At 32.5% G+C, this 57,671-nt stretch carries 48 protein-coding genes (1 of these 48 running past the window's edge); 20 read left to right on the top strand and 28 right to left on the bottom strand.

Annotated elements, in window-relative coordinates:
- Positions 1-19, top strand: the final stretch of a protein-coding gene (gene lpdA / locus AAEO59_RS08410) for a dihydrolipoyl dehydrogenase (protein ID WP_341700291.1). Its footprint begins 1,385 nt before the window's first position; 19 of the gene's 1,404 nt are visible here — the last part of the coding sequence; its start codon lies beyond the left edge, outside the window; it ends in the stop codon at positions 17-19.
- A 60-nt stretch (positions 20-79) separates the two neighbouring features.
- Here the strand turns inward: lpdA and AAEO59_RS08405 are convergent, their stop codons facing one another.
- Together AAEO59_RS08405 and AAEO59_RS08400 are read right to left on the bottom strand one after the other, a co-directional pair.
- The gene (locus AAEO59_RS08405; RefSeq protein WP_341700290.1) at positions 80-460 is read right to left on the bottom strand and encodes a DoxX family membrane protein; all 381 of its coding nucleotides are present in this window, start codon (positions 458-460) and stop codon (positions 80-82) included.
- 353 nt (positions 461-813) lie between these two features.
- Complete coding sequence (locus AAEO59_RS08400) at positions 814-1,722, bottom strand: DUF4349 domain-containing protein (protein WP_341700289.1); 909 nt, start codon at positions 1,720-1,722, stop codon at positions 814-816.
- Between the two features lie 193 nt (positions 1,723-1,915).
- Between AAEO59_RS08400 and AAEO59_RS08395 the strand changes: the two genes are divergently transcribed.
- Together AAEO59_RS08395 and tilS are read left to right on the top strand one after the other, a co-directional pair.
- The gene (locus AAEO59_RS08395) at positions 1,916-3,202 is read left to right on the top strand and encodes an anthranilate synthase component I family protein (RefSeq protein ID WP_341700288.1); all 1,287 of its coding nucleotides are present in this window, start codon (positions 1,916-1,918) and stop codon (positions 3,200-3,202) included.
- A 15-nt stretch (positions 3,203-3,217) separates the two neighbouring features.
- On the top strand, positions 3,218-4,528 hold the full coding sequence (gene tilS / locus AAEO59_RS08390; protein ID WP_341700287.1) for a tRNA lysidine(34) synthetase TilS: 1,311 nt from the start codon (positions 3,218-3,220) through the stop codon (positions 4,526-4,528).
- Between the two features lie 10 nt (positions 4,529-4,538).
- Here tilS and AAEO59_RS08385 read toward each other — a convergent pair whose 3' ends face one another.
- The gene (locus tag AAEO59_RS08385; protein ID WP_341700286.1) at positions 4,539-6,074 is read right to left on the bottom strand and encodes a YifB family Mg chelatase-like AAA ATPase; all 1,536 of its coding nucleotides are present in this window, start codon (positions 6,072-6,074) and stop codon (positions 4,539-4,541) included.
- A 490-nt stretch (positions 6,075-6,564) separates the two neighbouring features.
- Between AAEO59_RS08385 and AAEO59_RS08380 the strand changes: the two genes are divergently transcribed.
- Complete coding sequence (locus AAEO59_RS08380) at positions 6,565-7,878, top strand: ammonium transporter (RefSeq protein WP_341700285.1); 1,314 nt, start codon at positions 6,565-6,567, stop codon at positions 7,876-7,878.
- A gap of 506 nt (positions 7,879-8,384) precedes the next feature.
- On the opposite strand, the gene ypfJ is transcribed toward AAEO59_RS08380, so the two are convergent.
- From ypfJ to tsaD, 21 genes are all read right to left on the bottom strand, one after another.
- The gene (ypfJ, locus tag AAEO59_RS08375; RefSeq protein ID WP_341700284.1) at positions 8,385-9,260 is read right to left on the bottom strand and encodes a KPN_02809 family neutral zinc metallopeptidase; all 876 of its coding nucleotides are present in this window, start codon (positions 9,258-9,260) and stop codon (positions 8,385-8,387) included.
- 22 nt (positions 9,261-9,282) lie between these two features.
- On the bottom strand, positions 9,283-13,341 hold the full coding sequence (locus tag AAEO59_RS08370) for a PAS domain S-box protein (protein ID WP_341700283.1): 4,059 nt from the start codon (positions 13,339-13,341) through the stop codon (positions 9,283-9,285).
- 124 nt (positions 13,342-13,465) lie between these two features.
- Complete coding sequence (locus AAEO59_RS08365) at positions 13,466-14,218, bottom strand: hypothetical protein (RefSeq protein WP_341700282.1); 753 nt, start codon at positions 14,216-14,218, stop codon at positions 13,466-13,468.
- Positions 14,219-14,270: 52 nt separating this feature from the next.
- Positions 14,271-14,963 (bottom strand): RluA family pseudouridine synthase, encoded by a 693-nt coding sequence (locus AAEO59_RS08360; protein WP_341700281.1) that lies wholly within the window; start codon positions 14,961-14,963, stop codon positions 14,271-14,273.
- Positions 14,964-15,169: 206 nt separating this feature from the next.
- A complete protein-coding gene (panB, locus tag AAEO59_RS08355; RefSeq protein ID WP_341700280.1) occupies positions 15,170-15,988 on the bottom strand; it encodes a 3-methyl-2-oxobutanoate hydroxymethyltransferase in 819 nt (272 codons plus the stop codon).
- 67 nt (positions 15,989-16,055) lie between these two features.
- Entirely contained in the window at positions 16,056-17,351 is a 1,296-nt protein-coding gene (locus AAEO59_RS08350) for an acetylxylan esterase (RefSeq protein ID WP_341700279.1), read from the bottom strand.
- A gap of 93 nt (positions 17,352-17,444) precedes the next feature.
- Positions 17,445-18,773, bottom strand: coding sequence for a rhamnogalacturonidase (locus tag AAEO59_RS08345; protein WP_341700278.1), 1,329 nt, complete (start codon positions 18,771-18,773; stop codon positions 17,445-17,447).
- Positions 18,774-18,969: 196 nt separating this feature from the next.
- A complete protein-coding gene (locus AAEO59_RS08340; RefSeq protein ID WP_341700277.1) occupies positions 18,970-20,268 on the bottom strand; it encodes an APC family permease in 1,299 nt (432 codons plus the stop codon).
- Between the two features lie 147 nt (positions 20,269-20,415).
- Complete coding sequence (locus tag AAEO59_RS08335) at positions 20,416-20,964, bottom strand: dihydrofolate reductase family protein (protein WP_341700276.1); 549 nt, start codon at positions 20,962-20,964, stop codon at positions 20,416-20,418.
- A gap of 63 nt (positions 20,965-21,027) precedes the next feature.
- Positions 21,028-21,552 (bottom strand): GNAT family N-acetyltransferase, encoded by a 525-nt coding sequence (locus tag AAEO59_RS08330; protein ID WP_341700275.1) that lies wholly within the window; start codon positions 21,550-21,552, stop codon positions 21,028-21,030.
- Between the two features lie 550 nt (positions 21,553-22,102).
- A complete protein-coding gene (locus tag AAEO59_RS08325; protein ID WP_341700274.1) occupies positions 22,103-22,456 on the bottom strand; it encodes a HepT-like ribonuclease domain-containing protein in 354 nt (117 codons plus the stop codon).
- Positions 22,449-22,748: a nucleotidyltransferase family protein gene (locus tag AAEO59_RS08320; protein WP_341700273.1), complete on the bottom strand. Its 300-nt coding sequence runs from the start codon at positions 22,746-22,748 to the stop codon at positions 22,449-22,451. Before AAEO59_RS08320 ends, AAEO59_RS08325 begins: the two co-directional genes overlap by 8 nt.
- Positions 22,749-23,335: 587 nt before the next feature.
- The gene (locus AAEO59_RS08315) at positions 23,336-24,088 is read right to left on the bottom strand and encodes a hypothetical protein (protein ID WP_341700272.1); all 753 of its coding nucleotides are present in this window, start codon (positions 24,086-24,088) and stop codon (positions 23,336-23,338) included.
- A gap of 552 nt (positions 24,089-24,640) precedes the next feature.
- Entirely contained in the window at positions 24,641-25,711 is a 1,071-nt protein-coding gene (locus AAEO59_RS08310) for a GTP pyrophosphokinase (RefSeq protein ID WP_341700271.1), read from the bottom strand.
- 411 nt (positions 25,712-26,122) lie between these two features.
- Positions 26,123-26,692, bottom strand: coding sequence for a hypothetical protein (locus AAEO59_RS08305; RefSeq protein WP_341700270.1), 570 nt, complete (start codon positions 26,690-26,692; stop codon positions 26,123-26,125).
- Between the two features lie 15 nt (positions 26,693-26,707).
- Positions 26,708-27,889, bottom strand: coding sequence for a class I SAM-dependent methyltransferase (locus AAEO59_RS08300; RefSeq protein WP_341700269.1), 1,182 nt, complete (start codon positions 27,887-27,889; stop codon positions 26,708-26,710).
- Between the two features lie 2 nt (positions 27,890-27,891).
- Positions 27,892-28,983, bottom strand: a complete 1,092-nt coding sequence (locus AAEO59_RS08295; protein ID WP_341700268.1) for an AI-2E family transporter — start codon at positions 28,981-28,983, stop codon at positions 27,892-27,894.
- 31 nt (positions 28,984-29,014) lie between these two features.
- Complete coding sequence (locus AAEO59_RS08290; protein ID WP_341700267.1) at positions 29,015-29,518, bottom strand: TrmH family RNA methyltransferase; 504 nt, start codon at positions 29,516-29,518, stop codon at positions 29,015-29,017.
- Positions 29,519-29,523: 5 nt separating this feature from the next.
- Positions 29,524-30,162: a DUF4159 domain-containing protein gene (locus AAEO59_RS08285; RefSeq protein ID WP_341700266.1), complete on the bottom strand. Its 639-nt coding sequence runs from the start codon at positions 30,160-30,162 to the stop codon at positions 29,524-29,526.
- 113 nt (positions 30,163-30,275) lie between these two features.
- Positions 30,276-30,986, bottom strand: coding sequence for a 16S rRNA (uracil(1498)-N(3))-methyltransferase (locus AAEO59_RS08280; protein WP_341700265.1), 711 nt, complete (start codon positions 30,984-30,986; stop codon positions 30,276-30,278).
- Positions 30,987-30,989: 3 nt separating this feature from the next.
- Positions 30,990-32,012 carry a tRNA (adenosine(37)-N6)-threonylcarbamoyltransferase complex transferase subunit TsaD gene (tsaD, locus tag AAEO59_RS08275; RefSeq protein WP_341700264.1) on the bottom strand — a complete coding sequence of 341 codons (1,023 nt, stop codon included), beginning with the start codon at positions 32,010-32,012 and terminating at the stop codon, positions 30,990-30,992.
- A 202-nt stretch (positions 32,013-32,214) separates the two neighbouring features.
- On the opposite strand from tsaD, the gene AAEO59_RS08270 reads away from it, so the two are divergent.
- From AAEO59_RS08270 to AAEO59_RS08250, 5 genes are all read left to right on the top strand, one after another.
- A complete protein-coding gene (locus AAEO59_RS08270) occupies positions 32,215-36,651 on the top strand; it encodes a translocation/assembly module TamB domain-containing protein (RefSeq protein ID WP_341700263.1) in 4,437 nt (1,478 codons plus the stop codon).
- 256 nt (positions 36,652-36,907) lie between these two features.
- The gene (gene pfkA, locus AAEO59_RS08265; protein ID WP_341700262.1) at positions 36,908-37,894 is read left to right on the top strand and encodes a 6-phosphofructokinase; all 987 of its coding nucleotides are present in this window, start codon (positions 36,908-36,910) and stop codon (positions 37,892-37,894) included.
- A 78-nt stretch (positions 37,895-37,972) separates the two neighbouring features.
- Entirely contained in the window at positions 37,973-38,977 is a 1,005-nt protein-coding gene (gene gap / locus AAEO59_RS08260; RefSeq protein ID WP_341700261.1) for a type I glyceraldehyde-3-phosphate dehydrogenase, read from the top strand.
- Positions 38,978-39,117: 140 nt separating this feature from the next.
- Positions 39,118-39,969, top strand: coding sequence for an N-acetylglucosamine kinase (locus AAEO59_RS08255; RefSeq protein WP_341700260.1), 852 nt, complete (start codon positions 39,118-39,120; stop codon positions 39,967-39,969).
- Between the two features lie 7 nt (positions 39,970-39,976).
- A complete protein-coding gene (locus AAEO59_RS08250; RefSeq protein WP_341700259.1) occupies positions 39,977-40,351 on the top strand; it encodes a methylglyoxal synthase in 375 nt (124 codons plus the stop codon).
- On the opposite strand, the gene AAEO59_RS08245 is transcribed toward AAEO59_RS08250, so the two are convergent.
- The gene (locus AAEO59_RS08245; protein ID WP_341700258.1) at positions 40,341-40,721 is read right to left on the bottom strand and encodes a RidA family protein; all 381 of its coding nucleotides are present in this window, start codon (positions 40,719-40,721) and stop codon (positions 40,341-40,343) included. The genes AAEO59_RS08250 and AAEO59_RS08245 overlap by 11 nt on opposite strands.
- A 56-nt stretch (positions 40,722-40,777) precedes the next feature.
- A complete protein-coding gene (locus AAEO59_RS08240; protein WP_341700257.1) occupies positions 40,778-43,540 on the bottom strand; it encodes a putative LPS assembly protein LptD in 2,763 nt (920 codons plus the stop codon).
- Positions 43,541-43,618: 78 nt separating this feature from the next.
- On the opposite strand from AAEO59_RS08240, the gene AAEO59_RS08235 reads away from it, so the two are divergent.
- The 9 genes from AAEO59_RS08235 (at position 43,619) to AAEO59_RS08195 (ending at position 53,366) form a co-directional block, all read left to right on the top strand.
- Positions 43,619-44,704: an N-acetylmuramoyl-L-alanine amidase family protein gene (locus AAEO59_RS08235; RefSeq protein WP_341700256.1), complete on the top strand. Its 1,086-nt coding sequence runs from the start codon at positions 43,619-43,621 to the stop codon at positions 44,702-44,704.
- Positions 44,705-44,763: 59 nt separating this feature from the next.
- Complete coding sequence (locus AAEO59_RS08230) at positions 44,764-45,921, top strand: N-acetylmuramoyl-L-alanine amidase family protein (RefSeq protein WP_341700255.1); 1,158 nt, start codon at positions 44,764-44,766, stop codon at positions 45,919-45,921.
- Between the two features lie 47 nt (positions 45,922-45,968).
- Positions 45,969-46,931 carry an MlaD family protein gene (locus AAEO59_RS08225; protein WP_341700254.1) on the top strand — a complete coding sequence of 321 codons (963 nt, stop codon included), beginning with the start codon at positions 45,969-45,971 and terminating at the stop codon, positions 46,929-46,931.
- Positions 46,932-46,937: 6 nt separating this feature from the next.
- Complete coding sequence (locus AAEO59_RS08220) at positions 46,938-48,275, top strand: (Fe-S)-binding protein (RefSeq protein ID WP_341700253.1); 1,338 nt, start codon at positions 46,938-46,940, stop codon at positions 48,273-48,275.
- Positions 48,276-48,346: 71 nt separating this feature from the next.
- Positions 48,347-49,138, top strand: a complete 792-nt coding sequence (locus tag AAEO59_RS08215) for a (Fe-S)-binding protein (protein WP_341700252.1) — start codon at positions 48,347-48,349, stop codon at positions 49,136-49,138.
- 80 nt (positions 49,139-49,218) lie between these two features.
- On the top strand, positions 49,219-49,701 hold the full coding sequence (locus tag AAEO59_RS08210; RefSeq protein WP_341700251.1) for an ABC transporter ATPase: 483 nt from the start codon (positions 49,219-49,221) through the stop codon (positions 49,699-49,701).
- Positions 49,702-49,721: 20 nt separating this feature from the next.
- The gene (locus AAEO59_RS08205; protein WP_341700250.1) at positions 49,722-51,671 is read left to right on the top strand and encodes a serine hydrolase domain-containing protein; all 1,950 of its coding nucleotides are present in this window, start codon (positions 49,722-49,724) and stop codon (positions 51,669-51,671) included.
- Positions 51,672-51,756: 85 nt separating this feature from the next.
- Positions 51,757-52,926 (top strand): N-acetyl-alpha-D-glucosaminyl L-malate synthase BshA, encoded by a 1,170-nt coding sequence (gene bshA, locus AAEO59_RS08200; RefSeq protein WP_341700249.1) that lies wholly within the window; start codon positions 51,757-51,759, stop codon positions 52,924-52,926.
- Between the two features lie 11 nt (positions 52,927-52,937).
- The gene (locus tag AAEO59_RS08195) at positions 52,938-53,366 is read left to right on the top strand and encodes a protease complex subunit PrcB family protein (RefSeq protein ID WP_341700248.1); all 429 of its coding nucleotides are present in this window, start codon (positions 52,938-52,940) and stop codon (positions 53,364-53,366) included.
- A 50-nt stretch (positions 53,367-53,416) separates the two neighbouring features.
- Here AAEO59_RS08195 and AAEO59_RS08190 read toward each other — a convergent pair whose 3' ends face one another.
- Positions 53,417-53,908, bottom strand: coding sequence for a hypothetical protein (locus AAEO59_RS08190; RefSeq protein ID WP_341700247.1), 492 nt, complete (start codon positions 53,906-53,908; stop codon positions 53,417-53,419).
- A gap of 117 nt (positions 53,909-54,025) precedes the next feature.
- Positions 54,026-54,850: a UDP-2,3-diacylglucosamine diphosphatase gene (locus AAEO59_RS08185; protein WP_341700246.1), complete on the bottom strand. Its 825-nt coding sequence runs from the start codon at positions 54,848-54,850 to the stop codon at positions 54,026-54,028.
- A 187-nt stretch (positions 54,851-55,037) separates the two neighbouring features.
- On the opposite strand from AAEO59_RS08185, the gene aroC reads away from it, so the two are divergent.
- Both aroC and AAEO59_RS08175 read left to right on the top strand, forming a co-directional pair.
- A complete protein-coding gene (gene aroC / locus AAEO59_RS08180) occupies positions 55,038-56,102 on the top strand; it encodes a chorismate synthase (RefSeq protein ID WP_341700245.1) in 1,065 nt (354 codons plus the stop codon).
- An 80-nt stretch (positions 56,103-56,182) separates the two neighbouring features.
- On the top strand, positions 56,183-57,445 hold the full coding sequence (locus AAEO59_RS08175) for a dicarboxylate/amino acid:cation symporter (RefSeq protein WP_341700244.1): 1,263 nt from the start codon (positions 56,183-56,185) through the stop codon (positions 57,443-57,445).
- Positions 57,446-57,671: the final 226 nt, after the last annotated feature.

Below are 57,671 nucleotides of genomic sequence, written 5' to 3'. Positions count from 1 at the left end.
CAGAGCAATTCACGTTTAAAAGAATAGCTTACTATAAAAAGAAACCCGTTCCGATTGTTATTGGAACGGGTTTTGTATTTTATCCATTCATTTTAAATAATCCTTTATAATTTTGCCAATGACTGTAAATAAGGAATAAATTTCCAGCAAAAACAGCAACCGCTATAGGTAAATCAGTAGGTCTTAAAAAATAATTAATTAATAGAATATTGATAATTACAGGAAAAATAACAATATTGGCTAGTGTAGTAAATTTTCCAAAAACAAAAGATAATCCACATAGGAATTCCACGGTTTTAGCTAATGGCATCAAATAGGTTGAAGCTATCAATCCTACTTGAAAAGCTTTAAAGTCTCCTGTAGAAGCCGTTTCGGGGTTTAAGTTTAAAAAATAACTAATAGAAGTACATAGAAATATGGCTCCCATGAGCGTACGAACAATAAGGGTTGCAATTTTCATGATATATTAGGTTTAATGGTTAACAAATCAAAAAAAATATGTTGCGGTTCGTCACTTTCATTTTTGCATTAACGCTCCCCGGATAACCGTAAGCATCAGGAAAACGAATTTTGATTATACATGTACTTGTAATTAAATGTTATTAAGTTTTTCTGATGTATTGTAAATTTACAAAAAAAAGAACTTGTTTTTATTAAAATAGGTAATTATTATTTGTAATAATGTTAATTTGATAATCAATTACTACTTTGTTTTGCGGAATAAAAGAAAATCTATGGATTTGGGTCTGGTTTTGATTGCACTAAAATTAATTTAGTACAATCATTATTTGATAACTCATTAGAAGGAATTTTTTATACGTTTTCTTTTTGGTAATACTTTTTGAAAAGGAAAAATCCTAAAGCACTTAATGCGATTAACCACCAAATTTGAACAAAGAATACAATAATGTCAAGAAGTACATTCCATCCTGTTTTTAATGAATCCAATAGGCGTATCCCAATATTAGGTTTGTAGTAATTATAATCTTTAGTATTGGCAACCATTGCTTGTTTTACAGATTCGTCTTGGTAAATTTGAATGGTCAAAGTACTGAAATTGATTTGATCCTGCATCGATAGGTTTTCTAATTTGGCCAAATCTTTTTGTTCTTTTTGGTTGGCCAAATCATTTTCGGCACTTATAACATCATTGATTTTTTTGCCTTTGGTGTCAATCGCTTTTTCTACTCTTTTTTCTTTATTAGTGCTTCTTTCTTGTGCGAGCTGGTTTGAAAGCATTTTTAATGAAACATCATCTGCTTTTATGACGCGGTAATTTAGAAAGTCAATTTGTTTTGCAATGCATTTAATAACAGTATCCAGGCGTTTATTAGGAACCCGGATGGTTATGTTGTTTTCTACATTGTATCGGGTTGTTTCAAGTGTGCTGTCCTGACTTATTTTGGTTTCAAATTCATCGATAACGTTACTTTGTAAATTGGTATAAGTTACAAAACCATCAAATTTATTGGTAATATTCTCAATGGCATAGGTGGTTTGAGTTACATTTTTTACTTTAAATTTAATATCTGCTGTACGGACAAATTTTCTGTCACTGCCTTCTTTTTCAACCGCGGCCGATGAGGAAATACTGTCTCTGGCTGCTGTAACAACACTTGTAGGGGCTGCGGATTCCTCCGAAAGTGCTTCACTTTTTTTACAACTAATTATTAACGAAGAGAAAGTTAATAGTACCAAACTACTTTTTGCAATTTTGTTCATAGATTTGATTTTTAAAGTGGATGATTTTTGTTGGTTTGTTTGCGAAATTTCAGATCGGAATTTCATATCAAATATAGGAGGTTTTAGTACGAAAAATCTCTTTTAATAATAATTTAACTATTGGTTCGTTTTATGTAATTTCTTCTAGAGAAGCTATCTTTTTTATTGTAATTTTACTTTTTAAAATTTTGCTTTGAGAACATCCTTTAAACAAGACATAACGCATTTCGCTAATATTAAAAAACAGCTTTTATTGTGGTCACAACAATTTCGGGAAGTGACTTTTATGGATAGTAACCAATACCAGCAAGAGTACTCGAGTTACGATTGGATTTTGGCAGTAGATGCTTTTACTTCTATAAAAACGGATTATTTTAATGCTTTTGATGATTTAAAACAATATCAGCAATCCAGTAGGGATTGGGTTTTTGGTTATTTGTCGTATGATTTAAAAAATGATACTGAAGAATTACAATCAAATAATTTTGATGGCCTAGGTTTTCCTGATTTGTTTTTCTTCCAGCCAAGAAAACTCTTTTTGGCAAAAGGTAACGAACTCGAAATCCGTTATTTGAATTGCTGTGATGATGAATTTGAAGCCGATTGGGAGGAAATTACAACTATTATTACTGATTTTGAAAGTCAGACTCCTAATGTTGAAATCCAACAGCGAATTTCGGAAGAAGCTTATCGGGAAAAAGTGTCTAAAATGTTAGAATATATTCATCATGGCGATACGTATGAAGCTAATTTTTGCATGGAATTTTATGCTGAAAATGTCCAAATAGAACCCGTTGAGACTTTTTTGAAATTGAATGAAATCTCGAAACCGCCATTTGCTGTTTTTTTAAAAAATTACAAGCATTATTTGTTGTCGGCTTCTCCGGAGCGTTATTTGAAAAAAGAAAAAGAGTTGTTGATTTCCCAGCCTATAAAAGGGACAGCCAAACGATTTTCAGATCCAATGGAAGATGAGGCTTCAAAAAATAAATTGGCAGCAGATTCTAAAGAACGTGCCGAAAATATCATGATTACCGATTTAGTACGAAATGATTTATCACATACGGCACAAAAAGGTTCGGTTCAGGTAACGGAGTTATGTGGGATTTATTCGTTCTTGCAAGTACATCAAATGATTTCAACTATCACTTCAAAACTGGATGCACAATATACTGCAGTTGATGCTTTAAAATATACTTTTCCTATGGGAAGTATGACGGGAGCTCCTAAGATTTCGGTGATGAAAATTATTGAAGAATTGGAAGAAACTAAAAGAGGTTTGTATAGCGGTGCTGTGGGTTATTTTACTCCTGAAGGTGATTTCGATTTTAATGTGGTAATCCGAAGTATCTTGTACAATCAGGAGAATAAATACCTTTCTTTTTCGGTAGGAAGTGCAATTACTTCGCTTTCCGTACCTGAAAAGGAATATGAAGAATGTCTATTGAAAGCAAAAGCCATGTTTGAAGTTTTACAATAATTCTAAATCATAGAAATGCTCGATAAACTCAAAGTACACCTCAATCAAAATTTTCCTTTTTTGGAAAATGCTAAGCTTTTGCTGGCTACCAGTGGAGGAATTGATAGTATGGTTTTGGTTCATTTATTACATGAATTGAATTATGATATTGCAATGTCTCACTGTAATTTTCAGTTAAGAGGATTAGAGAGTTTTGGGGATCAAAAGTTTATTCAGGATTATGCTGAGGCAAATGAAATTCCGTTGTTTTTGACGCAGTTTGATACCGAAGCTTTTGCAAAAGATTATAAGCTTTCGACTCAAATTGCAGCTCGGAAATTGCGTTATAATTGGTTTTATGAGCTATTAGAAACTGAAAATTACGATTATATTTTAACAGCTCATCATTCTGACGATGCGATTGAAACTTTTATTATTAATTTGAGCAGAGGAACCGGTTTAGACGGGCTGGTGGGAATTCCAGCGCAGAATGATAAAATTATCCGTCCCTTATTGCCTTTTTCGAGAAAAGAGATTCAGGAATATGCTTCGCAAAATCAGATTCAATGGCGTGAAGACAGTAGCAACGCTTCTGATAAATACCTGCGAAATAAAATCAGGCATCATATTGTTCCTTTGTTGAAAGAATTAAATCCGCATTTTTTGGAATATTTTCAAAAAACAACTAGTTATCTTAAGCAATCTCAAGAATTAGTTGAAGATGCTGCCGTCATGGTTTATCAGCAAGTGGCGAAAGAAGAAGGTGAAAATATTCATATAGATTTACAACAATTATTACGATTACCCAATTATAAATCCTATTTGTACCAATGGTTAAAAGAGTTTGGTTTTACGGCTTGGGAGGATATTTATTATTTAGTAGAAAGCCAATCAGGGAAACAGGTTTTTTCAGCCGATTACCGATTGCTAAAAGATCGAATGCAATTAATTTTGAGTCCGATTCAGGAAGGAGATGAAACCGTATATTTGATTGAAAAAGACACTCAAGAAATTGAAAATCCATTAATGTTAGTTTTTTCAAGAGTGAATGAAATTTCTAAAGCTTCGCATACAACAATTTTTGTTGATGAAGATAAATTGGCTTTCCCTTTAGTTTTAAAACGATGGGAGGAGGGTGACTCTTTCCAACCTTTTGGAATGAACGGAAAAACTAAAAAGCTCAGCAAGCTTTTTAAAGATGAAAAATTATCATTGATAGAAAAAGAAAATGCATGGGTACTTTGGTCAGAAAATCAAATCGTTTGGGTTGTGGGAATCCGTCAGGATGAACGATTTAAAATTGACGATACAACAAAAAAGATTCTGAAAATTGATTTAGAATCATAAACCATAAACATTAACCCAACCAGCCATCTCTGTCTAAACTTCTATATTGAATAGCTTCGGCAATATGATTAGATTGTACTTTTTCAGAAGCTTCTAAATCAGCTATTGTTCGGGCTACTTTCAAAATACGGTCATAGGCTCTGGCGGAAAGATTCAATCGTTCCATCGCATTTTTTAATAGATTTTTAGAATTGTCATCCAAGTAGCAATGTTCCCGAATGAGTTTAGTGTTCATTTGAGCATTGTAATGAATGTTAGGCAGGTTTTCAAATCGTACCGACTGAATTTCGCGAGCTGCAGTCACTCTTTGTCGTATAGTCATGCTGCTTTCGGCTTTTTGATTGTCTGAAAGTTTTTCAAAAGGAACAGGAGTCACTTCGATATGAATGTCAATACGGTCTAACAAAGGACCTGAAATTTTACTTAAATAGCGTTGCATTTCATAAGGTGATGCTGTTTGTGCAGCATTGGGATCGTTAAAAAAACCACTCGGACTCGGATTCATACTGGCAACCAACATGAATGAAGAAGGGTAGGTTACGGTAAATTTGGCTCTGGAAATAGTTACTTCACGGTCTTCCAGAGGTTGGCGCATTACTTCTAGAACGTCCCGTTTGAATTCTGGTAATTCATCCAAAAATAAAACACCGTTATGAGCCATGGAGATTTCTCCCGGTTGTGGATAGCTACCACCACCCACTAAAGCAACATTAGAAATCGTATGATGCGGACTGCGAAAAGGTCGTTGATTCATTAATCCTACTTCTTTCAGCTTTCCGGCTACACTATGAATTTTAGTGGTTTCTAAGGCTTCGTGCAGTGTCATAGGAGGGAGGATGCTTGGTAGGCGTTTGGCAAGCATGGTTTTTCCTGCTCCAGGAGGACCTATTAGAATAATGTTATGTCCGCCTGCTGCGGCAATTTCCATACATCTTTTGATGCTTTCCTGACCTTTGACATCTGAAAAATCAAATTCAGGAAAATCCAAATCTTTGTAAAATTCGGCTCGTGTGTCAATTTTTGTAGGTTCTAAATTGCCTTTTCCTTCAAAGAAATCAATCACTTCCTGAACGTTTTCTACTCCGTAAACATCTAAATCTTTTACTATAGCTGCTTCTTTTACATTGTGTTTGGGTAGAAAAAAGCCTTTGAAGCCTTCTTCTTTTGCTTTGATAGCAATGGGTAAAGCGCCTTTTATGGGTTGTAAACTACCATCAAGGGACAATTCGCCCATTATGATGTATTTATCAATAGCATCTCCTTTTATTTGTCCCGAAGCAACCAGAATTCCTAAAGCTAATGTCAAATCATAAGCAGAACCTTCTTTTCTTAAATCGGCGGGAGCCATGTTGATGGTAATCTTTTTGCCGGGTAATATATATCCGTTATTTTTTAAGGCAGCAGCAATACGATAGCTACTCTCTTTGATTGCATTGTCAGGTAATCCAACTAGATGATAGCCTACTCCTTTATCTATATTTACTTCAACAGTTATAGTTGTGGCTTCGACACCAAAAACGGCACTTCCAAAAACTTTTATTAACATACGGCTCGAATTATATTGAGATAGTTTGATTTAGTAAGATAATATTTAAAAATAAGTAAAATATATTTATGATGTTTAGTTTAAGGTAAAATTTATTTTACTAATAGTTGTTTTGGTTAGTTATTAAGAATAGTTTTTTAGTTAGAGAGTCATTTAAGTTTATGATTTGATTTATTGTTTTTTTGATACACATTATCTGTAAAATCGATATTTTATTAAAAAAAACATTGAGTAAAACTGTTTTTACTTGCATTATTGTAGATTTAGTAAGTTTTTACTTTAATATTTTACAAGAAATTGTTAAAAATTCATGATTTTGAAACATTTGAATTTGATAAATTATTATTTTTTGTGTCTTTTATGGTTTTATGTGTCAAAATTTAGGGGGGTAAACTATGTAAATGATAAAAGTTAAAAGAAATAAGGGGTATTTTTATGGGGGTTATACTTAGTTTTATATTTTTGAGAAAATTTTAAAACCAAAAGAATAATGAGAAAAGTAAGTTTAAGTGTTATTATGATTGCGTTGTTAGTCGTTACACTATTTTCAAGTTTTATTTTAACTGGAAATCCAGTTCCTTCAGAAGCTGTTAAATTTGATACAGGAGATACTGCCTGGATGATCGTAGCTACAGCTTTAGTATTAATCATGACTCCTGGATTAGGATTTTTCTATGGTGGTATGGTTGGTAAAAAAAATGTTATCAGTACAATGTTGCAAAGTTTTATGGCAATGATTATTGTAACAGTTTTATGGATAGTAGTAGGATTTAGTTTGTCTTTTGGAACTACAATAGGCGGAATCATTGGTGATCCTACATCTTATCCATTTTTTCAAGGTGTTGGTGTTAACACAGCATGGAGTTTAGCTGGAACTATTCCTTTTATGTTATTTGCTTTGTTTCAAGCTAAGTTTGCTATCATTACGCCAGCTTTAATCACTGGAGCATTTGCAGAAAGAGTTCGTTTTTGGGCATATATGTTGTTCATGGTTTTGTTTATTTTAGTAATCTATGCTCCATTATGTCATATGACTTGGCATCCTGATGGGTTATTCTTCAAAATGGGAGTATTAGATTTTGCTGGTGGTACAGTAGTACACATGAGTGCTGGTTGGGCTGCGTTAGCTGGAGCTATATTTTTAGGAAAAAGAAAAGTACAAAAAGTTAATCCTGCTCGTATTACATATGTGTTATTAGGAACAGGTTTATTATGGTTTGGATGGTTTGGTTTCAATGCGGGTTCTGCTTTAGGATCTAATGGATTAGCTGTTCAAGCTTTAGGAACAACTACAGTTGCTGCAGCTGCTGCAGGTATGGCTTGGGTATTTATGGATAAAATTTTAGGTCATAAATTATCAGCTATGGGAGCTTGTATTGGAACTGTTGTAGGTTTAGTTGCTATTACTCCAGCTGCTGGATTTGTAAGTTTACCACACGCGATCTTCATCGGTTTGTTCAGTAGTATTGTAAGTAACTTTATGGTGAGTAAATTCCCTAAAGGTAAAATTGATGATGCTTTAGATGTATTTGCTTGTCACGGTGTAGGTGGTATGGTAGGTATGTTGTTAACAGGAGTTTTTGCTTCTAAAGATGTTAACGCTGCTGTTGTTGACCAAGGTCTTATCTTTGGTGAGTCTACATTGTTCATCAACCAATTAACTGCATTAGTAATTGTATCTATCTTTGCATTCTGTGCTTCTTATGCATTGTTCTTCATTGTTAACAAAATCACTCCATTAAGAGTTAGTGAAGATAAAGAAGAGTTAGGATTAGATATCTCTCAACACGGTGAGTTTTTATAATATAAAATAGTCTTTGACTATTAGAAAAAAGCTTAGTTGGAAACAACTAAGCTTTTTTTATTGGTCTCAATTTCGGATTTGAAACCCTGCAATTTATTGCTTTACTTTAGCAATGCGATAAAATTTATATCTTTAGATTATGAGTACAGATTTAAGAAAAGATTCGTACACAGTAAGCAAATTAACATGTCATAGTGTTTCTGTTACTGTTACAAAAATATAAGTTTGAATTTTAATTGGAGATTTTTAAAAAATTGTCGTAAACTTTTGATTCAAATATGTGAAGCAGAGGGAATTTAATTTTAAAAGGAGTATTAGTTCAGATCATTTTCGCAATTATATAGAGTATGCGCCAAATTATATTATTAGTACAATCTTAAAGAAATTTAATGTATGAACTTCAAGAAAATTGCAAATGGAATTTCCAGAATTGAAGAAGTGTTATTGGGGGCGACCTTTTAGGACAAGTGATTACGGAGTTTGGAGTGGTTTAGTACAAGGATATTTTAATTCAAATTATATCCAAATTCTCTAAAAGTATTTCCCTGATTGATATCTCCAGATTGATAACCTTTCATAAACCAATATTTACGTTGTTCAGATGTTCCATGTGTAAAAGATTCTGGAACAATATGTCCTTGAATTTTTGCCTGAATAGCATCATCACCTACAGCTTGAGCTGCACTTAAAGCTTCATCAATATCACCTTTCTCTAGTATATCATTCATTTCCTGATTATAGTGTGTCCAAATTCCGGCATAAAAATCCGCCTGAAGTTCTAAGCATACGGATAATTTATTCGCTTCGACTTTAGATAATCCTTGTTGCATTTCTCTCATTTTTGAAGAAGTTCCCAAAAGTGTCTGAACATGATGTCCTATTTCGTGAGCAATTACATAAGCAGTAGCAAAGTCTCCTCCTTTAGCACCAAATCGGGTTTTTAGTTCTTCAAAAAAGGTCAAATCCATATATACTTTTTGATCTCCTGGACAATAAAAAGGACCAGAATCAGATGTTGCGTTTCCACAGGCTGTTTGAACACCACCACTAAACAATATTACGGAAGGTTTTTTGTAGTTCAGATTGTTTTCTTCAAAAATTCTTGACCAAACATCTTCATTATCAGCTAATAATGTCTTTACAAAAGCCTGCTCTTCCAGTTCTTGACTCGTCAAATCTCGTTGTTCAATTGTTTGTTGATTTTGACCTTGATTCAATTGTTCCAATATAGGTGTAATCATTTGAGCATTTTCTCCTCCAAAAAGATTGATTAGTAATATGATAATACCTAGAACTCCACCACCTACTAATGTTTTTCCTCCTGAAGTCATTCCTCTTCGGTCTTCCACATTATCACTTTGTCGTCTGCCTTTCCATTTCATAATCTTAATTTTTAGTTGGTTGTTATTTAATCCATTGGAGTAGCTTTTTTTCAACGATTCCCTTTACAATTGGTTTTGAGATATAATCATTCATTTGCATTTCAAAGCATTTGTTTTTTTCATCTTTTTCAGTTCCTGCTGTAATGGCTATAATTGGGACTTCTTTACCGCTTGGAAGTTTTCTGATGGCAACAGAAGCTTCATAACCATTCATTACAGGCATTTGAATATCCATGAAAATAATATCTGGATTGATTTTATCAAAATTATCTACAGCCTCCTGACCGTTTGATGCTTCATAAATAAATGCTTCAGGAATACTATTTTTAATGATTGTTTTTAATAACAGCATATTAATTTTGTTGTCTTCAACCAATAAGATTTTTGCTTTTTCCAGATTTGGATTAACAGTTGTAATATTGGTGTTGGCAACTTCAATAATTTTTTTAGTTTTTCTTTGGTTTGATTCTGATTCATTAGTTGTTTTTAAATCAATATCAAAGTAAAAACAGCTTCCTTTTCCAATTTCACTTTTTAGTTGTAATTTACTATTCATTAAATTAAGGAGTTTGTTTGAAATGGTTAATCCTAATCCAGTTCCTCCAAATTTTTTGGTTGTAGAGCTATCTTCCTGTGAGAAAGCTTTAAATATTTTTTTCTGATTTTTTTCTAAAATTCCAATACCGGTGTCAATTACTGAAAAACGAATTTTTGATTGAGTTTCAGAGGTGGTTTCTTTTAAATTGATTATAAGTTTTACGCTTCCTTGTTCGGTAAATTTAACGGCATTAGATAGTAAATTGATAAGAATCTGTTTAATTCTAACAATATCAATCCAGGCATAGTAAGGAACTTCTGAGTCAATATTTAATTCTAATTTTAGGTTTTTTTGATTGGCTTCATATTGGATTAAATCAATAACCTGATGCATTAATTCCTTTATTTCATGTTTTTCAATATATAAATCGAGTTTTCCTGCTTCAATTTTTGAAAAATCTAATATGTCATTAACAATTTCTAATAAAGTATGTGCCGATTGATTAACCGTAACCATATGTTTTTCCTGGATTTCATCTAACTTGGTTTTCATTAATAAATCTGTAAATCCAATAATTCCATTCAAAGGTGTTCGGATTTCGTGGCTCATATTGGCTAAAAATTCTGATTTAGCTCTATTGGCTGTCTCTGCGTATTCTTTAGCTTTAATAGCTTCCTCAGCTTCTTTCCGTTTGGTGATATCCAGCATGATTCCTTCGATATATTTGATTTCGCCGTCTTTAACTACTGTATCTGCAAATTCATCTATCCAAACAACTTCTCCTTTTTTATTGTGAATGCGATAATTGAGATGAAAAGCTTCTAATTTAGATAGTTTTTGAGCTGATTTAATGAGTGTTTTTTCTACATCTTCAGGATGAATTAAATCTTTAAAACGTATTCTTTTTTCAAGGAAATCCTCTTTTGGATAACCAGTTAGTTTTTCAATTTCATCATTTAGATATATTTTACTGTAATCCTCATCATTTTCAGATAAGTAAACAGTTCCCGGAATATTATTAGCTAATAATCTAAATTTTTCCTCACTTTCATAAATAGCTATTTCGTTTTGAATACGTTCTATGGAGGAACCAATATTTAATGTAAGTGTTTGTAAAATTTGCAATTCGTCTTCTGCCCATTTACGATCTTCATTCAAATCGTTTAAGCCTAGTATTCCATAGAATTTATTTTTGACATAAACTGGAATTAAAATTAATGAAGCTACATCTAAGGCTTGGAGATTTTGTTTTAATATTGGATCTTCAATATTGGAAATCACTGTATGATAGGCTCTGTTTTCAATATTTTGAGGATCAAAATCTTTAAAATAGGAGTAAGGTAAATTCTGGTAATTTGGGTTTAAAGTATCTAATGTTTCACTATCTTTTGTCCAACGATATTTTTGGCTAATGGTTTTGTTTACATCATCAATTTGATAATAAAAACTACGATAGGATTTTGTTGCTTTTCCGATGATGATAAGCAGGTCAGTGAAAATTTCATCGATGTTTTTTACTTTTAGAAGCTTTTGGGTACATAGGTTCATTGCCGAAAGCAAATCACTTTTGTAAGTCAATTTTTGTTCTACTTCTAATCTCCTTTTAGATTCAAAGGCAATAGTTATACTGTCAGCAATGGCTCTGGCAAAGTTAATATCTTCATTATCCCAATGTTTAATAGTATTAGTGACTTCAATACAAAGTATACCTATTAGTTTTCCATTGATAAAAACCGGTGTGTCTATCATGGAACAAATATTTTGTTTTTTAAGGTAATCATTGTACAATTCGGCTGTTATAGGATTGTTTTTTACATCCGAAGCGACGATAGGGGTCTTTTTTTCTATTGATTCAAAATATTTTGGGTAGTGTTCTCTTTTAATTTCACATCCATTAGTAAATTTATTTGTCTTTAAATCATAGAATTGAATACATTTAATTTCATCATTATAATATTCCCAGTAACTAACTCTGCTAGCATCAATTGTTTTTGCCGTGTTTTCCAGGATTAATTTTAATTTGGTTTCTAATGTTTCTTCAATAGAATAACTTTTTGCAGTAAATTCTTTTAAATTTTCATTGTATTTTTTGTTTTTTTCATCTCTTTTTTGTTTCTCAATATCAACATTCTTTAAAAAGCTAATATCTCTGGCAATACCTGAAAATCCTGTTGTTAGACCTAATTCGTTACGGCTTATTATAATCTTTTGAGCAATCCAAATTATGGTTCCGTTTTTTTTCAAAATTGGAATTTCAAGGGTAGGAAATTCCATTTCAGTATCTTCATTTATTTTATAAAATGATTGTAAAATTCCGTGGTAATCTTCACGTATAAATAAGGAATAGTGTTTTTTAATAATATCTTCTTCATTATACCCCAGCATCTTAAGTGTGTAGTTATTTACAAATTCAATATTGCCACTTAAATTTAATTCGTAAATGAAATCCTGAGCATTTTGAACAAGATTTTTATATTGATTTTGAATTTGGATTTCAGTACTTATGTCTTGTCCAATTCCAATGATAAGATTGTTTGAAAATTGTTTGTTTTGCCATTGAATGTGTTTTATTTCTCCATTTTTACATTTCAGTTTTCTTATGAAAACTTTGTCGTTAATCTGGCTTTCAAAAGTTTCAGCAATTGTTATTTCAGGTTGATCTGTTAATTGATAATAACCATAATCCATTAATTCCTCAGAAGAATAACCTAAGATGGTTTTTGCATTTTTACTACAGAAGACAATTTTATTGTTTCTGTCTTTGGCCATAATTAGAGAGTTTCCTCTATTAATGATTTGATTATAAAATTGGAATTTATTTGTCAAGTCTTTTATTGACATGTTACGAATGAAATTGATAAAAATTACAATTAATGTGTAATTAAAAATCACAGTAACCCTGTTTACCGGTGCTAATTTTAATAATGAGATACCAATAAGAAAACATAATTCAAAAAGAATAAATAGCCAATAAAGTCTTTGGGGTTTAAGTGTGGTAAATGAGAAATAAGTAAATAATAGAAAACTTAAAAACGGTATGTTATCATTTTCAAATTTTACGATGTTTCTACAAACATATAGAAATGCAATAAAAAAAACGATTCGGAAGATTTTTTTTATGTTTTCAAAAATAAATTTTGATTTAGTGCTAAGGTAGGAAACAGTAATTAAAAAGAAAGCAATGCTCACATTTGTCACCAGCAAGCTTTCAGGTCTTAACTTAAAATATTCAAAACTTAACTCTAGAATCAAAACTATAATTCCCAGAAAAAGAAAATAAAGCTGGTATTCTTTTTTTTCGGCATTTTCAGGATTAAAGTTTTTTATGTATTTATTTCCAAAAGCATATTTGATTTTATGAAATTTATATATTAATAGAAATATGATAAAAAAAACAAATGGAATTACAGTACGATATAAATTTTTATCAATTGGTAAATGGGTCATAATTTCAAACATATCAATTGATGAAAAATTATTGCTTCCACTGGTAGTAATACTGTTTGAAAATGTTTGCAACATAAATTTATATACTAATGCCATATTTGAATTAAAATCTAAAAATAGCGGTGAAATTTATTTTTTAAAATAACTAAAATGGAAAAATTTGTTTACAATATATTAAAAAAAAACCAAAGTGTTTTTAAGAATAATTATTTAGATATTATTATTCAAAACCAATAACTGATTTATAAATAGCATAATAGCATGAATATAAAAAAGGCAAGGTGAAAAATAAACCAATAAAGAACATGAAAAAACCAGTCAACAAAAATAAATAAACTACAATCAACAAACCTAAAAATACAAGTGGTTGTTTTGAAACCAAATTAAAACTTGTATTTATAGCTTCAAAGGCTTTGAAATTGCTGAAAATTATTAATGGAACAGTGAGCATGCTTAGTATAGTAATTGCAATAGATCCTATAAATCCTAAGATAGGAATTCCGGTAGCATCAAGAACAGAGGAAATTCCAATATTTAAAAGTGCAAGGCTTAAAGTGGCTGTAAAAAGTTCTTTAAAATAATTGAATTTGTAATATTCAAAAGCAGTTGAAACATGAAATTCTTCATCTATGTCAGCACAACGAGCCATTTTGATAATTCCAGCTAAAAAAGGACTTGCAATACAGCTAAAAAAAGTTACAGAAGCGATATAAGTCATTAGAAATTCATCAGAAAACTTTTTAGGATCTAGATTTTCGGGTTTTAAAAGTTCCTGTAAATTATCTAACCCAAATGTAAAGGCAATTATTAGTAACGAAATGATTCCTAAAAAAGTGATGGAAACCAAAAACAATAAACCGGCATATATCGCAATTTTTTTATAATTTTCAAATGCAAGATTAAAAACGCTTTCAAAAGTTATTTTGTAACCATTGGATTTTAGTTCCTGTATTCTTTCTCTATCAGTTTTCATAGGTTTAAAAATAATTGTTTTGTGAATTGTTAGTTGGTTTGATTTTTTGAAATTACTGTACAGCATTCCATATTACATCATCTGGAGTAGGTGCTTTTATTGTTAGTGTTTCTTTTGAAACCGGATGAACAAAAACTAATTTTCGCGCATGTAAATGAATACCGCCATCAGGATTGCTACGGTCAAAACCGTATTTCAAATCGCCTTTTATTGGCGAACCTATGGCAGCCAATTGTGCTCTAATTTGATGATGCCTTCCCGTATGTAAATTGATTTCTAATGCAACATAATTGTTGAGCTCTTTTATGATTTGGTAATCTAAACTGGCAACTTTACTATCAGGAACTTCTTTTAAATGCGCTTTAGACGTATTGTTTTTTTCATTCCTTTTTAAATAATGAACTAATTTGGCTGTTGCTTCTAAAGGTTTGTTTTTTACAATAGCCCAATAGGTTTTTTGTGTTTCTCTGTTTTTAAATAAATCATTTAATCTTGTTAAAGCCTTTGAAGTTCTGGCAAAAACTACAATTCCGGTTGTAGGACGGTCTAAGCGATGAACCACGCCTAGAAAAACTTCACCAGGTTTGTTGTATTTTTCTTTAATGTATTCTTTTACAACTTCGCTAAGGGGTTTGTCTCCCGTTTTATCACCCTGTACAATATCACCAACACGCTTATTAATTACGATGATATGATTGTCTTCGTGTAAAACCTGAAGATTATTTTTGTTTGAAAGTACTTTCATTAATTTGCTAAATTTAACTGCAAAAATAGTGGTTTTAAAATTGTTATCTTTCAAATAAAAGAAGCTATTAATGCTTTTTTGAAAAATTTAGAAAAGTGTTAATTGAATACAAAAAACATTGCCCGAAACAGTTTTTCGCTATGTAACGAAAAGCTGTTTCGGGCAAATTATATGAATTACTATTATCTAAAGATTTTAAAGAACTTTTAATACTGTTCTTTTTCGTTAGGGAAATCTTTTGATTTTACATCTTCTACATATTGGCTGATGGCCGAAGTCATTCCTTCGTAAAGATTCATATAACGTCTTAAAAATCGCGGACTGAATTCATTGTTCATTCCCAGCATATCATGAATTACTAATACTTGTCCGTCAACTCCCGAACCGGCACCAATCCCAATTACAGGAATCGAAATACTTTCAGCAATTTGTTGGGCTAATTTGGCAGGGATTTTTTCTAAAACTAAAGAGAAACAACCTAGTTTTTCTAAAAGTTTAGCATCTTCGATTAATTTTAAAGCTTCCTGTTCTTCTTTTGCTCTTACGGTATATGTTCCAAATTTATAGATAGACTGAGGAGTTAATCCTAAATGTCCCATAACCGGAATTCCGGCATTTAATATCTTCTTGATGGAATCTTTGATTTCTTTTCCACCTTCTAATTTTACAGCATGACCGCCACTTTCTTTCATGATTCGGATAGCAGAGCGCAAGGCTTCTCTAGGGTCTGACTGATAACTTCCAAAAGGCAAATCGACAACAACTAAAGCTCTGTCAGCACCTCTTACTACAGACGAAGCATGATAAATCATTTGGTCTAGGGTAATAGGAAGTGTCGTTTCGTGTCCTGCCATTACATTAGAAGCTGAATCTCCTACAAGTATCACGTCGATACCAGCAGAATCAACAATTTTAGCCATTGTAAAATCATAGGCAGTAAGCATAGAGATTTTTTCTCCCTGTGCCTTCATATCAATTAAGGACTTTGTCGTAATTTTTTTATAGTCTTTTTTCGCTGTAGACATAGTAATAGTTTTAGGAACTGCAAAAGTAGTAAAACAAATTTGGATGAAATGTAGAAAAGCTAATTAACTATTTAATCCCGCATTTTTCACTTAGCCATTTCATGGATTGATCATCTGTTTCTCCAAATCGCCAGTGTGCCGAAATAGGAGTAATAACGATTTCTTTAGGAGCCGTCACCGAATTAAATGCTGCAAGGGTAGAAGTAGGCGAACAGGTATTGTCATTATATCCCGAGGAATAAAAACCGGGAATTTTGATTTTTTTAGCAAAATTAACTACATCGTAATATTCCATAGTGCTTATTTTTTCCGGGCTGTTGTTTTGGTATTTATCACTAAACATAGAAGGCCAGCCTCCGGCACGATTGTATAAAAAACCTGAATTATCACTCAGAGCAGGATAAAAAGCTGAAATATAATTGACTCTGTTATCAATTCCTGCCGTTACAATGGTAAGCGCTCCACCCTGACTGCCACCGGTTACAACCACATTTTTTTGGTCATATTCTGGAAGACTGGTCAGGAAATCGATAGCGCGAACACAACCCAAATAAACAGCTTTGTAATAATAATTGTTTTTGTCATTTAAATTGATTGCCCAATAATCACTTAGGTTTTTTCTCATTTCCTGAAAGTCACTTTCATTCATTTCCGGATTGACTCCGTGAATTTCGGTGGTGAAACTAATAAAACCTTTTTCGGCATAAGAGGTAAAAGGTACTATCTTTTTTACTCCGGCACCAGGAGGATTAAATAAAACGGGATGTTTTTTGTTGTCTTTGGGTTTACTCAAATAGCCGTAAAAATAGTGTCCTAATTTGTAATTCTGTAAACGCACCAAATAAATGTCAACTGTAGTTGTCGATAATTCGGGTTTGTATGTGACTTGAGCATCCATTGGGATTTTGTTGTTCTCCGCTTTTGCTTTGTCCCAAAATACATCAAAATCTTTTGGCAGCTTTACTGTTGGTTGAATTTGAAAAGGAGCATAGCCGGCTTTGATTTCGTTTTTGTAAATATAACCATCAATTTTTGCCTGTACTTTTAGCTGACGAAAACCTGGATTATTCATCGTACCAATGTTGATTTCGCCAACACCATTTTCTAATTTAAGTGTTCCTTTTTTCTCGGGATTTAATTGTTCCGGACCATATTGGTATTCTATTTCGGCATTTTCGACAGCTGAGCCATATCGAAGCACGCTGATTTTTACAGTAGCCTCTTCATTGAGTTTGTAGTTCCAATCAGAATGATTAGCAGTAAGAATAATATCTACTAGTTTAATTGGAGCAGGAGTGTTTTGTGCTTTTAAAGTGATACTTAATAATCCCAGAAATAATGAAAAATGAGCGAGTAGTTTCATAATGTAATCAGGTTTTAAATTGTAAAGGGTATAATACCGAACATATTATACCCTTTGTTGATTAGTTTTGCTAATTTAGAAATTTAGCAATGATTATTTAATGGTTTTGTTGTTCACCACTACATTTTTAAGTTTTAAACCAGTGATGATGCTCTTGTCCATAGTATCTTTTTTGGCTTCAATCTTTAAGTTTTCAAAAGTGAAGTTGCTTAATCTGTCGTATTCTGTGATTGCCATATCATAGAAAACATCACATTTTATATTGATATTTTTCATAGTGATGTTGTCACAATAAGATAAAGGAACATCTTTTCTTCCTTTTAAGTCAAAAAACTGAGTCCATGGTTTTACATAAATCATACTTTTAGCATAACCTGTAATGTTTTCTACAGTAATGTATTCGTATTTTTGAGGAGTATCCGGACGCATTTTTAGCCATAAAAGACGTATTGCATTATCGACCGTACAGTTACGAACAATAATATTCTTGTTGTGAATTGCTTCACTACCGGAAGTCAAAGCACCATGGCAGAATCCAAAATTACAGTTTTCAATAATGATGTTTTCGTTTCCACCGTTGCTGGCATCTTTATCTGCCCAAGGACCTTTTCCGCCTTTTAGAGCAATAGCGTCATCGTTTACCGCCATATAACAACCTTTAATCAACATGTTAGTACACACATCAATATCAATTGCGTCAGTGCTTGGTGCTTTAACAGGTTCGTGTGGTGAGGTAATATGTAAATCAAGAATTTTTACATTATTGCATTGGTAGTAATGACTGGTCCAAAAACCGGAATTGTGCAATTTCACATCCTGAACCTGAACATTATCACATTTCCAAATAAATACTAAACGCGGTCTCGAAACTTCAAGATTCGTACAGTTTGGATTTTCTTTTCTTCTTTGCCAAAAAGCTTCCCAATATTTCAATCCGTTACCGTCGATGGTTCCTTTTCCGGTAATAGTAAAACCGTTAATTCCGTAAGCATTTACTAAAGCAGTAAAATATTCAATACTTTGTCCTTCAATACGGGAAGGCATAAACGGATAATCATTAATGTTATCGGAACCTTTTAAAATAGCTCCTTCAGATACATGCAAATGGGTGTTGGGTCTAAAAAACAAAGCACCGCTCATAAAAGTTCCTTTTGGAATAACTACAACACCACCTCCATTGCGGTAGGCTTCGTCAATTGTTTTTTGGATTGCAGCAGTTTGGACAATTGTACTGTCATTTTTTGCTCCATAATCGGTGATAGAAAAGAATTTTCCCAGATTAACAGGGTTGATTTTTGATGCATCATGAAACCAATCTGGAATTTTTGTTCCGTCAGGAAAAAGATCTTTATTGTTTTTTTGCGAAAATGTTTTAGGAGTAATTGCCAGTAAAGCAAACAGGAATAAACCGATTTTTTTCATTTTGTTTAATAATGGTTAATATAGCTGGTTTCCCAAAATGAAGTTTATTAAATAAACGTAGCATTTGAGAAAAACGAAGATATGAAAATAAAAAGGAAATATACATCCTGTATCCTAAACAGGATACTCCGTTTTGTAAGTTAATTAGAGTGTTACAATTCCCTTATGAATACTTTAAACTACTATAATTACAGACTTATTTTTTAGTTTTCGTAAATTGAATCATCCCATAGATTGCAGATAAAACAACAATGGAAATTACTGTTCCAATGATTTCATTTTGTGTCAAATTGGACAAGAAATAAAGGATAATTGCAATTGAGGCTATAGGTACAATTAGACCACCTGGAATTGTAAATTCATCTGCTTTAGTTTCCCTACTGTATCGTAATTTGATAACAGACAAAACAACCCCTAAATATACAATCAAAATAGAACTACTGGCAATAACAACTAAGCTTTCAAAACTTCCTGTTGCAGCTATTAAAAAGCCTAAAAGTGCATAAAGAATAATTGCTATATATGGCGTTGCAAAGGATGAATGGATTTTTGAGATAGCTGTAATTGGAATTACCTTATCCCGAGATAGCGCATATAAAGTTCTAGGGTTATTTAAAATATCGCCACTCAGGAATCCAAACATTGAAATTGCTGCACCTATAGTTAAAATTATAAATCCAACTGGACCAAAAATAACATCAGCCGTAGCTGCTAGAGGAGTAGCAGTGTGGAGCGGTAATTGAGTTCCTAAAACTCCTTGTGCTATTGTTTGTATCAGCATGTAGAGAATGACAATAGCGGTAATACTGATAAAAATGGCTTTGGGAATGGTACGTTTTGGATTAATCACTTCACCTGAAACTACAATACCTGATTCACATCCTTGAAAGGCAAAAAATAATACAAGTGAGCTTTTACCCAATTCTTGAATATCAGGGAAATTTTCGATAACCAAATTATCCAGATGAACTGCCTGCCATCCAAAAGTTACCAATAATACTAAAGGGATTAACTTAGCAATAGTGTTGATTTTGACCAATCCAATACCTTGTTTTACCCCAATGACATTAATAAAAGCTAAACCACCAAAAATTACAAGTAAAAATAATATGCGAATAAACTCTTCTTTAAAAACAGGATGAGCTGATCCCATTACATTTACTAATGCATTAGAAACAGCCGCATCTGCAAGTAATGTTCCGGTTACTGTAAAAATTCCGGCTAAAAAACCTGCGTAGGGACCAAATGCTGTTTCAATATAGGAATAAACACCGCCGGTTTGGGTTACTTTGCTGGAAGCTTCTGCAAAACATAGCATGATAAGAGCCATCAAAAGTCCGCAAAAAAAGTAAGCAATAATACTGGAGGCTCCCATAGAGGCTGCAACAATAGCAGGAAGAGCAAAAATTCCGGCGCCAATAATAACATTCATAATATTGGCAGATAAACCAAAAACGCCTATGGTTCTTTTAAATTCTTCTTCTTGTTGCATCATTGATCGCGGGGTTAATTTGTATGTAGCTTCTAAAAACGAAGTTATGGAAAATATTTTTTTTAGCAACAAAAGAAAAAGAATACAGCTTAAAATTCAATATTTTTATTCAAAATCTGAAAAAAATGTTCACATTTTTAAGATAAGCCGCTACTTTACAGGCTCGTAATAAAGCACAATTGCCCCTGAACTAAAGGTTTTTGTTTTAGAGAGTTTAAAATTTTTTCTGTGGTTTATTTGGTCAAATAGCGGGAGGCCTTTTCCTTCTAAAACAGGATGAATGCAAATTTGAAATTCATCAATTAAATTGTCATTTAAAAGTTGAATTATTAAACTCCGACTGCCTACTAAAATATCTTTTCCTGCTTGTTGTTTGAGTTCTAAAACTTTTTCATCAAGAGTTAATTCAGAAAGTGTTGCGGTGATCCAATTGGTTTCTTTTAATTCATTTGAAAAAACAATTTTAGGAATTTTATCTATAGCAATCGCAAAATCGTTCATTGCTTTTTCACCGGAAGGATTTAAGAGTAATGTTTGCCAATATTGCATCAGTTGGTAAGTGATTCTTCCATAAAGAATAGCCCCCGCATTTGCTATCAATTCGGTATAATGCTGATGCAATGCTGCATCTGGTATTCCTGCAGTATGATCGCAAATTCCGTCCAATGTCATATTGATTGCTGCAATTAACTTTCTCATATTTTGTAAGTTTTAATCAATGAGGAATTTTCAAGTTGGTGAAAAGTTAGGTGAGCGTTCAAATTATTCCATCAATTTGAGTTTCATCATGATATCGGTTTGTTCGTCATTTCCGAGTTTGAAAATATGTTTATCAAATGCTACAAATCCATTTTTCTTGTAAAAGCTTATCGCCCTAGCGTTTTCTTCCCAAACGCCCAACCAAACATATGCTACTTTTTTTTGTTTAGCAATATCAATCGCTTTGGTATAAAGTAGTTGCGCAACCCCTTTACCTTGAAAGGCTCTCGAAACATAAATTCGCTCAATCTCCAGTGCCTTGCTGTCTTTTAATTCTGTTTGTGAATCTCCGAAGTTTACTTTGAGATACCCTATAACTTCATTATTTATAATTGCAAAATAAAATTCGGAGTTATTGTCATTGAGTTCTATCGTAAGCTTTTCTATGGAAAACCCTTCCTCTAAATAGTTTCTCATGTTTTCTTCCGAATTAGATTCAGAAAAGGTTTCAAAAAAGGTTTGACGCCCAATTTCTTGTAATTTTACTATGTCGTCCAGAGTTACTTTTCTTATGATTGTATTTTCCATTTTTCTCTTAAATTCTTTGTTTGAAAGATTATAGATAACTTCCGTTTTAGAAGCCTTTTTGCTTAAAAACAAATATAGAAAAATGTTTGGCAGAATGAGAGTTTTCCTGTTTTCAAAGATGTGATGTAATTACAGGGATTTCACGATAACAATTACAAATTAGCAGTCTGGAAGACAAAATTAGTTTAGATAATCCTATGCGTTTTATTGAAGCCTTTGTTGAACATATTTCTCGAGAATGAAAAAAGCTATATCAGTTTTTGTATAGTTTTTTGGAGTTTTTTACTGGCTAAAATACATAGGATTATATATCTGATTTCCAACCGATACTTTCTTTGTAAATCAGAGTGATTGGGATGTTTATATCGAACTTAATCCATCATTTTACGAACCGCCGAGTACAGCCTGTCCCGATTTTTTTATCGGGATGACCCGTACGTACGGTGGTGTACTCAAGTTTTTATTGTTTTCGTTGGTTTTCGTGAATATAAATATTTGAGAGGCGCACTCTGTCAGTTACTGGCAGAGCCGTCTAGTCGATTGGAAGTAGTTATTTTTCTTCTTTTTGGATTAAATTATCAATCTCTATTTTCAATTTGGGTAAGTGATTGATTAAGATTGACCAGATATTCTCATCAGAAATATTATCATAAGCATGAATTACATGATTTCTGAGACCAATAATTGCTTTTGCGTTTGATATTTTCTCAACAAAAGCGTCATCTCGAGTAATTATTCGGTTGATTGCTTCGCCAATAATTTCAAGATTTCTTTCAACAGCTCTTTTAAGCATTAAGTTATTTCGATATTTGAAAAAATCTTTCTCTTCATTATGGAAGAACTCGTTTATTTCATCAATGGACATTTTTACATCAAATAACCATTTAAGAATCCTTTCATCCATAAATTAGTTCTTTTGAATTATTGATTGATTTAATTAAGATTGGATTTTTTAAAGTCTGTTCTTCAAGTAAGTCAACTTCTCGACCAAATAAAGATTCTAGTTTTTCTTTGAAGTTTATGTAATTATCAAAATATTTTGAAAGTTCAATTGGCTTAAACTTAACTAATAAATCAACATCGCTTTTTTCGTTAAAGTTTGAATTCAGAGATGAACCAAATAGATACATTTTTTCCACGTTGTATATTACACAAAGCTTTTTTAAGTTATCTATATTGTTGTCAATAATTCCCATACAACAAATTTAAACAAAAATATCTTTTAAAATCGATTCGTCGAATAATTACCGCTAACGTCAGTCTGTGAAAAAACTTTCGTTTGTTGTTATTCAAAAAAGTAGGTAAAAGAATTTAATAAAAAGAAGAAAAGTTGTATGTTTAAATATGTTGCATATTTTCGGAATTTTCCGCCAACAGTTACAAATTAGCAGTCTGGAAGGCAAGATTAGTTCAGATAATCCCTTTCGTTTTACAGAAGCCTTTGTTGAACATATTTCTCGAGAATGAAAAAAGCTATATCAGTTTTTGTATAGTTTTTTGGAGTTTTTTACTGGCTAAAATACATAGGATTATATATCTGATTTCTAACGGAGAATTTCATTGTAAATACGAGCGACTGGGATGTATGCATCGAACTTAATCCATCATTTTGCGAACCGCCGAGTAAAGCCTGTCCCGATTTTTTATCGGGATGACCCGTACGTACGGTGGTGTACTCAAGTTTTTATTGTTTTCGTTGGTTTTCGTGAATATAAATATTTGAGAGGCGCACTCTGTCAGCTACTGGCAGAGCCGTCTACTCGATTATGCGGTCGTTTTTCTTTCACGTTGGTCGTTTAAACTCAATTCTTTCACCTGTCCATTTTGTCAAGTTTCCAGATGCGTCGAATAAACTAAATTCGACTTCAAATTTGTCGCCACCGTCAAAATTAAAAGCACCCGAACACATTCCGTGTCCAACAGCAATAACTTTGTCACCTGCTTTCAAATAGTATGTCGTTTCATTTCCTGTTGATTTGTTTTTCAATGTCGTTTTGACTAAAAATTCTGAGTTGTCAGAAGCAGAAAACGAAAAATTGGCAAAGACAATTGGTCCACACCCAGCTTCTTCATATGAACCATCTTTAAATTTAGGTTGCTCTAACCAAATTGGCGTTGCGGTGTCGCTGTCTGAGGTTACCGTCCATTTGATTTTTTCTTTTTCCCTTGTCGTTGAATTATATTTAGATACTTGATTTTCTAAATCACCTAAATTCTCAATTACCAATTCATATTCTTGTCCAACGGTAAGAGTCGTATCGGGTTTTAAAATTGCTTGTGTCAAACTGTAATGTCCAACTAACATTTCTTGAACATTTAATTTAATTTTCTGCTTGTCTGATTTCAAGAATACTTTATAAGTTGTTCCAAGTCCGCTAATTATTTTTTGACTTGTTGCGTAACCGTCAATTACGAAAATGGAGTTTTGGTTTATTGTCGGCTTGGTCGGCCAAAAATAAAGTCCGCTCGATGCACACTTTGAAAATCCGTCAACTGTCGTCAGGAGTAGGATTAATATTGGAATTATTTTCTTCATAATTTGTTGTCTATGTTGTGAGTGTCTGTTAAAATGCCGCATAACGTCAGTCTGTGAAAAAACTTCCGTTTTTGTTTCAAACAAATATATAAAATAGTTTTATAAAAAGCAGATTTTTCGTATTTTTAAGGATGCAACTCATATTAGGAATCTCCCGCCAACAGTTACAAATCAGCAGTCTGGAAGGCAAGATTAATTCAGATAATCCCTTTCGTTTTACAGAAGCCTTTGTTGAACATATTTCTCGAGAATGAAAAAAGCTATTTCAGTTTTTATATAGTTTTTTTTAGTTTTTTACTGGCTAAAATACATAAGATTATAAATCTGATTTCTAACGGAGAATTTCATTGTAAATACGAGTGATTGGGATGTTGATATCGAACTTAATCCATCATTTTGCGAACCGCCGAGTACAGCCTGTCCCGATTTTTTTATCGGGATGACCCGTACTTACGGTGGTGTACTCAAGTTTTTATAGTTTTCGTTGGTTTTCGTGAATATGAATATTTGGGAGGCGCACGCTGTCAGTTACTGGCAGAGCCGTCTACTCGATTAGCCGTAGTACTTTTTTGTAGCGCTTTTTATGGAATCAAGGAACGATTTTGACCAGCCGTTAGAGATTAAGTAATCGTTATCCAAGTCTTTGACATTTGCGATAAGAATTAATTCTACAAAAAAATCTTTCCAACCAGTCCAAACATTCACACCATTTTTCTTAAACACTTCATTGAAAAACAGATATGCGTTTTTTAAGGAATTGTTCAGTAAAGTTTCTAAATCATTTAAATCAGAAACCTCCAAAACTTGGATTAGTTTTAAAATTTCTGATAACGATTGCTTATAGGACTTGCTTTTTATTTGTTCTTCCTCGGTTATATCTTCAATTGAAAACCCTGCCTTTAGTGCCGCTTCCTGTATTTGAGTTGCTATTTTTGATGTTTGTATAAAGTGATCAATCGTTATAAGATTAATTTCAGTCGTTTTGACTGTATTTTCTTTGGTTACGCCTTTAAAAACTTGTTTCTCAATACTGTTATGCTTTTCTTTAAGTTCACCAAATTCTTCGTCAGCTAATTCAAAAAGACCAGAAAGTCTATATAATTTTCGTTTTAGCTCATCCGGTATTTCATATGATTTTTTATATTGTAACTCATGAGAAATTGAGGCCCAAGCATGTTGCAATACTGTTCGAATTTGAATTTCTGCTTTAAGATTCTTGAAAGAAGACCATTCTGTTAGATTAAATCTATTTTCTTTTAGCTTAACAATATAATGTACAGATTGATAACCAAACTCATTGCTTTTTAAGATTTCGCTTTTATCAATAGAGTTTTTATTATCTATACCGAATTCTTTTAGTATTAATTGTGAAATAATATCAACATCTTTTTGATAGTATGTAATAATTCTCAAACCCGAGATATCTGTTATTTCAGTTGAATCAAAGCTTTCATTTTTCTTAACAATTTTGCTTGCAAAACTTAATTGTTCTTTTGTTCTATGTTCTATTAAATGACATTTTATGTTATTTTGTTTTAATAAGGAAACGACTAAATCATACATTTTTTCTGTAAATGCTTGATAAGTTGGTTTTAGTTTGTTAAATTCTGCTAATGTCTTCATAGTTGTTTAGTATTACGGCTAACTCGTTTATATGCGCTATAAAGTAGCGCCTATACACCCAAAATTGGGTAGATTGGCGAAGGTTTGTTTCGCTTTTTCTTTTTTTCAAATATATTTATTTTTTCTTACAAATCATCAAAAGGACTTTTTGATTTGCTGTAAACTTTTCGTACTTAATCTGGTTTAATATGAATGTCAATTCTAAATTTTCTGCTATGCAGGGACTGCGTGAGGGATCGCGGCGGTATCCTCGTAGTGTAACGGAGAGATAAAGCCAAGAGCCCGACCCTGCCGAAGAGTAGCGGAGGCAGGGACACGCCCAAAATAAAAAAAAGATTCTGAAACATCCTGATAGTAATCGGGACAGCATAAAAAAATCCGACTGCCTGGGACAATCGGATTGGGATTTTACTATTCGATACAGTGTAAGTTATCCATGAAATAGGTTTCGGGTTGGTAGGTTTTGCCATCCAGCTCTGAAATTAATTTCTTTTTGATGATGTAATCTTCGGTGTCAGTTAGGTATTTGATGCGCATGAGTGAAACCGGGGAAGATTTTAAATCTTCTAAAGTTCCTTTTAAAAACATAAAGGTGCCCACAATGATACGGTTGTCAAAGCCTTTTTCATCACGCAACATACTACCACAATATTCCATGTTGATGTGTAAAAGTGTGATTACCTTTCCATTATTGAGTTGGAGGTGAAGTTTTGAGTTTTTGTCAAAACAATTGGCTTTGATGAATCCTTTGCTTTTTTGAATCAATTGCACATTTAGAGTGGGTAATCCATCGGTAGAAGCCATGGTGCAGAAAATATAACTGGATGTACCTCCAAAGTTTTTTTCAGACATCAGGTATTCGCGGGTTTGTTTGTAGGTTCCTATAGAATCTTTTACGTTGCTGGAATAATCGCAGGGAAATTTTTGTGCCAAAGCATTTAGGCTAATAAAAAATAAAGCGGTTAGTAATAGTTGTTTCATTCGGTATTGTTTGTGTTATTTTATTTTGCTGCAAAATACTACTATTTTGTTAGTATTTGCATCTGTAGTAAAAAAAGAATAGTCATGACCACCGTCTTTAATTTTCCATTTTTTGCGAATATTTTCCACGGTTTCCGGAAAATTTCGGGTGGTGATGTTACATTGTTTGCCACTTAGCTGCTGTTTGATTTCGGTTTTATTGTAGGGGAAAACAGCTTTGATTTTGAAAATTCTTCCCGGAAAATCTACTAATTCTTCCGAAGTATAAAGGTGCGAATGTTTGTGCAGTTTTGTTAATTGGAATTGAATAGCTACTTCGTCAAATCCACCTGATTTCATAACGGCACTGTTCGGTTCGTACAGGTATTTTTTAGGTATACCGTAGTTAGGAAGGTTTTGACTTTGTTCCCATTCAAAGTCAAAGGTGTCAATAGCGGTTTTGGTAATATTGGCTGTTTTGATGCTAATAGCGCCCGAATAATCCCGATGTAATTCCCATAAAAGTTCTTTGACTTCGTTTTCTAAGGCAATAATGTGAATGTTTTTGACGTTTTTTAATTCGGATAGCCCAGCTGAAATATCTAGTAAGGGAGCGGTCTTTATCAATATAGCATCCGATTTTTCGAAATAAAAATCCAAATTTTCAGGGACGTTTGGTAAACAATCTTTGAGCATAAAAACCTTGCCTTTGGCATCATTTCGGCGTGAAGGATCAATGTAAATCCAATCCCATTTTAGGTTGCTTTTTTGTAGGGTTTCGAAACTGTCGCCACTGTGGCATTCGATATTGGTCACTTGAAGTTGCTCGAAATTATGCTGTACAATTGCTGAAAGTTCCGGATTGATTTCGCAATGGGTAACGGCTTTTATTTTTTTTGCAAAAAAATAATCGTCAACACCAAAACCACCCGTTAAATCAATCAGACTTTCTCCGGAAACCAAATTACTTTTGTACATAGCAGTAGCCTCAGAAGAGGTTTGTTCTACCGATATTTTTGACGGAAAAAGAATGTTTTTGGCATTGAACCAAGTGGGTAATTTGTCTTTAGCCTTTGATTTTGCTTCGATTTGATTCAAAATTAATTTCCATTCTACCTCAGGAAAAGGATTTTTTTGAAGTGCTAATTTTGAAATTGAAACAGTACTATTATTTGCAATAAATTCTTGAATCGAAGGCTGTAAAATAATGGAATTCAAACCTAAATATCTTTAGTTAACAGTTGGATAATTTTATTTTCAGGAAAGAATTCTTTTCCAATCACTTTTATAATCGTGTAGAGCGGAACTGCAATAATCATCCCTAAAATTCCCGAAAGAAATCCAGCAACCAGGATTACAAGAAATATTTCTAAAGGATGAGAACTGACACTTCTTGAAAAAATAATAGGTTGCGAAACATTGTTGTCGATAAGTTGAACTACCCAAAAACCAATTAAAACATAGATGGTTAGCGGTAAAGTTTCGCTTTGAAAATCATTTCCTAAATGGCTTAACATGGTTAAAATTGCTGCTAATATAGAAGCAATTAGCGGTCCTATATACGGAATAACATTTAACACAGCACATAAAAATGCAATGATAAGCGCATTAGGTATTCCAAAAATGATTAAAACAATCAGGTATAAAAGAAATACAATGAATAATTGCAGTAATAATCCAATAAAATAGCGGGAAAGCAAATCGTTGATTTTTTCAAATGAATTCAAAGTTTGCTCTTCATGGCTGTCGGGAATTAGTTTTTTTGCTCCTTTCAAAAACAAAACTCTGTCTTTAAGAAAGAAAAAAGTAATGAATAATACTGATCCTAAACCTACACCCAGACTGCTAATGGTACCCAAGATACTATTTAAAAAATCAGGTATGAAGGTGAAATTAATTTTAGAAGTAATATTGGCTTCTTTTAAAACTTTAGAAGAATCAATATGATGCGATTCCAGAAAAACGGTGATTTGATCTACTAGTTGAACAATGTTTTTTTCTATAGCCACGGTATTAAGCAACGATAAGTTTTGTCCTTGTGAGGTGATTAAGGGAATAAACATGATGATAAAACCTAAAATGATGGCTACAAAGAGAAATATCGTAGTAATTGTTGCAAAAATATGATTGAATTTTAATCGTTTTTTGAAGAAGTTTAAAATTGGAACTCCAATCATGGTAAGAATCAACGATAGTAATAAATAAGTAAGAACCGTATGGATTTGATAAAGGAAATATAAAGCTAAACTCACTATAACTATTGTAGCTAAAGCTCTCAGGATTCCGTTGGAAATAGTTTTGGATGTAATCATAGCTATAAATTAGGTTATAAAGATAAAAAACTCAAATTAATTTTGAGGTAAATTCATATAAAGCAATGCCTGTTGCCTGAACCACATTCATACTGCTGTTTTTTCCAAACATATTGATGTGTATAATTTGGTTCGAAATGTTCAATAAGTCTTCACTGATACCATTAATTTCGTTTCCGATGATAAGTGCTATTTTTTTATTTTCAGGCAAAAGAACATCTTTCAAAGCAATGCTGTTTGATGTAATTTCTAACGCTATTATTTCATAATTATTTTCCTGTAAAAAAGAAATAAGGGTTTCGTTTTCTTCGATAGTTGTGTACGGTATATGTAAATGAGTACTTCTACTGGTTTTATTTATTTTTCTGTAATTCAATGGAATATCTTTTCCTAAAAAAATGATTCTCTCAATTCCAAAAGCTTCTCCAATTCGGAATAATGAACCGATATTTTGCTGGAAATAGATGTGGTCACAAACCAATGTGATTGGGAATTGTCTTGATCGGAATTGATTTTCTTCGTGGGTTAATTGCACGGGAATTAGTTGTTAAAAATGTAATTGATAATATTAGCGCCCATTTTTAATGCTTTTTCACGAACAGCAATTGGGTCATTATGTACTTCGGCATCTTCCCAGCCATCGCCTAAATCGCATTCGAAAGTATAAAGCAAAACCAGACGATTGTCGATGAAGATTCCAAAAGCCTGTGGACGTTTGCCATCGTGTTCGTGTATTTTGGGTAAACCATTTGCAAAAACAAAAGGTTTTTGAAAAATCGCATGTGTTGATGGGATTTCAACTAAGCTTTTATCGGGAAATATTTTTTTTATTTCTTTTCGGATGTATTCGTCCATGCCGTAGTTGTCGTCAATGTGTAAAAAACCTCCTCCGCTTAAATATTTTTGGAGATTTTGAACATCTGAAGGACTGAAAACCACGTTGCCGTGTCCGGTCATGTGAAGGAAAGGATACGAAAATAAATCAGGACTGCCGGGTTCTACTGTTGCAGGTTTTGGCGTGATTGTGGTGTTGATATTGCTGTTGCAAAAACGAATCAGATTGGGTAAAGCAGTTGGATTAGCATACCAATCACCGCCGCCGCTGTATTTTACCAAGGCGATTTCCTGGGAAAAGGAAGCGAAAGAAATCAATAATAAAATGAGATAAAGTTTTTTCATTTTTTAGTCCTTAGTGGTTAGTTCATAGTCCTTATTTCCTGGTGATTAGTTTGATGTTCTTAGTGTAGATTTTTCCAAAAAAAACTAGTGACTAAGGACTAGGTACTAAATTACTATATTTCATTAAAAAACACCACGCTATGGCAAGCTACTACGGCGGCTGTTTCGGTTCTTAATCTTGTGTTGCCTAAAGACACAGGTGTATAATTGTTTTCTAAAGCCAAAGTGATTTCTTTGGTAGAAAAATCACCTTCAGGACCAATCAGTAAAGTGATGTCTTCATTTGCTTTTAAAACCGATTTTAAGGTTTTTTTATTGGTTTCTTCACAGTGAGCAATCAATTGTAAACCTTTGTTTTGTTGTTTACTGATGAATTCTTTGAAAGTAACCGCATCGTTCAGTTTTGGTAAATAGCTTTCGTTGCATTGTTTTAAAGCAGACAAAATGATTTTATCAAAACGTTCTTTGTTGATTACTTTTCTCTCGGAACGATCACAAATTATAGGTGTGATTTCCTGAATACCAATTTCGGTTGCTTTTTCCAAAAACCATTCAAAACGATCGTTCATTTTAGTAGGAGCAACCGCTAAATGCAAATGAAATTTAGGAGTTTCTTTTTTTTCAAAAGAATTAATCTGAACGATGCATTTATTGTCGGAAGCTAAGGTGATTTCACATTCAAATAAATAACCTAATCCATTAGTTACAAATAAAATATCACCATCTTTTTTACGCAATACTTTAATGATGTGTTTGCTCTCTTCTTTGTCGAAAGTAAAAGATTCCGTTTGTTCGTTTATATCAGGATTATAGAATAATTGCATAGTTTAGAATTGAATTCGTGCTTTGGAAACTACCGAAGCATCTTCGAAAGTTTGTGATAAGAATTTTTGGTAGCCAACGATTCCAATCATCGCTGCGTTATCAGTAGTGTATTCAAATTTTGGGACAAAAGTTTTCCATCCGTATTTTGTTTCGGCTTCTTTAAGTGTATTTCTAATTCCGGAATTAGCCGAAACACCACCGCCAATAGCGATTTGTTTAATTCCTGTTTCTTTCACGGCTAGTTTTAATTTGTCCATTAAAATTTCAATAATAGTATATTGGATAGAAGCACAAATATCGTTGATGTTTTCTTCAATGAAATTTGGGTTTTCAGCTTTGTTTTTTTGGATAAAATACAAAATAGCTGTTTTTAATCCTGAGAAACTAAAATCTAATCCAGGTACTTTTGGCTTGGTAAATCTAAAAGCTTTAGGATTTCCTAATTGGGCATTTTTATCTACCAAAGGTCCTCCAGGATAAGGTAGTCCTAAAATTTTAGCGGTTTTGTCAAAAGCTTCTCCAACAGCATCATCGGTAGTTTCACCAATGATGGTCATGTCAAAATAATTGTCTACACGCACAATTTGGGTATGTCCGCCGCTAATCGTTAAAGCAATAAATGGAAATTCGGGTTTGTCATATCCTTCTTCAGCAATGAAATGGGCTAAAATGTGTGCCTGCATGTGGTTTACAGCAATCAAAGGAATGTTTAAGGCTAAGGCCATTGACTTGGCAAAAGAACTTCCTACTAGCAAAGATCCCATTAGGCCGGGACCTTGTGTAAAAGCAATGGCCGACAATTGTTCTTTAGTGATGTTGGCTTTTTTTAGAGCGGCATCAATTACGGGAACAATATTTTGTTGGTGCGCTCTTGAAGCCAGTTCAGGAACTACACCTCCGTATTGGTTATGAATAAGCTGATTAGCTACAACATTTGACAGTACTTTGTCGTTACATAAAACGGCAGCAGCTGTGTCGTCACAGGAACTTTCAATTGCAAGAATGTAAACCTCGGAATTTAGCATAAAAAGGCAGAAATTTTGGATTATCTTTTTAGAAACCGAATTTTATTTTTTATAATTTTACGGCCAGCCAAAATTAAAGAATTTTTATTAAAGGTTTTGTTCTTTCTCTGGGCAAAATCAAATTTCATTAAATAAAATAAAGCGTATCAAAAAAGCGATTAAAATAACTTCAAATATAATTCTTGGGCTGATTATTCTTCTATTGGCGCTAGCAATAGCTTTGTCGTTGCCTGTAGTGCAAACTAAGGTTGGGAAGTATTTAATGAATCGTCTTAATGATGATTTTGATACTCATATTTCGATAGATAAAGTTAAAGTCTCTGTTTTTGGTGGTGTAAAGATTCAAAATGTACTGATTTTAGATCATCATAAAGACACTTTGATTTACTCTAATATTTTGAAAACAAATCTTTTGGATTTGAATGCGGTTCTTGAAGGTGATTTGATTTTTAAAACAATTCGTTTGGATGGGGTTTTGTTTGATATGAAAACTTACAAAAACGAAAAGAAAACCAATATGGATGTTTTTATTGATTCTTTTGATTCAGGGAAACCATCTACAGGCAAACACACACTTTTTATTTCGGATAAGGCTTATATCAGCAGAGCTCATTTTAGAATTTTTGATTACAATCGTGCAAATCCTCGAGATGCAGAATTTACAAAGGTTAATGCCGAATTGACGGATTTTAAACTCTACGGTCCTGATGTAGATATAAAAATAGATCATTTATCTTTCTTAGATTATCGAGGTTTGTTTGCTGAGGATTTAACTACAGTTTTTAGTTATACTAAGAAAAAAATGCAGCTTAAAAATTTAGATTTAAAAACGCCTAATTCTAAAATTAAAGCCGAAGTAATCTTAAATTACAAGATCAAAGATTTTGCTCATTTTAATGATAAGGTAAAATGGGATATTAAAATTCATTCGGCTAATGTAGGGACCAATGATGTGAGGTGTTTTTATAAAGGTTTGGCAACAAATCAGTCTTTTAATATCAGTCGTGCTGATATGAAAGGAACCTTGAATGATTTGTATGTAAGCCGTTTGAAAATGATTGATTCCAATCGTTCGAGAATGGAAGGTGATATTCATTTCATGAATATTTTAGGAAAAGCACATCAACGTTTTTTTATGGACGGTACTTTTAGCCGTATCGAAACTAATTATGGTAATCTGGTGCATTTGATGCCGGAGTTTATGGGGGAAAAATTACCAAAAGAAATCGAAACACTTGGTGATTGTTGGTTAGAAGGAAATATTCAATTGACTGCTTCTGCTGTTGATGCAGCTTTGAATATGAAAACACAAATAGGGAGAGTACAGTCTGTATTTTCGATGAAAGATATCGATTTTATAGATAAGGCTACTTATAACGGGAATGTGGTTTTTGAAAATTTTGATGTGGGAACTTTTCTAAATCGTGAGGATTTAGGTAAGGTTACGATGGATGTTAATGCGGATGGAAGAGGTTTTACTGAAAAATATTTGAATACTCAAATAGAGGGAGATATCCGCACTGTGGATTATCAATCCTATACCTATCATAATGTTAAGGTTAATGGGAATTTTAAATTACCGTATTATAAAGGGCAAATTTCGGTAGATGATTCTAATTTGAATATGGATTTTGACGGATTAGTCGATTTGAGCGCAAAGGTGAATAAGTATGATTTTCATATAAATGTTGCCAAAGCTAATTTGAATAAATTGAAATTTGTAAATGATAGTATTTCAAGTTTCAAAGGTGATGTAGTGGTACAGCTTACCGGAAATACAATTGAAGATTTACAGGGGAATGTTTATATTAAACAAACTTCTTATCAAAATACTAAAGATACCTATGTTTTTGATGACTTTAATGTCAATTCAACTTTTGATGCACAGGGAATCCGAACGCTAACAATTGACTCGCCTGATATTGTAGAAGGTCAAATGGTAGGGCGTTTTCAGTTTAAACAATTAGGTAAATTGACCCGGAATTCTCTAGGTAGTTTGTATACTAATTTTAAACCGGAAAAGGTTAATAAAGGACAGTTTTTGAAGTTTAATTTCACGGTTTATAATAAGATTGTTGAGATTTTATATCCTGAAATTGGTTTGGCTACCAATACTGTTTTAAAAGGTTCTATTAAATCGGATTCACAGGAATTTAAGATGAATTTTAATTCGCCTAAAATTACCTATGCTAAAAATTCTTTTGACAACATTAGAGTAGCAATTGATAATAAAAATCCATTGTATAATGCTTTCGTGGAATTAGACAGTATTAAAACGCCGTATTATAAAATGCGTGATTTTAGTCTTATCAATATTACTACTAAAGATACTTTGTTGTTTCGATCGGAATTTAAAGGAGGTGAAAAAGGGGAAGATTTTTTTAGTTTGAACTTGTATCACACCATTGATAAGGATAATAATAACGTTGTCGGGATAAGTAAATCCGAGATGAAATTCAAAGAGAATTTTTGGTATTTGAATCAAAAAGACCGTCCGGATAATAGAATTGTTTTTGACAAAATGTTGAAGAATTTCAAATTTGACGATATCATTTTGTCTCACGAAAATCAATCGGTTACTTTAAAAGGAGAAATCAATGGCAGAACCAATAAGGATTTAGAACTTCAATTTGATAATGTAGACCTGTATAAGATTACACCGTTAAATAATAAATTTGTTTTTAATGGTAATGTAAATGGTTCTGTCCATTTTAAACAAAACAATCAGATATACAAACCTACAGCTTCATTAGTAATTGATAAATTGAATATCAATAAAACCGATTTAGGTGTTTTGAAATTTAATATTGAAGGCGATCAAAGTCTGGAGAAATTCACTATTGATTCCTATTTGAATAATGATAATTTAGAATCCCTTAATGCTAATGGAAGTTTTGAAATTGTCAATAAAAAGACGATTCTGGATTTAAAATTAACTCTGGATAAATTTAATTTGGGAGTTTTTAGTTCATTAGGTGGTGATGTTTTATCAAATATCAGAGGGTTTGTTACTGGGAATTCAATTATTACCGGAGACGTAAATAAACCTAAAATAAGTGGTCGATTATTTGTTGACAAAGCAGGAATGACTATTCCTTATTTGAATGTAGATTATCAATTAAGCGATCGTTCCATAGTTGACTTGGTGGATGAAAAATTTATGTTTAGAAACAATACGATTACTGATTCTAAATTCAATACCAAAGGTTTTTTAAATGGGGTAGTTGAACATCATAATTTTGCCGATTGGAAATTAGATTTTGATATCAATTCGAAGAAATTAGTGGTTCTGGATACAAAAGATTCTGAAGATGCGGCGTATTACGGAACAGCATTTATTAATGGAAATGCTTCAATTAAAGGGCCTGTTAATTCTTTGTTTATTAAAATTGATGCCAAGTCAGAAAAAGGTTCTGATGTTAAGATTCCGATTAATTATGCCGAAAGTGTAGGGGAAAATTCCTTTATCCACTTTTTGACTCCAAAGGAAAAATACAATAATAAAATGGGTATTGTTGAAAATAGCCATAAGTATAACGGATTGGAATTAGAGTTTGATTTAGACATTACACCAGATGCTAATATTGAGGTAATTTTAGATAGGAATTCTGGACATGGAATGAGTGGAAAAGGATATGGTTCATTATTATTCAAGATTAATACACTGGGTAAATTTCAAATGTGGGGAGATTTTCAGGCTTATGAAGGAACTTATAATTTTAAATATGGCGGTTTAATTGATAAAAAATTTGCTGTTAGAAAAGGAGGTTCTATTATATGGGAAGGTAATCCAATGCGTGCGCAGTTGAATTTACAGGCCGTATATAAAACCATTGCTAATCCGGCAGTTTTATTAGAAAATTCCTCTTTCAATAGAAAAGTTCCAGTTGATGTAGTTATTGGTATTCAAGGAGATTTAGCAAGTCCTAATCCTGATTTTAATATTGAATTCCCAACAGTAAGTAATGTTTTAAAATCGGAAATTCAATATAAATTATACGATAAAGATGTACGACAAACACAGGCTTTGTATTTACTTTCTTCGGGAGGTTTTTTAAGTCCTGAAGGAGTAAATCAATCGGACTTCTCCGGAAGTTTATTTGAAACTGCTTCCAGTTTATTAGGTGATATTTTAAAAACCGATAATGATAAATTTAAAGTTGGTTTGAATTATGTTTCCAGAGATAGAAGAATTGGTAGAGAAACTGATGGTCGAGTAGTGGCTACTATTTCGTCTAAAATTAATGAGCGAATTACAATTAACGGAAAAGTAGGGGTTCCATTTGGAGGTATTAATGAATCGGCGGTTGTAGGAGATGTTGAAGTTCAGTACAGAGTGAATCAGGATGGAACAATGAATTTGCGATTGTTTAACAGAGAAAATGATATTAATTACATAGGTCAGGGTATTGGTTATACACAAGGTTTAGGATTGACATATGAAGTGGATTTTGATACATTTAGAGAATTAGTTAGTAAAATCTTTAAAAAATATCGTGTTCAAAAAACAGATAATTTTAATGAATATTTTCAGGATTCTAATGTTACCCCAGAATACATTAATTTTAACAACCGTAAAACTCCTAAAAAAGAAGAGTTGAAGCGAAATTCAGAAGCTGTAGGAACTGAAGAAGATTAGTTGAATTTTGCTAAAAAAACAAAGCTGTGATTTAAACAAAGCTTATAGTGTAAAATGTTAAATAAACATCAATAATAGGTTATTCTTAGTTAAATTCTGTAAAAATCGTTTTCTTTTAAAAAAAATAAGGCTTTTTTTGTTTTTCTTAAAACTTATTAACGAAAACGTTTGAATTTCTAATATATAGTTAAAATAATAAAACAGAAGCTTTTAAAGTAATTTATGTTTCTTAATTTTACCTTTCAAAACTAAAACTATGCTAAAAACAATTAAAAAAATAGGTGTTTTAACTTCAGGTGGAGATTCCCCTGGGATGAATGCCGCAATACGTTCAGTGGTTCGTACTTGTGCTTACCATAATATTGAATGTGTTGGGATTTACAGAGGATATCAGGGAATGATAGAAGGTGACTTCGAAGAAATGGGACCTCGAAGTGTAAATAACATTATTAATAAAGGGGGAACAATCTTAAAATCGGCACGTTCAGCTGAATTTAGAACTCCTGAAGGAAGAAAAAAGGCTCATGAAAATCTTTTAAAAGCCGGAATTGAAGCTTTAGTAGTCATTGGAGGAGATGGTACTTTTACAGGAGCTTTAATTTTTAACTCAGAATATAATTTCCCGGTTATGGGAATTCCTGGTACTATCGACAATGATATTTATGGTACAAGTCATACACTAGGATATGATACAGCATTAAATACAGTTGTTGAAGCAATCGATAAAATTAGAGATACTGCTAGTTCTCACAACCGTTTATTCTTTGTAGAAGTAATGGGAAGAGATGCTGGACATATAGCTTTGAACGCAGGTATTGCCGGTGGAGCTGAGGAAATCTTAATTCCTGAAGAAGATTTAGGTTTAGACCGTTTGTTAGAATCGCTTCAAAAAAGTAAAGCATCTGGAAAATCATCTAGTATTGTAGTAATTGCTGAAGGTGATAAAATTGGTAAAAATGTTTTCGAATTAAAAGATTATGTTGATGCTAATTTACCAGAATATGATGTTCGTGTATCAGTATTAGGACACATGCAAAGAGGAGGTTCACCTTCTTGTTTTGACAGAGTATTAGCAAGCCGTTTAGGTGTTAAAGCTGTTGAATCATTATTAGACGGTGTGTCTAATTTTATGGTAGGATTAAAAAATGATGCGGTGAATCTAACACCATTATCATTAGCTATAAAAGGTAAATCAGAAATTGATCGCGAATTATTACGCGTTTCAGATATTATCACAACTTAAAAAAAATTGTAGCAAAATTAATTATTAAATTTGCGAAAATTTTTCAAACAAATAATAAACAATAAATAAATAAAAGAAATGTCAAAAGTAAAATTAGGAATAAACGGTTTCGGTAGAATCGGAAGAATTGTTTTCAGAGAGTCTTTTAACAGAGACAATGTAGAGGTAGTTGCAATCAACGACTTATTAGATGTAGATCACTTAGCTTACTTATTAAAATATGATTCTGTTCACGGTCAATTCAACGGAACAGTTGAAGTAAAAGAAGGTAAATTATATGTAAACGGAAGAAATATCCGTATCACTGCTGAAAGAAACCCGGCTGATTTGAAATGGAACGAAGTTGATGTAGATGTAGTTGCTGAATGTACAGGTATCTTCACTACAATCGATACTGCTAGCGAGCACTTAAAAGGTGGAGCTAAAAAAGTTATCATTTCTGCTCCTTCTGCTGATGCTCCAATGTTTGTAATGGGAGTAAACCACGAAACTGCAAAAGCTTCTGATTTAGTTGTTTCTAATGCTTCTTGTACTACTAACTGTTTAGCTCCATTGGCTAAAGTTATCAATGATAATTTTGGAATTGTTGAAGGTTTAATGACTACAGTTCACGCTACAACTTCAACTCAAATGACTGCTGACGGACCTTCTAGAAAAGACTGGAGAGGTGGACGTGCTGCTGCAATTAACATCATTCCTTCTTCAACTGGAGCTGCTAAAGCTGTTGGAAAAGTTATCCCTTCTTTGAATGGAAAATTAACAGGTATGGCTTTCCGTGTCCCTACTGCTGACGTTTCTACAGTAGATTTAACTGTAAAATTAGCTAAAGAAACTTCATACGAAGAAATCATGTCAGTATTGAAAAATGCTTCTGAAACTTCAATGAAAGGTATCTTAGGATATACTGAAGATGCAGTTGTTTCTCAAGATTTTATTTCTGACAAAAGAACATCTATCATCGATGCTACTGCAGGTATTGGATTGAACTCTACTTTCTTCAAATTAGTATCTTGGTATGATAATGAGTATGGATACTCAAGCAAATTAATTGATTTATCAGTTCATATTGCTGGATTAAAATAATCCCAAAATAATTATATTGAAAAATCCCGTTATTAATTATTTTAACGGGATTTTCTATTTTTATATCTTTATTAATTGTGTAAATTACATTTAATTAAAGCAAATTAAAAACTAAAACTAATCTAATAAAAACAAAACAAATGAAATTAATTGTTGATAGCGGTTCTACAAAGGCTGATTGGATTGCAATAGACGACCAGGGGAAAGTATTGTTTACTACCCAAACTTTAGGTTTAAATCCGGAAATTCTTGAGGGAGAACAAATAATTGCTCGTGTAGATGATCGTTTTGATTTACAGCAAAGCAAAAAAACGGCGACTCATTTGTTTTTCTATGGTGCCGGATGTGGAACTGACCGAATGAAAATTGCTTTGAAAGAAGTTTTTCAAAAGTATTTTGTAAATGCTGAAGTTGTAGTTGAAGAGGATACTTATGCGGCTGTATATGCTACAACACCAAAGGATCAAAAAGCTATTGTATGTATTTTAGGTACTGGTTCTAACTGTAGTTATTTTGATGGAGCGCAATTACATCAAAAAGTGCAATCTTTGGGATACATTGTTATGGATGATGCCAGTGGTAATGTATTTGGAAAAGAACTAATTAGAAAGTATTATTTCAATAAAATGCCTAAAGATTTAGCAGTTGAATTTGAAAAAGAATTTGATGTTGATCCTGATTTCATTAAAAATAAATTGTACAAAGAAGAAAATCCTAATGCTTATTTAGCCACATTTGCTAAATTTTTGATTCAGCACAAAGAGACTGAATTTTGTCAAAAAATCATTCGTAAAGGAATGAAGTCTTTTATCAAAAATTATGTAATGCAATATGAAAATTGCCATGAAGTGCCAGTACATTTTGTAGGTTCTATTGCTTATTATTTAAAAGAGGAATTACAACAAGCTTTCGATAAATACAATTTAGAATTAGGTAATGTTTTGAGAAGACCTATTGATGGATTGATTTCGTATCATGTGGCTAATAAATAAATAATTTATGGAAATTGCTATTATTTCTCACGATGGAAAAAAAGCTGATATGGTTCAGTTTTTAAATAAAAATAAAGATGTTTTATCTAAAGAAAGTATTACTCTTATTGCTACAGGTACAACAGGAGGAAGAGCTGAAAAAGCAGGCTTTAAAGTGATAAAAATGCTTTCTGGCCCTTTAGGTGGCGATGCTCAAATTGCTGCCAGAGTTGCGGAAGGTAAAACTGCTATGGTTTTCTTTTTTAAAGATCCTTTGGCAAGTCACCCACACGAACCAGATGTTAACATGCTTGTTCGTGTATGTGATGTGCACAATGTGGCTTTAGCTACTAATGAAGCTACTGCCCAGTTATTATTGGATGCAATTGCAACTAGAGTGTAGCAATCACTGATATTTCAATATTTACATTTTTAGGCAAACATGCCACTTGAACCGTTTCACGAGCTGGAGCGGTTTTTTCATTAAAATAGGAGCCGTAAACAGTGTTGATTTTAGCAAAATCGCCCATATTCATAATGAAAATTGTGGACTTGATTACGTTTTCAAAAGTCATTCCTGCTGCTTCCAGAATAGCTTTAATGTTTTCCATAACCTGAGTTGTTTCGGCTTCAATTGATGATGTAACTAAGTTGCCATCAACAGGATTGATTGCAATTTGCCCTGAGGTGTAAAGCATATTTCCTGTCAAGACAGCTTGGTTATAAGGTCCTATTGGAGCAGGAGCGTTTTCGGTAAAAATTATTTTTTTCATTTTAAAATAGTTATTAGGAGTGAAAAGTGTTTCGAATAATAAGATGGGAGAGACAATTATCGGTTAGGATAATTTCGTTTTTCCCATTTAATATCACTTAGGATTCCTGATTTAATCCCGATAAAGAAATTCCAGTTAGCATTAGTCCCAAATGGTGTCCAGTTTAAACTCATTCTCCAACTAGATAAATCACGTTCAAAACGTAATTGAGTATAGGTAACCCCTTTTTGAACAAAATCGTATCCGGTGGATATACCAACTTTCCATTTTGGAGTCAAATCAGTATTAGCAGAAATCATTAAAGAGTTTCCTGATATTTTGTTTTCTCGATTGTTGTTGCTGTAGGTGAATGAATAAGCAAACGTCATATCCCATGGAATCTTAGATTGGAAAAATTCTGAAATGGTGTCTTCGCCTTCTTCTTCACTACCATCAAACATACTTTTTCTGTTGTCATTCAAATCGGTTGCAGTCCCAAAAAGGTCGTCTTCCCGACCACCATTTCTGGCCGTTTGAGAATCGTCGGTTTTTTTCTTCTTATCGTCCTTGTCTTTACTGGAAAGAGAATAGTTCAGTGTAATGTTGGCGCTGGTCATTCTAAATAAACTTCCGCCATTTTCAATATTATATTTATTGATTCGTTGCCCCGAATTGTCAATGGCATAAGGGTCTAATGTAGCGGCTAAATTGGCATTTAACTTATTTTCAAAAAATTGCGCTCCTGTACTAACCCTAACAGGAGACCAAGCAAGTGAAGTGACTCCATCAGCATCCAAATTGTAACTGGTTGAAAAATTTAAGTTGTTCAACAGCATTACTTTTTTAGGTTCTGTCTTTGTAGTATCGCTGTCGGTTACTTTTGCTTCAAAAGTATTGCTGACACTAATTCCTAATATATTGGAGTTACTTAAACCAGGAGCTCCAAAAATACCTCCTTCAAAACGGGTATATTGTTTGTCCATTTTACCACTTCCGTCTGATGAATAGGTGTCGTAATATTTTTCAAAACTTGGTGTGTAAGAATAAGAAAATGAAGGGCGCATTACGTGTCTTATAGCCTGTATTTTTTTTGTGTCTCCAAATTTAAAAGTACCATAAATGGTTGTTCCTAAACTAGCAGAAAAATTATAGGTTCTAAAGGCATCAAAACCATTTACGGTTTTGTCTACAACTGTATTTAGATCATTGTCATAAGCTCTTCTGATTGTTTTTGTATACCAAATTTCTTCGTAATTAGCAGAAGTGGTAGCACTAAAATATTTGAATAATTTAAAGTTCGTACTTAATGGTATACTGTGTTGAAAACCTACTTGTGCGTCTCTAAACATTTGAGGTTTGAAAAATAACGAATCGGTTGTATTGATGTAGTTTCTACCGTTTAAGTTGTATTGAAGGTTGATGTTTTTGAAAAAACCTTTTTTAACACCATCTTTTCCAACAAATGGATACATTCTGTCCAAACTAAATTGTAAGGTTGGAAGTGTCATGTTGATAGATTCTGTTTGGGTGTTCTGTGAATGCGTAGCCGATAATGATAAACGGGCCTGTGGGATAATATTGAACGTTTTAGAATAAGAAATAGACGAACTTAATGTGTTGTTAAGGGATGAACCAACATTTGACTGGTTGATGGATTGTTGGAAATATTTACTACTTCCTAAGTTTACTGAAGCCGAAAAACTGGAATTAGGATTTGCTTTAGAATCTCTGGAATGGGTCCACTGGATATTGTAAATATTTTGTCTGGAATAATCAGGATATCCTCTTTCGCTATTAATAAGATTTTCAAAACGCACATTTACATTGCCTCTGAATTTATATCTTTTGGCATAAGAGGATTCAAATCGCATTCCGTAGCTTCCGTTAGTGTAATAATCTCCTAAAACGGTTAAATCATAATGGTCACTTAGAGCAAAATAATACCCTCCGTTTTGTAAAGAGAATCCACGTGTATTGGAGTCGTTATAACTAGGTAATATTAATCCCGAAACACTGGTTTCTTTGCTCATTGGGAAAAAAGCAAAGGGAAGCGCAATAGGTGTTGGTACATCTGCGATTACTAAATTAGTAAGTCCTGTTATGACTTTTTTTCCTGGAATGAATTTTACTTTTGAGGTTCTGAAATAATATTCCGGATTTTCTTTGTTAGTAGAAGTTGTAAATCGTGCTCCTTTTAAAAAGTACACTGAATCGTTTTCTTTTTTAGTGATGGCTGCTTTTACATTAAATTCCCCCTGATCTGTTTTAGAATTCCAAATAAGCGCTTTTTTGGTTTTGAAATTAAAACGAATCGAGTCGGGCTCGACTACGTTAGAACCTTGCTTAAAATTTGGATATTGGGTGTATTTACCAGTGGAATCTTTAATTCTACCGGCATAAACTTCATTTTTTTCATAATCCATTATGATTTTACCTGATTTCAGTTCGATGTCCTGATAGTAAAGTTCGGCATTATCATAAAGGGTAATCAGTTTACGTTTTTGATCAATTTTAGCGTATTTTTCGGCTTTGTATTTTACTTTTCCGTCCAAAAAAGCTTTTTTAGGTTTAATGCTATCGGTTTTAACACTGTCTTTTTCATTCTTAATAGTATCGTTTACAGTAGTTTTAGCTTTACTATCAGTTAGCGTTTTCTTTTTTTGCTGAATAGTGGTAATTGGCTTTCTTTTTTTAGAAATATCTTGTGAATATATGTCAGATGCCCCAAATGTTAGGAAAAATGATAATAAAACGATATGAAATAAGTTTGTGTGCAAAGGTATAAATGCTATTTTTGTAAAATTATGGTTCGGTTTTTGTTTCCTCAAATTGAATCTCATTTTGGTCAAAAACTGGTCAAAAATAAGTAAATAATACTTCTATAGGAAATACGTTTTAATTAAAATTAACTTTTGCGGATGAAAATCAATTATAGGAACCCACTTTTGAGTGTAATTTTTATGTTAGTTCTTTGTAATTCAGTTTTTTCGCAAAAAAACAACAGTTTTACAATCATTTTAGATGCGGGTCACGGCGGTAAAGATCCTGGGAATACTTATCATGGTTATAAAGAAAAAGAAATTGCTTTAAAAACGACGTTAAAGGTTGGGAAGTATCTGGAGCAGGATAAAGATTTTAAAATAATTTATACGCGCACAACTGATGTGTTTGTTGATTTAGAAAAACGACCAAAAATTGCAAACAAAGCGAATGCTAAACTATTTGTTTCTATTCATTGTAACTCGGTAAAGAATTTTGGTCCTTCAGGAACAGAAACTTTTGTGATGGGCTTGTCTCGAAGTAATATGAATATTGAAGTAGCAAAAAACGAAAACTCAGTAATTCTTTTAGAAAAAAATTACAAAGAAAAATATCTGGGCTTTGATCCTAAAAAGCCGGAATCTCTTATCGGTTTAAAAATGATGCAGGAAGAAAATTTAAACAGTAGCATCAATTTGGCAACAAAGATTCAAAGTAATTTCACAAAAAACCTCAACAGGCATTCAAGAGGAGTGAAGCAACAGCCTCTATGGGTTTTAGACGCAGCATATATGCCTAGTGTTTTAATTGAATTAGGTTTTCTTTCAAATCAGGAAGAAGGTGCATTTTTGAATTCAGATACAGGACAGGAGAAAATGGCTAAAGGCATTGCTGAAGCTATCATTAAGTATAAGAATGAATATTTTGGAGATTCTAAGAAAGCTTCAGTTGTATTGAAATCTGAAAGTTCGAGTTCTCAAAATCTTAAAAATGATAATTCAATAGACTCTGTTTATAAAGTACAGATTGCCGTAAGTCCAAGAAAATTGAGTTTGGTTTCAAGTAATTTTAAAGGTTTGAAAAACATATCCAGTATGAAAGGTGGGAGTTTGTATAAATATATGTATGGTGAAACTACGGATTTATTAGAAGCAAAAAAAATGGAAAAAGAGGCTAAAAACAAAGGTTATTCAGATGCTTTTATAATTGAGTTTAAAGATGGAAAAAGCGCTAGAGTGCGCTAATGTTGATAGAAAATAAGGACTAAATTTGTAGATTTGTAAAAATTTTTATGTTGAAACTAATGAATAATTATAGAAAAACTCCTGTAGTACTTGCAGTTTTAATGATGATGGTAAGTGCTGTTGTTTTTTCACAATCCGATCAAAATTTTAAGGTTACATTAGATGCAGGTCATGGAGCTCATGATTTTGGAGCTGCCTATAATGGGCATGTTGAAAAAAATATTGCCTTGGCTGTAGTGTTAAAAGTGGGTAAGATTCTTGAAGCATATCCTAAAATAGATGTTATTTATACCCGTAAAACGGATGTCTTTATAGATTTGGTAGAAAGAGCTAATATTGCTAATCGGGCCAATGCAAATATTTTTGTTTCGATACATTGCAATGCTAATCGTAATACAGCAGCTGATGGTACAGAGACTTATGTAATGGGTATGACCAAGATTGCTTCAAACTTAGAGGCAGCTAAGAAAGAGAACTCAGTAATTACGTTAGAGAAAGATTATAAGAGAAAATACGAAGGTTTTGATCCTAACTCTCCTGAAACGATGATTGGTTTTACTTTAATGCAGGAAGAATATTTAGATAATAGTATTTCATTAGCCAGTAAAGTAGAAGACCAATTTGCCCTTTTGGGGAAAAAAATTCGCGGAGGCGGAGTGAAACAAGCACCTTATATGGTATTGCATAAAGCTTATATGCCAAGGGTTTTAATAGAAATGGGTTTTATTTCTAATTATACTGAAGGAAATATTTTAGATTCTGAGGAAGGTCAAAATGATATTGCCAGAGCTATTGCTAATGCTATTATAAGTTATAAAAATGAGTATTTTGGAGGGGCAGATGATATAGTTTCTGTAAAACCTTCACAAAAAATGATAGAGCAAACACAAGAATCAGTAGTTGCACCAAAAACAGATGTTGAATCAAATAATTCGACACAAAATAATTCGACAAAAGTAAATTCAGATATTGTTTTTAAAGTGCAATTGGCTGTTTCTAAAAGAAAATTAGAATTACATCCTAAAAATTTCAAAGGATTGAAAAATGTTTCTATGGAATCTTTTGGTAAAAGTTATAAATATACATTCGGGGAAACCACTGATTATGAAGAATCAAAAAAACTTTTGGCGGAAGCGAAGGCTAAAGGTTTTGATTCTGCTTTTTTAATCGCGTACAAAAATGGCACCGAAATAGACATTCAGGATGCAATTAAATAACGTCAAGTTCTAATATTTATATTAAATTTGCAACAAATACTTATATTTTGAAAATTACAAGAGAAATTAAGACTGCGATTTTAGTAATCTCAGCTATTTTATTATTTATTTGGGGTTACAGTTTTTTAAAAGGAAAGGATCTTTTTAACAGTTATACCACTTTGTATGCTGAATATGATAGTGTAGAAGGTTTATCTCCTTCGGCAGCGGTAACGATTAATGGTTTAGTTATTGGTAAAATTGAAAAAATTACTATCAATCCTGAAAGTGGGAAATTATTAGTTGAAATGAATATTAAAACTGATTTTCCTATTTCTAAAAAGAGTTTGGCTACTATTTATGAGCCAGGATTTATCGGCGGAAAACAAATAGCAATTGAACCTGATTTTTCAGATAAATCAGTTGTTGAAAAAGGAGATAAGTTAGCCGGAAATGTTCGTTTAGGGATGACTGAGTCTCTAAGTAAAAAGTTAGTGCCACTTCAGGATAAAATTGAAAAATTATTAGTAAACGCTGATCAATTGTTGACTAGTGTTAATAATGTTTTGGACAAAAAGACACAGGAAAACCTAAAGAAAAGTTTAGCTGAATTAAGCAAAACAATGGAGCAGTTTCATCAGGCTTCTTCTGGTGTAAATTCTTTGATAGCTGAAAATAAAACGCAAATAAGCGGTATGGTTTCTAATTTCAACAAAGTATCTCATAATTTTTCTAAAATTTCCGATTCGATTAACAAAGCCGATTTAGGAAAAACAGTTAAAAGTTTGAATACTACTTTGGTTAAAGTAAATGGAATTATGGCTGGTTTAGAAGCTGGCGATGGAAGTATGGGGAAATTATTAAAAGACGATGCGTTTTATACTAATTTATCAAATACATCTAAGGAATTAGAATTGTTACTTCAGGATGTACGTTTGTATCCAACACGTTATGTGAACGTTTCTCTTTTTGGAAAGAAAAACAAGCCTTACAAAGGGCCAAATGATACCATTTCGAAAGCTAAAAAATAATATCATATGACTTATTTAGACAATATATTATTTGTAATCTTTTTAGTATTTGGAATTGGATATTTTACTAAAAATATAAAAAAGATCATTAGAAATATCCGGCTAGGTCAAAATGTAGACAGATCTGATAATGCTGCAGCAAGATGGAGAAATATGTCTTTAGTGGCTCTTGGCCAAAAGAAAATGTTTACTCGACCAATTCCTGCTTTATTGCATTTTATGCTCTATGCTGCATTTGTAATTACTCAAATTGAGCTATTAGAAATTATAGTTGACGGTATTTTTGGTACACATCGTTTTTTCAAAACAGGTTTAGGAGGTTTTTATACTTTCTTGATTAGTTTTATTGAAATACTATCATTATTAGCTTTAATTGCTACCGTTGCTTTTTTAGCTAGAAGGAATCTATTAAAATTACCACGATTAAATAAAGAAGAATTACTTGGATGGCCTAAAAAAGATGCCAACTTAATTCTTATCATGGAAATTATTTTAGTGTTGTGTATTTTTACAATGAACGGAACTGACGAAGTTTTATATTCATTAGGAAAGTCGCACTTTGAAGGAACAGGTTCGTTTCATTTTGCTGTTTCTCAATTTTTAGGTACAGCTTTTTTTGGAGGTATGAGTGAGGGCGCTTTACATGTTTTAGAAAGAATCGGATGGTGGGGGCACTTTTTAATGGTTATGGCTTTTTTAAACTATTTGTATTTTTCAAAGCATTTACATATTCTGTTAGCTTTTCCAAATACTTATTTTGCTAACTTGAAACCATTAGGAGAATTTGATAATTTAGAAGCTGTTACTAAAGAAGTAAAATTAATGATGGATCCTAATGCTGATCCGTTTGCAGCTCCTGCTGAAGGTGCTGAAGCTCCTGCAAAATTTGGTGCTAGTGATATACAGGATTTAAATTGGGTTCAATTATTGAATGCTTATACTTGTACCGAGTGTGGGCGTTGTACTTCTGTTTGTCCGGCTAACACAACCGGTAAAAAATTATCTCCTCGTAAAATTATGATGGATACCCGCGACAGAATGGAAGAAGTGGGGAGAAATATTGATACGAATAAAGGCGTTTTTGTACCAGATAACAAAGCTTTGTTGAATGATTACATCACTCCCGAAGAGCTTTGGGCTTGTACTTCCTGTAATGCTTGTGTGGAGGAATGTCCTGTAAGCATTAGTCCCTTATCTATTATTATGGATATGCGTCGTTATTTAGTTATGGAACAAAGTGCTGCTCCGGCTGCTTTAAATTCAATGATGACTAATGTTGAAAACAATGGAGCACCTTGGCCATACAATCAACAGGATCGATTGAATTGGAAAAACGAAATGTAGTTTAATCCTTAGTCGGTATGTGTTTGACCGATTAAGCAATTAAACATATCAACGATTAAATAAGAATTAAAATGTCAGAAAATTTGATAGTACCTACAATGGCAGAAATGCTGGCTCAAGGAAAACAACCAGAGGTTTTGTTTTGGGTAGGTTGTGCAGGTAGTTTTGACGATAGGGCCAAAAAAATAACTAAGGCTTTTGTACGAATTTTAAATAGTGCCAATGTTTCTTTTGCGGTTTTAGGAACAGAAGAAAGTTGTACTGGAGATCCGGCAAAAAGAGCAGGGAACGAATTTTTGTTCCAAATGCAGGCCATGATGAATATCGAAGTGCTGAATGCGTATGAAGCAAAAAAAATAGTTACTGCTTGTCCGCATTGTTTTAATACTTTGAAAAATGAATATCCTGAATTAGGCGGAAAATACGAAGTAATTCATCATACGGAATTTTTAAAGTCTTTATTAGATGACGGACGTTTAAGTATTGAAGGAGGTCAGTTTAAAGGAAAGAAAATTACTTTTCACGATCCTTGTTATTTAGGAAGAGCAAATAAAATTTACGAAGCGCCTCGTGACTTAATTGAAAAATTAGATGTTGCTTTAGTCGAAATGAAACGTTCTAAAGCTAACGGACTGTGTTGTGGAGCAGGAGGAGCTCAGATGTTTAAGGATGCTGAAAAAGGCAATAAAGAAATCAATGTCGAAAGAACAGAAGATGCTCTAGAAACTTCTCCAGACATTATCGCTACAGGATGTCCGTTTTGCAATACGATGATGACTGACGGAATAAAACACAAAGAAAAAGAAGCAGAAGTTAAGGTAATGGATATTGCCGAATTGATAGCTAATGCTCAGGATTTATAAATCAAATACAGACTAGTGATAATAATTTAAAGAGCCAGCTTTTTGAATCATCAATATTAGTTTATAACTCATATTTAATTATGTACGTACCGTTTGAAAATTTACCGGAGGAATCCAGAATTTGGATATATCAATCTAACAGAAAGTTTTCAGATACTGAAATGTCTGAAATCCAAAATGATTTGGAGTTGTTTTTAAATGGTTGGGCTGCTCATGGTACCAGTTTAGAAGCTTCTTATCAATTAAAATACAATCGTTTTATTATTATTGCTGTTAACCAGGAAGTACAATCTGCAACAGGTTGTTCAATTGATGCTTCGGTTGCTTTTATCCAAAAATTAGAGCAAAAGTACGGTGTTGATTTATTGGATAAAATGAATGTAACTTTCAAATTAGGGGAGCATATCGCTCATAAACCATTGCTTGATTTCAAAAAAATGGTGAAAGATAAAGCAGTTACTGAGAATACGATTGTTTTCAATAATTTGATTAATACTGTTCAGGAATTTAACGAAGTTTGGGAAGTCCCTGCAATAGATAGCTGGCATAGTCGTTTCTTTTAAATAGACTAAAACAAATAATTATGAAAAATAGAGACATCAAGATTTTAATTCTTTATGTCTTATTTTTTTTTGTAGCTGCCTGTAGTTCCACAAAAAAGAATAAGTCGGCAATTGATTTGCAAACAAATTCCAACCTAATAAAACTAAAGGAGCTTCAGCCTGAGATTTCGTTTACCAAATTAAATCAATTATATGATAGTTTGAATCAAGTTTCTTCTGAATCAGTGTATTATCGTTTTTTTGAAAATAACATTGCTGTTTTGAAGAATGAAAATGCTGTTTTACCTGTTCGAAATTTAGAAAAACAGAAAATTGCTTATGTGAAATTGGGAAATGCTTTAAATGAATCTTTTTTGACAACACTGCGACAGTATACAGAAGTAACTGAAATTACAGATACGAATTTGGTAAGTTTACAAGCAAAATTAACGGGATTTTCAACAGTTATCATTGGTTACCATCCAATGGAAAATAATGTTGAAACGATACAGTTTTCAGCTAATGAATTGCTATTGATTAATGTTTTAGCGCAACAAAATTCAGTTGTTTTAGATGTTTTTGCATCTCCTTATGTTTTGACTTCCTTAAAGGATTTGAGTGCGATTAAAGGTTTACTTGTTTCCTATCAAAATTCGTCAATTGCCCAAACAGTTTCGGCCGAATTAATTTTTGGTGCTATAAATTCGAAAGGAAAATTACCAATTAATTTATCGTCATCAGTGACTGAAAACTTAGGTCTTTCAACTGAAAAACTAAATGTATTTGGGTTTTCTACTCCTGAAAATATGGGGATGGATCCATCTGTTTTGTCAAAAATTGATATAATTGCCGAAAGAGCAATCAACGGAAGAATGACTCCGGGAATGCAGATTTTAGTAGCAAGAAAAGGAAAAGTAGTTTATCAAAAGGCTTTTGGTTATCATACTTATGAAAAGGAAATTCCAGTTTCAAATTCAGATATTTATGATTTGGCTTCACTATCTAAAATTATTGGTACATTACCTAATGTGATGAAAGTATATGATGAAAAAAAGGTGAATATGTTGACAACTCTGGATTCGATGTTGCCTGTTTTTAAAAATTCGAATAAGAAAGATATCACATTCAAGGAATTATTGTCCCATTATGCGAGTTTGCAAGCTTGGTATCCTTTTTATAAAAAGACCATTGATAAAAAAGGAAATCCATTAGAGAAATATTACAGCAAAGTAAGAAATGAAAAATTCACTATTAAAATTGCAGATGATTTGTTTTTAAGATCAGATTATCAGGATAGCATTATGAAAATTATTGCTGATAGTAAATTGTTACCAAGGAAAGAATATAAATATAGTGATTTCACTTTCATGATTTTGAAAGCTTATTTGGAACATATTTCGGGAAGAAAATTAGATATTTTGAATAATCATAATTTCTTTCAGCCAATGGGTTTAAATAACACGATGTATAATCCAATTGGAAAAAAAGATAAAAACCAAATTGTTCCTTCTGAAGTAGATACTTATTTCAGACATCAACTTGTTCAGGGTTATGTTCATGATCTTGGCGCTGCAATGCAAGGCGGTGTTGCCGGTCATGCAGGTCTTTTTTCGAATAGCATGGATGTGGCCAAAATGATGCAATTGTATTTGCAAAAAGGAAATTATGGCGGTAAACAGTATTTTTCTGAAAATACTTTTAATGATTTTAACCATTGCTATTATTGTTTCCAAGGGAATAGAAGGGGAATTGGTTTTGATAAACCACAATTAGGTAATTCTGGTCCTACTTGTGGTTGTGTTTCTATGACTAGTTTTGGACATACCGGCTTTACCGGGACAATGGCATGGGCTGATCCAGATAAAGAAATTGTCTATGTTTTTTTGTCTAACAGAACCTATCCTAATGAATCTCAAAACAAATTATCGAAAGAAAATATTAGAGAAAACATCCAATCGGTTATATATGAATCGATTAAAGATGCTAATTAAAACGTAAATGTGACGTCTAGTTTTAGCCTTCTTTTAAGAAATTACGACTTTATTTTTATTAATTTAGTCGTATTAAAAATTACAGATGAAAATAGCAATTGTTTGTTATCCTACCTTTGGAGGTAGTGGTGTAGTAGCTACCGAATTAGGATTAGAATTAGCTCGTTTAGGACATGAAGTGCACTTTATAACTTATAGTCAGCCAGTACGTTTGGCTTTGTTAAATCCTAATGTTCATTATCATGAAGTAAATGTTCCTGAATATCCTTTGTTTCATTATCAACCTTATGAATTAGCCTTGTCAAGTAAATTAGTTGATATGGTTAAACTTTATAAAATTGAAATTTTACATGTGCATTATGCTATTCCGCATGCTTATGCGGGTTATATGGCAAAACAAATGTTAAAGAATGAGGGAATTGAAATCCCAATGATTACAACACTGCATGGGACAGATATTACCTTAGTAGGTAATCATCCTCATTATAAACCGGCTGTTAGTTTTAGTATCAATAAATCAGATGTGGTAACTTCGGTATCGCAAAGTTTAAAAGACGATACCTATAAACTTTTTAATATTAAGAGGGATATTCATGTGGTTCCTAATTTTATTGAGCTGGATAAAAATCGTGAATTTACGGGGGCTTGTCAGCGTTCCCTTTTAGCAAAAAAAGAAGAAAGAATTATTACTCACATCAGTAATTTTAGAAAAGTAAAACGAATTCCGGATATCATTAGAATATTTCATAAAATCCAGCAACAAATTCCGGCTAAATTGTTGATGGTAGGGGATGGGCCTGAAAAAGAAAAAGCAGAATATTTGTGTCAGGAATTAGGAATTTTAGATAAGGTAATTTTCTTTGGAAACAGTAATGAAATAGATAAAATTTTAAGTAACTCTGATTTATTTTTGTTACCATCTGAAACCGAAAGTTTCGGATTAGCAGCTTTAGAAGCGATGGCTTGGGGAGTTCCGGTTATTTCAAGTAACTCAGGAGGTTTACCTGAAGTAAATTTTGACGGCGTTTCAGGATATTTAAGTAATGTGGGAAATATTGATGAATTGGCAGAAAACGCTTTAAAAATTCTTAGAGATGATGCTGTTTTAAGTCAATTTAAAGAAAACGCTTTATCAGTCGCTAAGAAATTTGATATCAAACATATTTTACCATTATACATTGATATTTATGAGAAAGCGATTAAGAAATATGTCAAAAAATGCAACAAACATTTGACAAAACCAGACTGTGAATAAATAATAGAAAAATGAAAAAAAGTATTCTCGGATTACTTTTGCTGACAATTCTGTTTTCTTGTAAATCTTCAGTGAATGTAACAGAAAAGAAACCATTATGCGAAGTTTTATTGGAACAAAATGACGGAGGAGGTAATATTAATTTCTACGAAATTTTGACTGAACCGAAGGAAATTAAGATGTTGCAAAATGATGAAAAATTAAAAAGAAAGATAAGTACCAATGATTTACAACAATCAAATTTTGTTATTCTTAATATGGGCGAAAAGCCCACAGGAGGCTATTCAATAACTGTAGATAGTGTAACTGAAACCGATACTAATATTGTAATTAAAGTAAAAGAGATTAATCCTGAGCCAGGAGCAATGCTTACACAAAATATAACTTATCCATATACAGTGATAAAGATTAATTCTAAGAAACCAATAACTGTACAATAAAAAAAATGCCACTAGAAATAGTGGCATTTTTAGGAGTATATGTTGTTGAATTAGAATTGGTATCTGATACCTAAAGCGATATCTGGTCCAAAATTATCATTTCTAAAATCATTAGAATTGAAGTATATTTCAGGTCTGATGTCTAAAGAAAGTTGAATAGGCACTTCGTCAAAACCATATTCGATACCAAGGTCACCAGCAACAAAAGCAAAAGTACCACTATCATTAACAGCATTGTTGTCAATACTCCAACTTCCTAAACCTCCACCTACACCGGCATACCAGTTGAAACCTCCATCAATGTTCCATACCCATTGATAGATACCAGTTAATTTAAAGGCATCAACACTATTGTTGTTTCTCCAACCTAAGTCTAATTCTAAACGGTTGTTGTCTGACAATCCTCTTTGGTAAGAGATTTCTCCACCAAATCCGTCGTTGTCTCCTAAACGTAAACCTAAAGCATTTTTTGAAATTTCTTGAGCTTGAGAGCTAAATGCTAATCCCATTAGCATAAAAGCTGATAAAATAATTTTTTTCATAATTAATGTTTTGTTACATACAAATCTACAATTATTCTTAAACGTGACATTTATTATATAATTATAATATGTTATAGAATTCCCATTTTTTTTTAATCGGAAACGAAATACAAAAAACTATTTAGTAAGTATAATTGAGGCAATAAGCTGTTCTCCAGTTAGTTCTTCTTTTTCTAGAATGTTTTCAGTTTCTGTAAATTCTGATTCTTGATAACGAAATAATTTCCATTTTTTTCGATTATATTCTAATGCAGTTAGATTCTCTACCCAATCTCCCGAGTTTAAATACATTGTAGAACCGTTTTTATTCGTTTTTTTTAGCACTTTAGGTTCGTGAATGTGACCACAAATCACATAATCATAATGGTTTTCTATGGCTAATTCGGTGGCGGTTTCTTCAAAATCTGAAATATGTTTGACTGCTTTTTTAACACTGGCTTTTATTTTCTTTGAAAAGGAATAAGGTTCCTGTCCTAATTTTTTCAGACACCAATTAATAAAGCGATTCATCAGAATGAGATAATCATAACCTAAACCTCCTAGTTTAGCAATCCATTTGGCATGATTTACAGATGCGTCAAAAACATCTCCGTGGAAAATCCAGGCTTTCTTTTCGTCTAGTTCTAAAACAATTTTGTCAGCAAGGATGAAATTTCCCATATTCATTTCGGTAAATTTCCGAAGCATCTCGTCATGATTTCCTGTAATGTAATAGACTTTAGTCCCTTTTGAAGCAAAACTTATTATTTTTTGGATAACTTTTAAATGGGATTTTGGGAAATAGGATTTTCTAAATTGCCAAATATCAATAATATCGCCATTTAACACCAGAATTTCAGGTTTGATAGACGACAAATAGTTGTATAATTCTTTGGCGTGACTTCCATAAGTTCCAAGGTGAACATCGGATAGTACAACTACTTCGACTTTTCTTTTTTTCAATTGAATAATGAATTTGTTCCTGATACAAAATAACATTACTTCAATCTATTCGATATAAAATTAAGGTTAACAAATAGCTTAAGAATTGTAAATAAAAAACACTTTTTTTAAAATTAGTTTACAATCTTTAAACCTTTAATTTTTAAAGCTAAAACTAAAATATTACATTTGTTCAAAATTAAAAATAATGGCAGGAAATAGCTACGGAACCCTATTTAGAATAACAACTTTTGGAGAATCACACGGTGAAGCTTTAGGTGGTGTAATTGATGGTTGTCCATCAGGAATAGCATTAGATTTTGATGCTATTGAAGTAGAAATGGCAAGAAGAAAACCAGGACAATCGGCGATTGTTACCCAAAGAAAAGAACCGGATGCTGTACAATTTTTATCAGGAATTTTTGAAGGGAAAACTACTGGAACACCTATTGGTTTTATTATCCCAAATACGAATCAAAAATCAGACGATTATTCACATATTAAAGATAATTATAGACCAAGTCATGCTGATTATGTGTATGACCAAAAATACGGATTTAGAGATTATCGTGGTGGAGGAAGAAGTTCTGCTCGTGAAACTGCGAGTAGAGTAGTAGCGGGTGCTATTGCTAAGCAAATGCTGTCTGATATTAAAATTCAGGCTTATGTTTCTGCTGTGGGGCCTTTATCATTAGATACACCTTATAATGAATTAGATTTTTCTAAAATAGAATCTAATCCTGTTCGTTGTCCAGATGAAGCAATGGCGGCTACAATGGAAGATTATATCAAACAAATTCGTAAAGAAGGAGATACAGTAGGTGGAGTTGTTACTTGTGTGATTCAAAATGTACCTGTTGGATTAGGAGAACCTGTTTTTGATAAATTACATGCCGAATTAGGAAAAGCAATGCTTTCAATTAATGCGGTAAAAGGTTTTGAATTTGGAAGCGGATTTGAAGGTTCTAAAATGAAAGGAAGTGCTCACAATGACTTATATAATGCCGACGGAACTACCAAAACGAATCTTTCTGGAGGAATTCAAGGAGGAATAAGTAACGGAATGGATATTTATTTTAGAGTTGCTTTCAAGCCTGTAGCAACGATCATGCAAAAACAAGATTCTCTAAATAATAAAGGAGAAATTACCGAGATGACAGGTAAAGGTCGTCATGATCCATGTGTTGTGCCAAGGGCAGTGCCTATTGTTGAGGCCATGGCAGCAATTGTATTGGCAGATTTTTATTTGATAAATAAAACTTACAATAAATAGTATAAAAGGATATAAAAAACGCAGTCAAGAGATTTGGCTGCGTTTTTAAGTTTAATCAAGAACAAAAACTTAAGAATTTAATGCATTCAACTACAGATACAAAAAAGAGTTTATTTGCTAATTTGACTACTCAAATACTAATAGCAATGCTATTAGGAGGGATTTTAGGGATTTATATTCATACAAACTTTGATGCTGACTTTGCCAAAGATTTTAGTGATACCATCAAAATTTTGGCCACTGTTTTTATTCGTTTGGTACAAATGATTATTTCACCTTTGGTATTTACAACTTTAGTAGTTGGAATTGCTAAATTAGGTGATGTGAAAACAGTTGGAAGAATTGGAGGCAAAGCGCTAGCTTGGTTTTTTAGTGCATCTTTTATATCCTTGTTAATAGGAATGTTTTGGGTAAATGTATTAAAGCCAGGTGTTGGTCTTAATTTGTCTAAAGCAGATGTTACAGCTGCCACTGAAGTAACTGAAAAAACACAAAATTTCTCAGCTCAGCATTTCATTGAGCATATCATTCCTAAAAGTATTTTTGAAGCTATGGCTACTAATGAAATACTTCAAATAGTCGTTTTTTCAGTTTTTTTCGGATTAGCTGCTGCTGCTATAGGTAATTATGTCAACCCAGTTGTCAGTGCATTAGATAAAACTTCACATATCATTTTAAAAATGGTAAATTATGTAATGAAGTTTGCTCCACTTGGTGTTTTTGGTGCTATTGCAGGAGTTTTTGCCATAAAAGATTTGAATGATTTGGTTATAACTTATGTAAAATATTTTAGCTCCTTTTTAGTTGGGATTTTGTCTTTATGGACTTTTTTGCTGCTTGTAGGTTTTATTTTCCTTCGAAAGCGAATGAAAACTTTATTAAGTCATATTATCAGTCCTTTGATTATTGCTTTTGGAACTACAAGTAGTGAAGCTGTTTTTCCTAAAATCACCGAAGAATTAGAACGTTTTGGTGTTAAAGATAAAATTGTTTCTTTTATGTTGCCATTAGGATATTCGTTTAATCTTGATGGAAGTATGATGTACATGACTTTTGCGAGTTTGTTTATAGCACAAGCTTATGGTATAAATTTGGATTTAGGGACACAAATGGTTATGCTTTTAGTTTTAATGCTTACCAGCAAAGGAATTGCCGGTGTTCCCAGAGCGAGTTTAGTAATTGTTGCTGCAACTTGCGGAATGTTTGATATTCCTGTTGAAGGGATTGCATTGATTCTTCCAATTGATCATTTTTGTGATATGTTTAGAACAGCAACGAATGTTTTAGGAAATGCATTGGCTACTTCGGTTGTGGGAAAATGGGAAGAAGGAAAAGAAAATTAATGTTATATTTAATAAATAAAAAACGCTGGTTAATACCTAGTCATGGTCGGAAGATTATTCTTCCGACTTTTTTTGTTATATAAGTCATATAAATCAATAATTAGATCCATAATTTTATGTGTTTATATTGCTTAAATGAATGAAATTTCTTATATTTATAATTGTAAATATAGATATAATGAGTACTTTTAGAGATCACAAAATTTCACTTAAACAGATTTTAGAG

Origin of the sequence: Flavobacterium flavipallidum, from assembly GCF_038289905.1 — a bacterium.
Lineage (GTDB): Bacteria > Bacteroidota > Bacteroidia > Flavobacteriales > Flavobacteriaceae > Flavobacterium > Flavobacterium flavipallidum.
The sequence above is the reverse complement of the archived record's forward strand: the minus strand, read 5'-3'. Positions and strand labels throughout refer to the sequence as shown.

Bases quoted from the DNA above. Each gene is read 5' to 3' on its own strand.
- AAEO59_RS08405 (WP_341700290.1), bottom strand. From the start codon at position 460: ATGAAAATTGCAACCCTTATTGTTCGTACGCTCATGGGAGCCATATTT.
- AAEO59_RS08400 (WP_341700289.1), bottom strand. From the start codon at position 1,722: ATGAACAAAATTGCAAAAAGTAGTTTGGTACTATTAACTTTCTCTTCG.
- tilS (WP_341700287.1), top strand. From the start codon at position 3,218: ATGCTCGATAAACTCAAAGTACACCTCAATCAAAATTTTCCTTTTTTG.
- AAEO59_RS08385 (WP_341700286.1), bottom strand. From the start codon at position 6,074: ATGTTAATAAAAGTTTTTGGAAGTGCCGTTTTTGGTGTCGAAGCCACA.
- AAEO59_RS08380 (WP_341700285.1), top strand. From the start codon at position 6,565: ATGAGAAAAGTAAGTTTAAGTGTTATTATGATTGCGTTGTTAGTCGTT.
- ypfJ (WP_341700284.1), bottom strand. From the start codon at position 9,260: ATGAAATGGAAAGGCAGACGACAAAGTGATAATGTGGAAGACCGAAGA.
- AAEO59_RS08370 (WP_341700283.1), bottom strand. From the start codon at position 13,341: ATGGCATTAGTATATAAATTTATGTTGCAAACATTTTCAAACAGTATT.
- AAEO59_RS08365 (WP_341700282.1), bottom strand. From the start codon at position 14,218: ATGAAAACTGATAGAGAAAGAATACAGGAACTAAAATCCAATGGTTAC.
- AAEO59_RS08360 (WP_341700281.1), bottom strand. From the start codon at position 14,963: ATGAAAGTACTTTCAAACAAAAATAATCTTCAGGTTTTACACGAAGAC.
- panB (WP_341700280.1), bottom strand. From the start codon at position 15,988: ATGTCTACAGCGAAAAAAGACTATAAAAAAATTACGACAAAGTCCTTA.
- AAEO59_RS08350 (WP_341700279.1), bottom strand. From the start codon at position 17,351: ATGAAACTACTCGCTCATTTTTCATTATTTCTGGGATTATTAAGTATC.
- AAEO59_RS08345 (WP_341700278.1), bottom strand. From the start codon at position 18,773: ATGAAAAAAATCGGTTTATTCCTGTTTGCTTTACTGGCAATTACTCCT.
- AAEO59_RS08340 (WP_341700277.1), bottom strand. From the start codon at position 20,268: ATGATGCAACAAGAAGAAGAATTTAAAAGAACCATAGGCGTTTTTGGT.
- AAEO59_RS08335 (WP_341700276.1), bottom strand. From the start codon at position 20,964: ATGAGAAAGTTAATTGCAGCAATCAATATGACATTGGACGGAATTTGC.
- AAEO59_RS08330 (WP_341700275.1), bottom strand. From the start codon at position 21,552: ATGGAAAATACAATCATAAGAAAAGTAACTCTGGACGACATAGTAAAA.
- AAEO59_RS08325 (WP_341700274.1), bottom strand. From the start codon at position 22,456: ATGGATGAAAGGATTCTTAAATGGTTATTTGATGTAAAAATGTCCATT.
- AAEO59_RS08320 (WP_341700273.1), bottom strand. From the start codon at position 22,748: ATGGGAATTATTGACAACAATATAGATAACTTAAAAAAGCTTTGTGTA.
- AAEO59_RS08315 (WP_341700272.1), bottom strand. From the start codon at position 24,088: ATGAAGAAAATAATTCCAATATTAATCCTACTCCTGACGACAGTTGAC.
- AAEO59_RS08310 (WP_341700271.1), bottom strand. From the start codon at position 25,711: ATGAAGACATTAGCAGAATTTAACAAACTAAAACCAACTTATCAAGCA.
- AAEO59_RS08305 (WP_341700270.1), bottom strand. From the start codon at position 26,692: ATGAAACAACTATTACTAACCGCTTTATTTTTTATTAGCCTAAATGCT.
- AAEO59_RS08295 (WP_341700268.1), bottom strand. From the start codon at position 28,983: ATGATTACATCCAAAACTATTTCCAACGGAATCCTGAGAGCTTTAGCT.
- AAEO59_RS08285 (WP_341700266.1), bottom strand. From the start codon at position 30,162: ATGAAAAAACTTTATCTCATTTTATTATTGATTTCTTTCGCTTCCTTT.
- AAEO59_RS08280 (WP_341700265.1), bottom strand. From the start codon at position 30,986: ATGCAATTATTCTATAATCCTGATATAAACGAACAAACGGAATCTTTT.
- tsaD (WP_341700264.1), bottom strand. From the start codon at position 32,012: ATGCTAAATTCCGAGGTTTACATTCTTGCAATTGAAAGTTCCTGTGAC.
- pfkA (WP_341700262.1), top strand. From the start codon at position 36,908: ATGCTAAAAACAATTAAAAAAATAGGTGTTTTAACTTCAGGTGGAGAT.
- gap (WP_341700261.1), top strand. From the start codon at position 37,973: ATGTCAAAAGTAAAATTAGGAATAAACGGTTTCGGTAGAATCGGAAGA.
- AAEO59_RS08255 (WP_341700260.1), top strand. From the start codon at position 39,118: ATGAAATTAATTGTTGATAGCGGTTCTACAAAGGCTGATTGGATTGCA.
- AAEO59_RS08250 (WP_341700259.1), top strand. From the start codon at position 39,977: ATGGAAATTGCTATTATTTCTCACGATGGAAAAAAAGCTGATATGGTT.
- AAEO59_RS08245 (WP_341700258.1), bottom strand. From the start codon at position 40,721: ATGAAAAAAATAATTTTTACCGAAAACGCTCCTGCTCCAATAGGACCT.
- AAEO59_RS08240 (WP_341700257.1), bottom strand. From the start codon at position 43,540: ATGAGATTCAATTTGAGGAAACAAAAACCGAACCATAATTTTACAAAA.
- AAEO59_RS08235 (WP_341700256.1), top strand. From the start codon at position 43,619: ATGAAAATCAATTATAGGAACCCACTTTTGAGTGTAATTTTTATGTTA.
- AAEO59_RS08230 (WP_341700255.1), top strand. From the start codon at position 44,764: ATGAATAATTATAGAAAAACTCCTGTAGTACTTGCAGTTTTAATGATG.
- AAEO59_RS08220 (WP_341700253.1), top strand. From the start codon at position 46,938: ATGACTTATTTAGACAATATATTATTTGTAATCTTTTTAGTATTTGGA.
- AAEO59_RS08215 (WP_341700252.1), top strand. From the start codon at position 48,347: ATGTCAGAAAATTTGATAGTACCTACAATGGCAGAAATGCTGGCTCAA.
- AAEO59_RS08210 (WP_341700251.1), top strand. From the start codon at position 49,219: ATGTACGTACCGTTTGAAAATTTACCGGAGGAATCCAGAATTTGGATA.
- AAEO59_RS08205 (WP_341700250.1), top strand. From the start codon at position 49,722: ATGAAAAATAGAGACATCAAGATTTTAATTCTTTATGTCTTATTTTTT.
- bshA (WP_341700249.1), top strand. From the start codon at position 51,757: ATGAAAATAGCAATTGTTTGTTATCCTACCTTTGGAGGTAGTGGTGTA.
- AAEO59_RS08195 (WP_341700248.1), top strand. From the start codon at position 52,938: ATGAAAAAAAGTATTCTCGGATTACTTTTGCTGACAATTCTGTTTTCT.
- AAEO59_RS08190 (WP_341700247.1), bottom strand. From the start codon at position 53,908: ATGAAAAAAATTATTTTATCAGCTTTTATGCTAATGGGATTAGCATTT.
- aroC (WP_341700245.1), top strand. From the start codon at position 55,038: ATGGCAGGAAATAGCTACGGAACCCTATTTAGAATAACAACTTTTGGA.
- AAEO59_RS08175 (WP_341700244.1), top strand. From the start codon at position 56,183: ATGCATTCAACTACAGATACAAAAAAGAGTTTATTTGCTAATTTGACT.